Annotated in this window: 52 protein-coding genes, 3 tRNA genes and 1 pseudogene (1 of these 56 only partly in view); 32 read left to right on the top strand and 24 right to left on the bottom strand. The window is 71.8% G+C overall.

Features of this window, described 5'->3' with window-relative positions:
- Positions 1-125: 125 nt before the first annotated feature.
- Both ACZ7HT_RS01340 and ACZ7HT_RS01345 read left to right on the top strand, forming a co-directional pair.
- The gene (locus ACZ7HT_RS01340; RefSeq protein ID WP_471158510.1) at positions 126-719 is read left to right on the top strand and encodes a SigE family RNA polymerase sigma factor; all 594 of its coding nucleotides are present in this window, start codon (positions 126-128) and stop codon (positions 717-719) included.
- Complete coding sequence (locus ACZ7HT_RS01345) at positions 716-1360, top strand: hypothetical protein (RefSeq protein WP_471158511.1); 645 nt, start codon at positions 716-718, stop codon at positions 1358-1360. The genes ACZ7HT_RS01340 and ACZ7HT_RS01345 overlap by 4 nt, the downstream gene beginning before the upstream one ends.
- Before the next feature lie 147 nt (positions 1361-1507).
- Here the strand turns inward: ACZ7HT_RS01345 and ACZ7HT_RS01350 are convergent.
- From ACZ7HT_RS01350 to ACZ7HT_RS01360, 3 genes are all read right to left on the bottom strand, one after another.
- Positions 1508-1584: transfer RNA gene (locus tag ACZ7HT_RS01350), tRNA-Ile, on the bottom strand.
- Between the two features lie 166 nt (positions 1585-1750).
- A tRNA-Asn gene (locus tag ACZ7HT_RS01355) sits at positions 1751-1823 on the bottom strand.
- Between the two features lie 5 nt (positions 1824-1828).
- Positions 1829-1901 (bottom strand) — tRNA-Asn (locus ACZ7HT_RS01360).
- Positions 1902-2035: 134 nt separating this feature from the next.
- Between ACZ7HT_RS01360 and ACZ7HT_RS01365 the strand changes: the two genes are divergently transcribed.
- The 4 genes from ACZ7HT_RS01365 (at position 2036) to ACZ7HT_RS01380 (ending at position 7602) form a co-directional block, all read left to right on the top strand.
- On the top strand, positions 2036-2347 hold the full coding sequence (locus ACZ7HT_RS01365; protein WP_471158513.1) for a YtxH domain-containing protein: 312 nt from the start codon (positions 2036-2038) through the stop codon (positions 2345-2347).
- 59 nt (positions 2348-2406) lie between these two features.
- A complete protein-coding gene (locus tag ACZ7HT_RS01370; RefSeq protein ID WP_471158515.1) occupies positions 2407-3846 on the top strand; it encodes an FGGY family carbohydrate kinase in 1440 nt (479 codons plus the stop codon).
- Positions 3847-3940: 94 nt separating this feature from the next.
- Entirely contained in the window at positions 3941-5674 is a 1734-nt protein-coding gene (locus ACZ7HT_RS01375; RefSeq protein ID WP_471158517.1) for an ABC transporter ATP-binding protein, read from the top strand.
- Entirely contained in the window at positions 5674-7602 is a 1929-nt protein-coding gene (locus ACZ7HT_RS01380; protein WP_471158519.1) for an ABC transporter ATP-binding protein, read from the top strand. Before ACZ7HT_RS01375 ends, ACZ7HT_RS01380 begins: the two co-directional genes overlap by 1 nt.
- Positions 7603-7665: 63 nt before the next feature.
- Here ACZ7HT_RS01380 and ACZ7HT_RS01385 read toward each other — a convergent pair whose 3' ends face one another.
- From ACZ7HT_RS01385 to ACZ7HT_RS01405, 5 genes are all read right to left on the bottom strand, one after another.
- On the bottom strand, positions 7666-8733 hold the full coding sequence (locus tag ACZ7HT_RS01385) for an RNA polymerase sigma factor (RefSeq protein ID WP_471158521.1): 1068 nt from the start codon (positions 8731-8733) through the stop codon (positions 7666-7668).
- Between the two features lie 57 nt (positions 8734-8790).
- The gene (dnaG, locus tag ACZ7HT_RS01390) at positions 8791-10683 is read right to left on the bottom strand and encodes a DNA primase (RefSeq protein WP_471158523.1); all 1893 of its coding nucleotides are present in this window, start codon (positions 10681-10683) and stop codon (positions 8791-8793) included.
- Positions 10684-10700: 17 nt separating this feature from the next.
- A complete protein-coding gene (locus ACZ7HT_RS01395) occupies positions 10701-11960 on the bottom strand; it encodes an NAD(P)/FAD-dependent oxidoreductase (RefSeq protein WP_471158525.1) in 1260 nt (419 codons plus the stop codon).
- A 118-nt stretch (positions 11961-12078) separates the two neighbouring features.
- Positions 12079-13416, bottom strand: a complete 1338-nt coding sequence (locus ACZ7HT_RS01400; protein WP_471158527.1) for a deoxyguanosinetriphosphate triphosphohydrolase — start codon at positions 13414-13416, stop codon at positions 12079-12081.
- Positions 13417-13451: 35 nt separating this feature from the next.
- A complete protein-coding gene (locus tag ACZ7HT_RS01405) occupies positions 13452-14156 on the bottom strand; it encodes a sirohydrochlorin chelatase (protein WP_471158529.1) in 705 nt (234 codons plus the stop codon).
- A 150-nt stretch (positions 14157-14306) separates the two neighbouring features.
- Between ACZ7HT_RS01405 and ACZ7HT_RS01410 the strand changes: the two genes are divergently transcribed.
- From ACZ7HT_RS01410 to ACZ7HT_RS01420, 3 genes are all read left to right on the top strand, one after another.
- Positions 14307-15029 carry an aquaporin gene (locus tag ACZ7HT_RS01410; protein ID WP_471158531.1) on the top strand — a complete coding sequence of 241 codons (723 nt, stop codon included), beginning with the start codon at positions 14307-14309 and terminating at the stop codon, positions 15027-15029.
- Between the two features lie 31 nt (positions 15030-15060).
- Positions 15061-15750, top strand: a complete 690-nt coding sequence (locus ACZ7HT_RS01415; protein ID WP_471158533.1) for a SanA/YdcF family protein — start codon at positions 15061-15063, stop codon at positions 15748-15750.
- Between the two features lie 212 nt (positions 15751-15962).
- On the top strand, positions 15963-18068 hold the full coding sequence (locus ACZ7HT_RS01420) for a molybdopterin oxidoreductase family protein (protein ID WP_471158535.1): 2106 nt from the start codon (positions 15963-15965) through the stop codon (positions 18066-18068).
- Here the strand turns inward: ACZ7HT_RS01420 and cutA are convergent.
- Complete coding sequence (gene cutA / locus ACZ7HT_RS01425; protein WP_471158537.1) at positions 18055-18774, bottom strand: divalent cation tolerance protein CutA; 720 nt, start codon at positions 18772-18774, stop codon at positions 18055-18057. The two genes, ACZ7HT_RS01420 and cutA, sit on opposite strands and share 14 nt — an antisense overlap.
- Positions 18771-18923, bottom strand: coding sequence for a hypothetical protein (locus tag ACZ7HT_RS01430; protein WP_471158539.1), 153 nt, complete (start codon positions 18921-18923; stop codon positions 18771-18773). The genes cutA and ACZ7HT_RS01430 overlap by 4 nt, the downstream gene beginning before the upstream one ends.
- A 29-nt stretch (positions 18924-18952) precedes the next feature.
- Here ACZ7HT_RS01430 and ACZ7HT_RS01435 point away from each other — a divergent pair, with 29 nt between their 5' ends.
- The 5 genes from ACZ7HT_RS01435 to ACZ7HT_RS01455 all read left to right on the top strand — a co-directional run bounded on the left by ACZ7HT_RS01435 (position 18953) and on the right by ACZ7HT_RS01455 (position 23467).
- Positions 18953-19714 (top strand): aminotransferase class IV, encoded by a 762-nt coding sequence (locus ACZ7HT_RS01435; RefSeq protein WP_471158541.1) that lies wholly within the window; start codon positions 18953-18955, stop codon positions 19712-19714.
- 26 nt (positions 19715-19740) lie between these two features.
- Positions 19741-21447, top strand: coding sequence for a right-handed parallel beta-helix repeat-containing protein (locus tag ACZ7HT_RS01440; RefSeq protein ID WP_471158543.1), 1707 nt, complete (start codon positions 19741-19743; stop codon positions 21445-21447).
- Positions 21444-21854 (top strand): hypothetical protein, encoded by a 411-nt coding sequence (locus ACZ7HT_RS01445; protein ID WP_471158545.1) that lies wholly within the window; start codon positions 21444-21446, stop codon positions 21852-21854. The genes ACZ7HT_RS01440 and ACZ7HT_RS01445 overlap by 4 nt, the downstream gene beginning before the upstream one ends.
- Positions 21855-22137: 283 nt before the next feature.
- Positions 22138-22692: a hypothetical protein gene (locus tag ACZ7HT_RS01450; RefSeq protein WP_471158547.1), complete on the top strand. Its 555-nt coding sequence runs from the start codon at positions 22138-22140 to the stop codon at positions 22690-22692.
- 127 nt (positions 22693-22819) lie between these two features.
- Positions 22820-23467 carry a class F sortase gene (locus tag ACZ7HT_RS01455; RefSeq protein WP_471158549.1) on the top strand — a complete coding sequence of 216 codons (648 nt, stop codon included), beginning with the start codon at positions 22820-22822 and terminating at the stop codon, positions 23465-23467.
- A gap of 7 nt (positions 23468-23474) precedes the next feature.
- Here the strand turns inward: ACZ7HT_RS01455 and ACZ7HT_RS01460 are convergent, their stop codons facing one another.
- Positions 23475-24260 (bottom strand): sulfite exporter TauE/SafE family protein, encoded by a 786-nt coding sequence (locus ACZ7HT_RS01460; protein ID WP_471158551.1) that lies wholly within the window; start codon positions 24258-24260, stop codon positions 23475-23477.
- 193 nt (positions 24261-24453) lie between these two features.
- Here ACZ7HT_RS01460 and ACZ7HT_RS01465 point away from each other — a divergent pair, with 193 nt between their 5' ends.
- The 5 genes from ACZ7HT_RS01465 (at position 24454) to ACZ7HT_RS01485 (ending at position 29973) form a co-directional block, all read left to right on the top strand.
- Positions 24454-25644 (top strand): NAD(P)/FAD-dependent oxidoreductase, encoded by a 1191-nt coding sequence (locus ACZ7HT_RS01465; protein ID WP_471158553.1) that lies wholly within the window; start codon positions 24454-24456, stop codon positions 25642-25644.
- Positions 25641-28160, top strand: coding sequence for a nitrite reductase large subunit NirB (nirB, locus tag ACZ7HT_RS01470; RefSeq protein ID WP_471158555.1), 2520 nt, complete (start codon positions 25641-25643; stop codon positions 28158-28160). Before ACZ7HT_RS01465 ends, nirB begins: the two co-directional genes overlap by 4 nt.
- Positions 28157-28492, top strand: coding sequence for a nitrite reductase small subunit NirD (gene nirD, locus ACZ7HT_RS01475; protein WP_471158557.1), 336 nt, complete (start codon positions 28157-28159; stop codon positions 28490-28492). Before nirB ends, nirD begins: the two co-directional genes overlap by 4 nt.
- Positions 28493-28529: 37 nt before the next feature.
- Positions 28530-29114 carry a TetR/AcrR family transcriptional regulator gene (locus tag ACZ7HT_RS01480; protein WP_471158559.1) on the top strand — a complete coding sequence of 195 codons (585 nt, stop codon included), beginning with the start codon at positions 28530-28532 and terminating at the stop codon, positions 29112-29114.
- Between the two features lie 94 nt (positions 29115-29208).
- Positions 29209-29973 (top strand): SDR family NAD(P)-dependent oxidoreductase, encoded by a 765-nt coding sequence (locus ACZ7HT_RS01485; protein WP_471158561.1) that lies wholly within the window; start codon positions 29209-29211, stop codon positions 29971-29973.
- A gap of 15 nt (positions 29974-29988) precedes the next feature.
- On the opposite strand, the gene ACZ7HT_RS01490 is transcribed toward ACZ7HT_RS01485, so the two are convergent.
- From ACZ7HT_RS01490 to dusB, 5 genes are all read right to left on the bottom strand, one after another.
- Positions 29989-30402 (bottom strand): VOC family protein, encoded by a 414-nt coding sequence (locus tag ACZ7HT_RS01490; protein WP_471158563.1) that lies wholly within the window; start codon positions 30400-30402, stop codon positions 29989-29991.
- Between the two features lie 88 nt (positions 30403-30490).
- Positions 30491-30934, bottom strand: coding sequence for a group III truncated hemoglobin (locus ACZ7HT_RS01495; protein ID WP_471158565.1), 444 nt, complete (start codon positions 30932-30934; stop codon positions 30491-30493).
- Between the two features lie 160 nt (positions 30935-31094).
- Entirely contained in the window at positions 31095-32129 is a 1035-nt protein-coding gene (locus tag ACZ7HT_RS01500) for an ArsR/SmtB family transcription factor (protein ID WP_471158567.1), read from the bottom strand.
- A gap of 511 nt (positions 32130-32640) precedes the next feature.
- Positions 32641-35352, bottom strand: coding sequence for a pyruvate, phosphate dikinase (gene ppdK, locus ACZ7HT_RS01505; protein WP_471158569.1), 2712 nt, complete (start codon positions 35350-35352; stop codon positions 32641-32643).
- Between the two features lie 358 nt (positions 35353-35710).
- Positions 35711-36847: a tRNA dihydrouridine synthase DusB gene (dusB, locus tag ACZ7HT_RS01510; RefSeq protein ID WP_471158571.1), complete on the bottom strand. Its 1137-nt coding sequence runs from the start codon at positions 36845-36847 to the stop codon at positions 35711-35713.
- Between the two features lie 52 nt (positions 36848-36899).
- Between dusB and ACZ7HT_RS01515 the strand changes: the two genes are divergently transcribed.
- Positions 36900-38366, top strand: coding sequence for an MFS transporter (locus ACZ7HT_RS01515; protein ID WP_471158573.1), 1467 nt, complete (start codon positions 36900-36902; stop codon positions 38364-38366).
- Here ACZ7HT_RS01515 and ACZ7HT_RS01520 read toward each other — a convergent pair.
- Complete coding sequence (locus ACZ7HT_RS01520) at positions 38336-39232, bottom strand: MmyB family transcriptional regulator (protein ID WP_471158575.1); 897 nt, start codon at positions 39230-39232, stop codon at positions 38336-38338. The two genes, ACZ7HT_RS01515 and ACZ7HT_RS01520, sit on opposite strands and share 31 nt — an antisense overlap.
- A gap of 101 nt (positions 39233-39333) precedes the next feature.
- Here ACZ7HT_RS01520 and ACZ7HT_RS01525 point away from each other — a divergent pair, with 101 nt between their 5' ends.
- The 4 genes from ACZ7HT_RS01525 (at position 39334) to ACZ7HT_RS01540 (ending at position 43293) form a co-directional block, all read left to right on the top strand.
- Complete coding sequence (locus ACZ7HT_RS01525) at positions 39334-40770, top strand: MFS transporter (RefSeq protein WP_471158577.1); 1437 nt, start codon at positions 39334-39336, stop codon at positions 40768-40770.
- 66 nt (positions 40771-40836) lie between these two features.
- Entirely contained in the window at positions 40837-41865 is a 1029-nt protein-coding gene (locus ACZ7HT_RS01530) for an aldo/keto reductase (RefSeq protein ID WP_471158579.1), read from the top strand.
- Between the two features lie 16 nt (positions 41866-41881).
- Positions 41882-42472: a TetR/AcrR family transcriptional regulator gene (locus ACZ7HT_RS01535; RefSeq protein ID WP_471158581.1), complete on the top strand. Its 591-nt coding sequence runs from the start codon at positions 41882-41884 to the stop codon at positions 42470-42472.
- A gap of 110 nt (positions 42473-42582) precedes the next feature.
- Positions 42583-43293: a VC0807 family protein gene (locus ACZ7HT_RS01540; protein ID WP_471158583.1), complete on the top strand. Its 711-nt coding sequence runs from the start codon at positions 42583-42585 to the stop codon at positions 43291-43293.
- A 70-nt stretch (positions 43294-43363) separates the two neighbouring features.
- On the opposite strand, the gene ACZ7HT_RS01545 is transcribed toward ACZ7HT_RS01540, so the two are convergent.
- Positions 43364-44743 carry a glycine--tRNA ligase gene (locus ACZ7HT_RS01545; RefSeq protein ID WP_471158585.1) on the bottom strand — a complete coding sequence of 460 codons (1380 nt, stop codon included), beginning with the start codon at positions 44741-44743 and terminating at the stop codon, positions 43364-43366.
- A 143-nt stretch (positions 44744-44886) separates the two neighbouring features.
- Between ACZ7HT_RS01545 and ACZ7HT_RS01550 the strand changes: the two genes are divergently transcribed.
- The 4 genes from ACZ7HT_RS01550 (at position 44887) to ACZ7HT_RS01565 (ending at position 48003) form a co-directional block, all read left to right on the top strand.
- Complete coding sequence (locus ACZ7HT_RS01550) at positions 44887-45843, top strand: metal ABC transporter substrate-binding protein (RefSeq protein WP_471158587.1); 957 nt, start codon at positions 44887-44889, stop codon at positions 45841-45843.
- Positions 45844-45854: 11 nt separating this feature from the next.
- On the top strand, positions 45855-46622 hold the full coding sequence (locus ACZ7HT_RS01555) for a metal ABC transporter ATP-binding protein (protein ID WP_471158589.1): 768 nt from the start codon (positions 45855-45857) through the stop codon (positions 46620-46622).
- 2 nt (positions 46623-46624) lie between these two features.
- The gene (locus ACZ7HT_RS01560; protein WP_116161093.1) at positions 46625-47521 is read left to right on the top strand and encodes a metal ABC transporter permease; all 897 of its coding nucleotides are present in this window, start codon (positions 46625-46627) and stop codon (positions 47519-47521) included.
- Between the two features lie 71 nt (positions 47522-47592).
- Positions 47593-48003: a Fur family transcriptional regulator gene (locus tag ACZ7HT_RS01565; protein ID WP_116161092.1), complete on the top strand. Its 411-nt coding sequence runs from the start codon at positions 47593-47595 to the stop codon at positions 48001-48003.
- A 71-nt stretch (positions 48004-48074) separates the two neighbouring features.
- On the opposite strand, the gene ACZ7HT_RS01570 is transcribed toward ACZ7HT_RS01565, so the two are convergent.
- The 6 genes from ACZ7HT_RS01570 to ACZ7HT_RS01595 all read right to left on the bottom strand — a co-directional run bounded on the left by ACZ7HT_RS01570 (position 48075) and on the right by ACZ7HT_RS01595 (position 52150).
- On the bottom strand, positions 48075-48581 hold the full coding sequence (locus ACZ7HT_RS01570) for a YcxB family protein (RefSeq protein WP_471158592.1): 507 nt from the start codon (positions 48579-48581) through the stop codon (positions 48075-48077).
- A gap of 26 nt (positions 48582-48607) precedes the next feature.
- Positions 48608-49432 carry an isoprenyl transferase gene (locus tag ACZ7HT_RS01575; protein ID WP_471158594.1) on the bottom strand — a complete coding sequence of 275 codons (825 nt, stop codon included), beginning with the start codon at positions 49430-49432 and terminating at the stop codon, positions 48608-48610.
- Between the two features lie 12 nt (positions 49433-49444).
- Positions 49445-50194, bottom strand: a complete 750-nt coding sequence (gene recO, locus ACZ7HT_RS01580; RefSeq protein ID WP_471158596.1) for a DNA repair protein RecO — start codon at positions 50192-50194, stop codon at positions 49445-49447.
- A 72-nt stretch (positions 50195-50266) separates the two neighbouring features.
- Positions 50267-51568 (bottom strand): S8 family serine peptidase, encoded by a 1302-nt coding sequence (locus ACZ7HT_RS01585; protein ID WP_471158598.1) that lies wholly within the window; start codon positions 51566-51568, stop codon positions 50267-50269.
- 148 nt (positions 51569-51716) lie between these two features.
- On the bottom strand, positions 51717-51932 hold the full coding sequence (locus ACZ7HT_RS01590) for a hypothetical protein (RefSeq protein WP_471158600.1): 216 nt from the start codon (positions 51930-51932) through the stop codon (positions 51717-51719).
- The gene (locus ACZ7HT_RS01595) at positions 51929-52150 is read right to left on the bottom strand and encodes a hypothetical protein (protein WP_471158602.1); all 222 of its coding nucleotides are present in this window, start codon (positions 52148-52150) and stop codon (positions 51929-51931) included. The genes ACZ7HT_RS01590 and ACZ7HT_RS01595 overlap by 4 nt, the downstream gene beginning before the upstream one ends.
- A gap of 104 nt (positions 52151-52254) precedes the next feature.
- On the opposite strand from ACZ7HT_RS01595, the pseudogene ACZ7HT_RS01600 reads away from it, so the two are divergent.
- The 4 genes and pseudogenes from ACZ7HT_RS01600 to ACZ7HT_RS01615 all read left to right on the top strand — a co-directional run.
- Positions 52255-52434, top strand: a pseudogene (locus ACZ7HT_RS01600) (helix-turn-helix transcriptional regulator); the annotation flags it as partial.
- A 90-nt stretch (positions 52435-52524) separates the two neighbouring features.
- Entirely contained in the window at positions 52525-53556 is a 1032-nt protein-coding gene (locus ACZ7HT_RS01605) for a DUF397 domain-containing protein (protein ID WP_471158604.1), read from the top strand.
- Positions 53557-53671: 115 nt separating this feature from the next.
- Positions 53672-53860 (top strand): hypothetical protein, encoded by a 189-nt coding sequence (locus ACZ7HT_RS01610; protein ID WP_471158606.1) that lies wholly within the window; start codon positions 53672-53674, stop codon positions 53858-53860.
- A gap of 138 nt (positions 53861-53998) precedes the next feature.
- Positions 53999-55292 carry the 5' portion of an FAD-dependent oxidoreductase gene (locus ACZ7HT_RS01615; protein WP_471158608.1) on the top strand. It continues 80 nt past the right edge of the window, so only the first 1294 of its 1374 coding nucleotides appear in the window; the start codon lies at positions 53999-54001; its stop codon lies beyond the right edge, outside the window.

A 55292-nucleotide genomic window follows, 5' to 3' on the forward strand; every position in this document is an offset into this window, starting at 1 on the left:
CGGAGCGGGGCGCCTTGTTCTTTTTTCGAGGGAAGGGGGAGGGCTTCCACGAAGCCCTGGCTCACTTTCGGGAGCGGGTCACACCTCGCCCCCCCCCCAGGACGGGGCGGCGGCGGCCGCGGCACGTGCCCCTTCACCGTCTCTTCCCCGAGGTCTGGTTGAGCAACGCCGACGACGAATTCCACGCCTTCATGACCGTCCGGTGGCCCAGCCTGATACGCACCGCGTATCTGCTGACCGGCAGTCACCACGATGCCGAGGACCTGGCCCAGAACGCCCTGGCCCGCGCCTACGCCAAGTGGGACAAGGTGCGGCACAGTGACGACATGGCCGCGTACGTCCGCAAGATCATGATCAACGTCCACGCGGACGGCTTCCGCCGGCGGACCGTCCGCGAGTGGTTCACCTCACGGCTCCCGGAGACCGCGGTGGCCGACCGGACCGCACAGGTGGAGCACCGCGGCGCGCTCATGGACGCGCTCGCCAGGCTGCCCCTGCGGCAGCGGTCCGCGGTGGTGCTCCGCTACTTCGAGGACATGGCTCCCGCCCAGATCGCCGCGGCCCTGGGCACCCGGGAGAGCACCGTACGCAGCCAGATCACCCGCGGCCTGGCCGGACTCCGCGACGACGGCGTGCTTGCCGCCCTGGCCGGGCGCCCCCGGGAACCCCGCACCACCCACCCGAGCGACTCGGTCGCGCTGAAAGGAATGCCCCGATGAACCAGGACGAGACCCTGGCCGCGGCGCTCCACGAGGCCGCCGCGGCCGTGCCGGTGGGTACGGCCCCCACGACGGCCGTGATGCTGCGGGGAAGGACGATCCGCCGGCGCCGCAGGGCGCTGCGGTCAGCCGTCGTGGCGGCCGCGGTGCTCGTCCCGGTGGCCGGTGCGGCGTTCTCCGCGACCTTCGGCTCCCCCTCCCCGCGCCCCGTGCCCGGGGCGTCGACGGCGGCACCGGCGCCGGTGCGGGTGGTGGCTCCGGGCGAGAAGGTGACGCTCGACGGGGGCCACACGATGCGGCTGACCGCCCAGGGCTTGTACCTGGGGGTGCCGGGCTCCGCCGGGGAGCAGCTGCTGAAGGCGGCCGCGGTGCCCGGCGGAAGGATCGCGGCCACGTCCTCCGGTGACGGCACCGGCACCGTGTGGGCCGGCATCTACCGCGGCCCCGGGAGGCCCGCCGGGGTGACCCTCTCGGTGGGGGGCCGGAGGGTGAGCGCCGGTGTCGTCACGCTGCCCGGCAGCCCCGGCTGGGTCGCCTTCCACGCGTACGACCCAGATGCCAGGACGAGCGGCAGCACCCTCACCGTTCTGGGGGCCGACGGCACGGTCCTGGCGACGCTGGCCAAGCCGGGCAAAGGCTGAACCGCCCCGCGCCCATGAGGCATCGGGGTGATGTCGGCGTGTCGCTCCGCGTTCCCGCGCGAAGGGGGTGCACCGTGGGACGAAAGAGCCCGCAGTCGCAAAAGAGCCCGCAGTCGCAGACGAAACCTTCCTGCGACCACGGGCGTGTGGTGGGGCGGGTGGGACTCGAACCCACGGCCGACGGATTATGAGTCCGCTGCTCTAACCGGCTGAGCTACCGCCCCGAACGGTGAGGCGCGTACATGTGTGCGCGCCGTCTGCCGCAGCATAGCCGCTCATACGATCTCCTGCTCCGGATGATCGGCTCTGCTCGACCATGAAGACCGCACCGCGCTCCGTATGGTTCCCGTACACGCGAAAAAGGACCCCAAAGGGTCCTTTTCCGTCTCGCTCCCCCGACTGGACTCGAACCAGTAACCCTCCGGTTAACAGCCGAATGCTCTGCCAATTGAGCTACAGGGGATCGCGCTCCCCCGACTGGACTCGAACCAGTAACCTGCCGGTTAACAGCCGGCTGCTCTGCCAATTGAGCTACAGGGGATTGCTGCGTTGCATCGATCGGCTCCACCTGGCCCTTGCCGGGCGGCGCTCGCTCGCTGCGAGACATACATTAGCGCAAGCAGGGGGGTGCTCCGCCAATCGGTATCCCCAGGGCCTCCAGGAAGGATCGCCGCCGTGCGGTACAAGCTGACGTTCGTCGTGGGACTCGCCGTCGGTTACGTGGTCGGCACGCGGGCCGGACGCGAGCGCTACGAGCAGATGAAGAAGTCGGTGAAGGACTTCGCCCAGAACCCCGCCGTACGGAACGCGGCCGAGTCCGCCGCCCAGACCGGACGCCAGGCCGCGGGCAGGGCGGCGCACCTGGTGGGCGACAAGGTGGGCGACCGGCTGCCGTCCTCGGTGACCGACCGGGTCCACGCGCTGCGCGGGCGCGGCCGGGTCAACGGCAAGGTCGACGAGGAGGAGTGGGGCACCAGCAACACCTGAGCCCCGCACATGCCGCACCGGCAGCGCCCGTGCCCCCGCGTGCGGCAGAATCATGTGTCATGGGGATAGTCGCCGGACTGGACAGCTCTGCGGAGTTCACACGCATCGTCGTCTGTGACACGGACACGGGTGCCGTACTGCGGCAGGGGTACGCCGCTCATCCCGGCGAACCGAAGGCCGTCGACGTCGATCCGCAGAACTGGCTGCTCTCGCTCGGGGAGGCCGCCACCGGCGGGCTCCTGGAGGGCGTGGAGGCCATCGGCGTCTCCGCGCAGCAGCACGGGCTCGTGCCGCTCGACGCGCAGGGCGGCCTGGTGCGGCCCGCGCTCGTCCGCAACGACAAGCGGGCGCAGGTCGCCGCCGCCGACCTCGTCGAGTCGCTGGGCGGACGGCAGGCCTGGGCCGAGGCCGTCGGCAGCGTGCCCGGCGCCGGGCAGCCCGTCGCCAAGCTGCGCTGGCTGGCCCGGAGCGAACCCGAGAACGCCCAGCGGGTCGCCATGATCCTCCAGCCGCACGACTGGCTCGTCTGGCAGCTCCTCGGCCGGCCCGTCCGCCGCACCACCGACCGCGGCGCCGCCTCCGGCACCGGCTACTGGTCCGCGCGGACCGGGGTCTACCGGCCCGATCTGGTGGATCTGGCGCTCGGCCACCAGGCCATGCTGCCCGAGGTCCTCGGGCCCTCCGACGCCGCCGGCATCACCCCCGAGGGCCTCCTCGTCTCCGCCGGCACCGGCGAGACGATGGCCGCCGCGCTCGGCCTGGGCCTCGGCCCCGGCGACGCGGTGGTCTCGCTCGGCGCCTCCGGCTCCGTGATGGCCGTGCACCACGAGGCCCTCGCCGACCCGCACGGCATGATCACCTCCTTCGCCGACGCCACCGGCATGCACCTGCCGGTCGTCTCCACCTCCAATGCCGTACGGGCGCTGCGCGGGACCGCGGAGATGCTGGGCCTGGAGTCGCTGGACGAACTCTCCGCGCTCGCGCTGAAGTCGACGCCCGGGGCCTCCGGGCTCGTCCTGCTGCCCTATCTGGAGGGCGAGCGGACGCCGAACCTGCCGCACACCGCGGGCACGCTCAGCGGGCTGCGGCGCGAGTCGATGAGGCCCGAGCACCTGGCGCGGGCGGCGTTCGAGGGGATGCTCTGCGCGCTCGCCGACGCCATGGACGTGCTGCGCGGGCGGGGCGTCGAGGTGCGGCGGGTGTTCCTGCTCGGCGCGGCGGCCGCCCTGCCGGCCGTACAGGCGCTGGCTCCGGCGCTGTTCGGCGCGCAGGTCGTCGTCCCCCAGCCGGCCGACTACGCGGCGCTCGGCGCGGCCCGGCAGGCCGCCTGGGCGCTCGGGGTCGCGCGGGGCACGCTGTCCCCGGCCGCTCCCCCGGCCTGGCAGGGCGCGGTCGCGCAGATCCTGGAGCCCGGCAACGACCTGTCGGCGGGGCAGGCGGTGCGCCGGCAGTACGTGGCGACGCGGGAGCAGGTCCACCCGGGCGCGTTCGGCCACTGAGCTCGCACGTACGTTCGTAAAGTCTTGTCCAGGGCTCCGGCCGCGCCCCGAAACCGTTCGTAACGTCACAGGGGCGCGGGCGATAGTAGGAGCCGTGCTCATAAGACTTCTCCGAACCCACCTGCGGCCCTATCGAAAACCCATCGCGCTGCTCGTCCTGCTGCAGTTCCTGCAGACCAGCGCGAGCCTCTACCTGCCGACCCTGAACGCCGACATCATCGACAACGGTGTCGTCAACGGGGACACCGGCTACATCCTGCGCTTCGGCGCCCTGATGGTCGGCATCTCCGTCGTCCAGGTCGTCTGCAACATCGGGGCCGTGTACTACGGCGCCCGCACCGCCTCGGCGCTCGGCCGCGACGTGCGCGGCGCGGTCTTCGACCGGGTGCAGTCCTTCTCCGCCCGGGAGCTCGGCCACTTCGGCGCGCCCTCGCTGATCACCCGTACGACCAACGACGTCCAGCAGGTCCAGATGCTGGTCCTGATGGCGTTCACGCTGATGGTGTCCGCGCCGATCATGTGCGTAGGCGGCATCGTGATGGCGCTCGGCCAGGACGTCCCCCTGTCGGCCGTGCTGCTCGCGGTGGTGCCGGTCCTCGGCGTCTCCGTCTCGCTGATCGTGCGGAAGATGCGGCCGCTCTTCCGGACCATGCAGACGCGCCTCGACACCGTGAACCGGGTGCTGCGCGAGCAGATCACCGGCAACCGGGTCATCCGCGCCTTCGTGAAGGACGGGTACGAGGAGGAGCGCTTCCGGGGGGCCAACGGCGAGCTGACCGACGTCTCGATGGCCACCGGGCGGCTGATGGCGCTGATGTTCCCGACGGTGATGACCGTCGTGAACGTCTCCAGCGTGGCCGTGGTCTGGTTCGGCGCGCACCGCATCGAGAGCGGCGGGATGGAGATCGGCGCGCTGACCGCCTTCCTCGCCTATCTGATGCAGATCGTGATGGCCGTGATGATGGCCACCTTCATGTTCATGATGGTGCCGCGCGCCGAGGTCTGCGCGGAGCGCATCGAGGAGGTCCTCGGCACCGAGACCAGCGTCGTGCCGCCGGCGGAGCCGGTGACGACCCTCGACCGGCGCGGGCACCTGGAGGTCCGAAGCGCGGACTTCCGGTACCCGGGCGCGGAGGAGTCGGTCCTCAGGGACGTGGAGCTCGTCGCCCGCCCCGGTGAGACCACCGCGATCATCGGTTCGACGGGCAGCGGCAAGTCGACGCTGCTCGGGCTCGTGCCCCGGCTCTTCGACGCCACCGGCGGCGAGGTCCTCGTCGACGGCGTCGACGTGCGGAAGCTCGACCCCGTCCTGATGGCGAAGACCGTCGGGCTCGTCCCGCAGAAGCCGTACCTGTTCTCGGGGACGGTGGCGACGAACCTGCGGTACGGGAAGCCGGACGCGACCGACGAGGAGCTCTGGCACGCCCTGGAGGTCGCCCAGGCCGCCGACTTCGTACGGAAGCTGGAGAACGGTCTGAACGCCCCGATCGCGCAGGGCGGCACCAACGTCTCCGGCGGGCAGCGGCAGCGGCTCGCGATCGCGCGGACGCTCGTGCAGCGGCCGGAGATATACCTCTTCGACGACTCCTTCTCCGCGCTCGACTACGAGACGGACGCCCTGCTCCGGGCCGCGCTGGCCCGGGAGACGGCCGACTCGACCGTGGTGATCGTCGCCCAGCGCGTGTCGACCATCCGCGACGCCGACCGGATCGTCGTCCTCGACGAGGGCCGGGTCGTGGGCACCGGACGGCACCGGGAGCTGATGGCGGACAACGAGACGTACCGGGAGATCGTGCTCTCCCAGCTGACCGAGGCGGAGGCAGCCTGATGGCCGGTCCTGGCGGACGCATGATGGCCGGTGGCGGCCCCGACCAGCGGTCGATGGACTTCAAGGGCTCGGGCAAGCGGCTGCTGAAGCAGCTGGCGCCCGAGCGCGGCACGCTCTGGCTGATGCTGATCGCCGGCGTGCTGTCGGTGGCGGCCTCCGTGGTCGGGCCGAAGATCCTCGGCAAGGCGACGGACCTGATCTTCGCGGGGGTCGTCGGGCGGAACATGCCCGAGGGCGCCACGAAGGCGCAGGCCCTGGAGAAGCTCCGCGCCTCCGGCGAGGGCGGCATGGCCGACATGCTGTCCGGGGTCGACTTCACCCCGGGCCAGGGGATCGACTTCGGCGCGGTCGGCGAGGTCCTGCTGTGGGTCCTCGCGATCTACGTGGCGGCGGGCCTGCTGATGCTGGTCTCCACCCGCATGTCGATCAAGGTGATCAACCGGACGGTCTACCGGATGCGGGAGGACGTCCAGACGAAGCTGGCGCGGCTCCCCCTCTCGTACTTCGACAAGGCGAAGCGCGGCGAGGTGCTGTCGCGGGCGACCAACGACATCGACAACATCTCGCAGACGCTCCAGCAGTCGATGGGCCAGCTGATCAACTCGCTGCTCACGATCGTCGGCGTGCTCGGGATGATGTTCTGGATCTCGCCGCTGCTCGCGCTCGTGGCGCTTGTGACGGTGCCGGTCTCGGTGTTCGTCGCGGCGAAGATCGGCAAGCGCTCGCAGCCGCACTTCGTGCAGCAGTGGAAGTCGACGGGCGCGCTCAACGCGCACGTGGAGGAGATGTACACCGGGCACAGCCTGGTGAAGGTCTTCGGCCGGCAGGAGGAGTCCGCGCAGGACTTCCGCGAGCAGAACGAGGCGCTGTACGAGGCGGGGTTCAAGGCCCAGTTCAACAGCGGTGTGATGCAGCCGGTGATGTTCTTCGTCTCGAACATCAACTACGTCCTGGTGGCCGTCGTCGGCGGTCTGCGGGTGGCGACCGGCACGCTCTCCATCGGTGACGTGCAGGCCTTCATCCAGTACTCCCGCCAGTTCTCGATGCCGCTGACGCAGGTGGCGTCGATGGCGAACCTGGTGCAGTCCGGTGTCGCCTCGGCGGAGCGGATCTTCGAGCTGCTCGACGCGGAGGAGCAGGAGCCGGACGCGCCGACGAGTGAGAAGCCCATCGATCTCAAGGGCAAGGTCGCGCTGGACCAGGTGTCCTTCCGTTACGAGGAGGCCAAGCCGCTCATCGAGGACCTGTCGCTCACGGTGGATCCCGGGCAGACGGTCGCGATCGTCGGCCCGACCGGCGCCGGCAAGACGACCCTGGTGAACCTGCTGATGCGGTTCTACGAGGTGACGGGCGGCCGGATCACCCTGGACGGGGTGGACGTCGCGAAGATGTCCCGCGAGGAGCTGCGCAAGGGCATCGGCATGGTCCTCCAGGACACCTGGCTCTTCGGCGGCACCATCGCGGACAACATCGCGTACGGCGCCACGCGCGAGGTGACCCGCGCCGAGGTCGAGGAGGCGGCGCGCGCCGCGCACGCCGACCGGTTCATCCGGACCCTGCCCGAGGGCTACGACACGGTCATCGAGGACGACGGGGCGGGCGTCAGCGCGGGTGAGAAGCAGCTGATCACCATCGCGCGGGCGTTCCTGTCCGACCCGGTGATCCTCGTCCTGGACGAGGCGACCAGCTCGGTCGACACCCGTACCGAGGTCCTCATCCAGAAGGCGATGGCCCGACTCGCCCACGGGCGCACGTCGTTCGTGATCGCGCACCGGCTCTCCACGATCCGGGACGCGGACGTGATCCTGGTGATGGAGAACGGCTCGATCGTCGAACAGGGCACGCACGAGGAGCTGCTGGCGTCCGGCGGGGCCTATGCCCGGCTGTACGCGGCGCAGTTCGCGCAGGCGGTCGCCGAGGTCGACTGACGCGTCCCGACCCCGGGGGGTGTCCTGCCTGACCGGCGGGGCACCCCCTGGTCGGTTCAGGGGTCAGTCCAGGTAGCCCCTGAGCTGGTCCGCGTAGGCGTGGTCCCGCAGCTTGCCGAGGGTCTTGGACTCGATCTGGCGGATGCGTTCGCGCGTCACGCCGAAGATGCGGCCGATCTCCTCCAGGGTGCGGGGCCTGCCGTCGTCCAGGCCGTAGCGGAGCTGGACGACCTTCCGTTCCCGTTCGCCGAGGGTGGAGAGGACGTCCTCCAGGTGGCGGCGGAGCAGCAGGAAGGCGGCGGACTCGACGGGCGAGGCGGCGTCGCCGTCCTCGATGAGGTCGCCGAGGGCGACGTCCTCCTCCTCGCCGACGGGGGCGTGCAGGGAGACCGGTTCCTGGGCGAGGCGGAGGACCTCGCCGACCCGCTCGGGGGCCAGGTCCAGCTGGGCGGCGACCTCGTCGGCGGTGGGCTCGTAGCCGCGCTCCTGGAGCATGCGGCGCTGGACGCGGATGACCCGGTTGATGAGTTCGACGACGTGCACGGGGACGCGGATGGTCCGGGCCTGGTCGGCGAGGGCCCGGGACATGGCCTGGCGGATCCACCAGGTGGCGTACGTGGAGAACTTGTAGCCGCGCGCGTAGTCGAACTTCTCGACGGCCCTGATGAGGCCGAGGTTTCCCTCCTGGACGAGGTCGAGCATGGTGAGGCCGCGTCCCACGTACCGTTTGGCGACGGAGACGACGAGGCGGAGGTTGGCCTCGATGAGCTTGCGCTTGGCGATCCGGCCGAGGACGACGATCCGGTCCAGGTCGTATGCCAACTGCGTGTCGAGGTCGGGGGTGTTGACGAGTTTCTCCTCGGCGAAGAGCCCGGCCTCGACGCGGCGGGCGAGCTCCACCTCCTCCTCGGCGCTGAGCAGCGGGATGCGGCCGATCTCGCGCAGGTACTGGCGGAAGAGGTCGGAGGAGGGGCCGTTGCCGCCGAGGTCGCCGGTGCGGCGGCGCTGGACGGGTATCTCGGGGAGTTCGGCCTGCTCGTCCGGTCGGGTGGTCTGGATCTCGGTCTGCACGGCGGGCGACCTCCAGGTGGGGCGGAACGGCACCGTCACCCAGTGTGGGGTACGACACATCGCCGCCACGAGGGGCGTGCGGTGACTTTTTGAGACCGCCCTGTGACCGAGGGTAGGTCAGAGGGCGGCGGCGCCGTTGTTCCGCAGGGACTGCCCGTACTGGGTGAGGACCCACAGCTCGTTCTGCACGGCGGCGAGCTGCGCGGGGTCGCCGTTCGGGCCGAGCCGGGCGAGGGTACCCTGGACGTCGCGGATGCGCCGGTCGACGGCGCGGAGGCGGACGGTGACGAGCTGGTCGCCGGCGTAGGCCTCGTCGACGGTCTTGGCGAAGATCGTCTCGACGGCGAGTTCGGTGACGAGCGCCCGGACCGAGTCGTTGGGGGCTGCCTCGCGGACGGCGTCGAGGTAGTCGGAGGGGGCGCCGGTGGCGCCGCCCGCGTCCTGGACGCACTGCCGGACGGCCGCGTAGGGCGGGGCGGTGAACTCGTCGGTCCCGTACGCGTCGAAGGCCGGGGAGACCAGTTCGGGCCGCTGGAGGGCGAGCTTGAGGAGCTCCCGCTCGGTGCGGTGGGCGGGGCTGCGCAGGTTGAGCGCGGGGCCCGAGGTCGCGGCGGCCGGGACCGGGGTGTCGTACGTCCGCTGGGGCTGCTGCCGGCGGTCGGGGCCCCGCTCGCCGCCCTGCCGCTGCCAGCGGGCGATCTGGGCGACCCGCCGGACCACGAACTGGGTGTCGAGGATGCCGAGCATGCCGGCGAGCTGGACGGCGACCTCGTGCTGCGAGGCGATGTTCTTGATCTTCGCGACGATCGGCGCGGCCTCGTCGAGCGCGGCGGCGCGCCCGGCCGGGGTCTCCAGGTCGTACCTGGTCACGATCTGGCGGAGCGCGAACTCGAAGAGCGGGGTGCGGGGCTGGACGAGTTCGGCGACGGCCTCGTCGCCCTTGGCGAGGCGGAGCTCACAGGGGTCCATGCCGTCGGGGGCGATCGCGATGTACGTCTCGGCGGCGAACTTCTGGTCGTCCTCGAAGGCCCGCAGGGCGGCCTTCTGGCCGGCGGCGTCGCCGTCGAAGGTGAAGATGACGCGGGCCGAGCCGTTGTCCATGAGGAGCCGGCGGAGGATCTTGATGTGGTCGCCGCCGAAGGCGGTGCCGCAGGTGGCGATGGCGGTGGTGACGCCGGCGAGGTGGCAGGCCATGACGTCGGTGTAGCCCTCGACGACGACGGCGCGGCTGACCTTGGCGATGTCCTTCTTGGCCAGGTCGACGCCGTAGAGCACCTGGGACTTCTTGTAGACCGGCGTCTCGGGGGTGTTGAGGTACTTGGGCCCGTTGTCGTCGTCGCGGAGCTTGCGCGCGCCGAAGCCGACGATCTCGCCGCCGACGTCCTTGATCGGCCACATGAGGCGGCCGCGGAAGCGGTCGATGGGGCCGCGGCGGCCGTCCTGGGAGAGGCCGGAGAGGATCAGTTCCTTGTCGGAGAAGCCCTTGCCGCGCAGGAAGCGGGTGAGGTGGTCCCAGCCGGCCGGGGAGTAGCCGACGCCGAAGTGCTCGGCGGCGGCCTGGTCGAAGCCGCGCTCGGCGAGGAACTTCCGGCCGATCTCGGCCTCGGGCGAGCCGAGTTGGTCGGCGTAGAACTGGGCGGCGACCTTGTGCGCCTCGATCAGGCGGATGCGCTCCCCGCGCTGGTGGCCCGGGTTGTAGCCGCCTTCCTCGTACCGCAGGGTGATGCCCGCCTTCGCGGCGAGGCGCTCGACCGTCTCCGAGAAGGAGAGGTGGTCGATCTTCATCACGAAGGCGATGGTGTCGCCGCCTTCCTGGCAGCCGAAGCAGTGGAAGAGTCCCTTGCTGGGGCTGACCTGGAAGGAGGGCGACTTCTCGTCGTGGAAGGGGCAGAGGCCCTTGAGGTTTCCGCCGCCCGCGTTGCGCAGCTGGAGGTACTCGGACACGACGGCGTCGATCGGGACCGCGTCCCGTACCGCCTTCACGTCGTCATCGTTGATCCTGCCTGCCACGCATGAATTCTACGGGGTCAAACAAGTGATTCCAGAGGTACGGAGGCGTCGGCGAGGGCTTCTGTAGCCACGGGCGTACGGGCGCGGATGAGGTTCTGGATGGGCTCTGTGACGTCCCACACATTCACGTTCATCCCGGCGAGGACCCGGCCCTCCTTGAGCCAGAAGGCGATGAACTCGCGCTTGCCGGTGTCGCCGCGGACCACGACCTGGTCGTACCCGCCGGGCGGCGCCCAGCCCGAGTACTCCATGCCCAGGTCGTACTGGTCGGTGAAGAAGTAGGGCACCCGGTCGTACGAGACGCGCTGCCCGAGCATGGCGCGGGCGGCGGCCGGGCCGCCGTTGAGGGCGTTGGCCCAGTGCTCGACGCGGAGCCGGGTGTGCAGGAGCGGGTGGTGGGCGGCGGCGATGTCGCCCGCGGCGAAGATGTCGGGGTCGGAGGTGCGCAGGGACTCGTCGACGGCGACGCCGCCGCCGTCGGCCCGGTCGACGAGGGCGAGGCCCGCGTTCTCGGCGAGGGCGGTGCGCGGGGCGGCGCCGATGGCGATCAGGACGGCGTGGGCGGGGTGCTCCTCGCCGTCGTCGGTGCGGACGGCGAGGACCATGCCGTCCTGCCCGGTGATCTCGGTGAGCCGGGCGCCGAAGTGGAAGCGGACGCCGTGGTCGGTGTGCAGGTCGGCGAAGAGCTGGCCGAGCTCGGGGCCGAGCACGCGGTGCAGCGGGGTGGGGTCGGCCTCCACGATGGTGACCTCGGCGCCGTACTGGCGGGCCGCGGAGGCCACCTCGAGGCCGATCCAGCCGGCGCCCGCGATGACCAGGTGGCCGTTGTCGCGGCCGAGCTTCTTGAGCTCGTGGCGCAGCCGCTCGGAGTGCGCGAGCCGGCGCAGGTGGTGGACGCCGGCGAGATCGGTGCCGGGGATGTCGAGGCGGCGCGGTTCTGCGCCGGTGGCCAGGAGCAGCTTGTCGTACGCGATGGCGGTGCCGTCGCCGAGGCGGACGGTGCGGGCCTCGCGGTCGACGGCGGTGACCGTCTGGCCGCGGTGGAGTTCGATGTCGTGCTGGGCGTACCAGGCGGGCTCGTGCACGAAGACGGAGTCCCGCTCCTCCTTGCCGGTCAGGAAGCCCTTGGAGAGGGGTGGGCGCTCGTAGGGGTGCTCGCGTTCGTCGCCGATGAGGATCACCCGGCCGTTGAACCCCTCCTCGCGCAGGGTCTCCGCCGCTTTGGCCCCTGCCAGGCCCCCGCCGACGATGACAAAGGTCTGATCTGCGTCGACCACGTCGTTTCCTCCTCTTTGCGACCGGTTCCAACCTACGCCCCCGGGCGTTCGTCCCGTCGTACCTGCCCGGGCCGTGCCTGCGAGGGTCCCGTACGGAGGGAGGTGACGGAAGAGGGCGTCAGGCCCCTGGCGGGGGCGTCTGCCGGGGGGCGCGCAGGCGGGCGTGGAGGGCCCGGGCGGAGGCGTCGGTGAGGTTGGCGATCTGGTCGACGATGACGCGCTTGCGGGCCCGGTCGTCGCGGGCCGTGTCGAACGCGGCACGGAACTGCGGTTCGAGTCCGTCGGGGGCGCGGGTGACGAGCGCCTCGGCGAGCTCGGCGACGACGATCCGCTGGTCGGCGCGGAGCGCCTCCTGCTCGGCGCGCTGCATCACGTACCGGTCGGCGACGGCCTTGAGGACCGCGCACTCGTTGCGGGTGACGCGGGGGACGACGAGCTCGGCGCCGTACCGGGTCAGGCGGCCGGAGCCGTAGGCCTGTCGTGTGGCGCCCTCGGCGGCGAGGCAGAAGCGGCCGATGAGCTGGCTCGTGGCGTCCTTGAGGCGGGCCTGGGCGACGGCCGAGCCGTCGTAGCCGTGCGGCCACCACTCCTGGTCGACGAGCCGGTCGAGGGCCTCGGCCAGCTCCTGCGGATCGGTGTCCTCCGGTACGTAGCGGCCGATGGCGACCGCGGCGATGTCGGCGCGCTCGGGGTCCGCGAAGAGCATGTTCGGGTCGATGTGCCCGGCGTGCAGCCCGTCCTCGAAGTCGTGCACCGAGTACGCCACGTCGTCCGACCAGTCCATGACCTGCGCCTCGAAGCACTTGCGGTGGGCCGGGGCGCCCTGCCGGATCCACTCGAAGACCGGCAGGTCGTCCTCGTACACGCCGAACTTGGGCGAGCCGGGGTCCTCGGGGTGACCGCCACGCGGCCACGGGTACTTGGTGGCGGCGTCGAGGGCGGCGCGGGTGAGGTTGAGGCCGACGCTGACGAGCTCGCCCTCCCGGTCCTTGACGAAGCGCTTCGGCTCGATGCGGGTGAGGAGCCGGAGCGACTGGGCGTTCCCCTCGAAGCCGCCGCAGTCCTTCGCGACGTCGTTCAGCGCCTGCTCGCCGTTGTGCCCGAACGGCGGGTGGCCCATGTCGTGGGAGAGGCAGGCGGCCTCCACGAGATCGGGATCGCAGCCGAGGGCGGCGCCCAGCTCCCGCCCCACCTGGGCGCACTCCAGGGAGTGCGTGAGCCGGGTGCGGGGGCTGGCGTCCCAGGCCTGGCTGCGCGTGCCGGGCGTGACGACCTGGGTCTTGCCGGCGAGCCTGCGGAGCGCGGCGGAGTGCAGCACGCGGGCGCGGTCGCGCTGGAAGGCGGTGCGGCCGGGACGTTTGTCGGGCTCGGCGGCCCAGCGCGCGGTCGCGGACGCGTCGTATCCGGGGGTGTCGGTGGTGTCCGTGCTGTCCTTGGTGCCCTCGATGCCTTCCATGTCTCGACGGTAACCGGAGGGACCGACAGAAGAGCTCAGACGGCGGCGAGTTCCCGGACGCGGGCCTTGTCGAAGCGGTGCAGGACCAGCCGGGCGAGGGCCGGGTGGGCGCCCAGCGGGTCCGAGGCGATCCAGGGGGCGTCGGCGGCGGCGCGGGCCGCGAAGAGGCCGGGGGCGGTGAAACAGGACGCGACGGCGACGCGGCGGCCGCGGGCTTCGAGGGCGCGGACGGCGTCGGGGACGGTGGGCGCGGCGGCGGAGGCGTACGCGGGGACGACGGGCACGCCGCCGAGACGCTCGCCGAGGAGGGCGGCGATCTCCCGGATCACGGCGCGGGAGCGGGGGTCGCGGGACCCGGCGGAGGCGAGGACGACGCCGTCGCCTCCGCCCTCGCTCCAGCCGGCCTGGACGAGCCGGTCGGCCAGGGCCTCGACGAGGAGCGGATGGGCGCCGAGGGGTTCGGCGACGCGGGCGCCGACGGCCGCCGCGGCGGCCGGCAGGTCGTGGGTGACGTGGTGGCCGGGGGCGAGGAGGAGGGGGACGAGGACGACGTCCCCGCGTACGGCGGCGAGGACGTCGTCGACGCGGGGGGTGTCGATCTCGATGTGCGCGAGGCGCACGTCGAGCCCCGGCCGCAGCTCACGGACCCGGTCGAGGAGCCGCGCGAGGGTGGCCCGGGCCCGCGGATCACGGCTGCCGTGGCCCACGGCGACGAGGGTGGTCTTCGGCTGGTGGGTCATGGGGGGAGCTTGCCGGGGGCGCGTTGCGGGGCGGTTTCACAGCGGTGACGGGTGTTTACGGTGCCCCTCACAGCCCGGTGCGGGCCCGCGCCCCGCATGCGCATGGACGCCCCCTTCTTTCCTTCCGAATCACGGAATATCTTTTCCGTTATGAGAATGTCCCCGCTCGCGCTCCCCCGGCGCGCCGCAGCCGAGTTCATCGGCACCGCCTCCCTCGTCGCCGTCGTCGTCGGCTCCGGCATCCGCGCCGACTCCCTGAGCCAGGACATCGGCGTCCGGCTGCTCGCCAACGCCGCCGCCTCCGCCCTCGGCCTCGGCCTGCTGATCGCCCTCATCGGCCCGCTCTCCGGCGCCCACTTCAACCCCGTCGTCACCCTCTCCGAGTGGTGGTCCCAGCGGCGTGACGGCAAGGGGCACGAGGTCCTCGCCTACATCGCCGCCCAGCTCGCCGGGGCCGTCACGGGCGCCCTGCTCGCCGAGGCGATGTTCGGGCGGGCGCCCGGCGTCTGGGCCACCGAGCCGCGCTCCTCCCTCCACCTGCTCCTCGGGGAGGCCGTCGCCACCGCCGGGCTCGTCCTCGTCGTGCGGGGTCTGCGGCACATCGGCCGCCCCGGTCTCGCCCCGGTCGCCGTCGCCGGATACATCGGCGCGGCCATCTGGTTCACCTCCTCCGGCTCCTTCGCCAATCCGGCCGCCACCCTCGGCCGCTCCTTCTCCGACTCCTTCACCGGCATCGCCCCCGCGTCCGTGCCCGCCTTCGCCGCCGCGCAGCTGCTCGGCATGCTGCTCGGGATGGGCCTCGCCGGTGTGTTGTACGGAACAGGCGGCGCGTCCGGCGAACCGAACGCCGCCGACGCGCGTCGGACGGGGTGACAGAACGCCGCCCCACCACGGAGGTCCCCGCATGCCGGCACGGCTCACCCGGTTGATCCCCCGCACCACCCGGGCCCGCCGCCGCACCGTCCAGGCCGTGATGCTGGGCGCCGTCCTCGCGCTCGCCCCGGCGACCTGGATGCAGACCGCCGCCGCCGGGAAGCTCCGTACCGTCGCCGACGTGCCCGCCCGGGACGTCGCCGTCGTCTTCGGCGCCGGCCTGTGGAACGGGCGCCCGACCCCGTACCTCGCGCACCGTCTCGACACCGCCGCCGAGCTGTACCGCGCGGGCAAGGTCCGGGTCCTCCTCGTCACCGGCGACAACAGCCGGACCGCGTACGACGAGCCGAGCGCCATGCGCGCCTACCTGACCGCGCGCGGGGTGCCGGACGGCCGGATCGTCAGCGACTACGCGGGCTTCGACACCTGGGACTCCTGCGTCCGCGCCCGGAAGGTCTTCGGCGTCGACCGGGCCGTCCTCGTCACCCAGGACTTCCACATCAAGCGGGCCGTCGCCCTGTGCGACCGCGCCGGTGTCGACGCGTACGGCGTCGGGGTCGCCGAACCCCACGACCGGACCTGGTACTACGGCACCACCCGCGAACTCTTCGCCGCCGGAAAAGCCGCCCTCGACGCCGGGCTCCGCCCCGACCCGCACTTCCTGGGCCCGGAGGAGAAGGGCGTCACCGAGGCGCTCGCGTCGGCCGCCGGGACGCGCTGAGAGGGCCCGTCCTCGCCGGGCGCGCGAAAGCCTCGCCTCGCCCTGCCGGGGGGGGCACCGAGGAGGCAGGCCTCACCCCGGCGCGCCCCGCCTCGGCCGCCGCCCGCCGAAGCGCCCCCTCACCCGGCCGCGCCCGCCCGGCGGAGGGCCTCGCACCCCGCCCGTAATACTCCGCGCCGCCCCGCGTAACACGTCCGACCCATGCTTGCCGCATGTCCGACGCCGCCACCGTCCCCACCCACTGCCCCTACTGCGCCCTGCAGTGCGGCATGTCGCTCCGCCCCACCGGCGCCCCGGAGCTGCCCGCCGAGGTGGTCGAGCGGACCGACTTCCCCGTCAACCGGGGCGCACTGTGCGGCAAGGGCCGTACCGCCCCCTCCGTACTCTCCTCCCGGGTCCGGCTCACCGGGCCCCTCGTCCGAAGCCCTGACACGGGGGCCCTGGAGCCCGCGTCCTGGGAGGAGGCACTCGCCGCCGTCGCCGACGGGCTGCGCCGGACCCGCGCCGACCACGGTCCCGATGCCGTGGGGGTCTTCGGCGGCGGCGGCCTCACCAACGAGAAGGCGTACACGCTGGGCAAGTTCGCCCGGCTCGTGCTCGGCACCTCGCAGATCGACTACAACGGCCGCTTCTGCATGTCCTCCGCCGCGGCCGCCCACCAGCGGGCCTTCGGCCTCGACCGGGGACTCCCCTTCCCGCTGGAGGACATCCCGAAGACCGGCTGCGTGATCCTCGTCGGCTCCAACCTCGCCGAGACGATGCCGCCCGCCCTGCGCTACCTCACGGAGCTGAAGGAGAACGGCGGGAAGCTGATCGTCGTCGACCCGCGCCGCACCCGCACCGCCGAGCAGGCCGATCTGCACCTCGCGCCGCGCCCCGGCACCGACCTCGCGCTCGCCCTCGGCCTGCTGCACCTGGTCGTGGCCGAAGGACGCGTGGACGACGAGTTCGTGGCAGCGCGCACCGACGGCTGGGAGGGCGCCCGCGCCGGGGCCATGTCCCACTGGCCCGAGCAGGTCGAGCGGATCACCGGCGTGTCCGTGCCGCAACTGCGGGAGACCGTCGCGCTGTTCTGCGACGCCGAAAGCTCCATGGTGCTGACCGCGCGCGGGCCCGAGCAGCAGTCCAAGGGCACCGACACCGTCGGCGCCTGGATCAACCTGTGCCTCGCCACCGGCAGGGCGGGCCGGCCGCTGAGCGGCTACGGCTGCCTCACCGGCCAGGGCAACGGCCAGGGCGGCCGCGAGCACGGCCAGAAGGCCGACCAGCTGCCCGGCTACCGCAAGCTCGACGACCCCGCCGCCCGGAACCACGTCGCCGGGGTGTGGGGCGTGGCGCCCGAGTCGCTGCCGGGGCCCGGGCGGAGTGCGTACGAACTGCTCGACGCGCTCGGCCAGGACGTCAGGGCCCTCCTCCTCATGGGCTCCAACCCGGTGGTCTCCGCCCCGCGCGCCGCGCACGTCGAGGGACGCCTTCGGTCGCTCGACTTCCTCGCCGTCGCCGACGTCGTGCTCTCCGAGACCGCCGCGCTCGCCGATGTCGTCCTGCCCGTGACCCAGTGGGCGGAGGAGACCGGGACCATGACGAATATGGAGGGCAGGGTGCTGCTGCGCCGCCGCGCCCTCACCCCGCCGCCGGGCGTGCGCAGCGATCTGGAGGTGCTGCACGCGCTGGCCGGGCTGCTCGGCTGGGAGAAGGGCTTCCCGGCCGACCCGGAGGAGGTCTTCGAGGAGCTGCGCCGCGCCTCGGCGGGCGGGCCCGCCGACTACGCGGGCATCAGCTACCGCCGGATCGAGGAGGAGACGGGCGTGTTCTGGCCGTGTCCGGACGAGGACCACGCGGGCACCCCGCGGCTCTTCCTCGACCGGTTCGCGACGGCGGACGGGCGGGCCCGGTTCGTGCCGGTGGTGCACCGGGCCGCGGCCGAGGAGACGGACGCCGAGTACCCGGTCGTCCTGACCACCGGGCGGGTCGTGTCCCAGTACCAGTCGGGGGCGCAGACCCGGCGGGTCGACGAGCTGAACGCGGCGGCGCCCGGCCCGTTCGTGGAGCTCCACCCGCGGCTCGCCGAGCGGCTCGGGGTCGCCGAGGGCGAGGAGCTCGCGGTGGTGTCGCGGCGCGGGCGGGCCGTCGCCCCGGCGCGGATCACGGCGTCGATCCGGCCGGACACCGTCTTCATGCCCTTCCACTGGTACGGGGAGGGGCGGGCGAACACGCTGGTGAACCCGGCGCTCGACCCGGTCTCGCGGATGCCCGAGTTCAAGGTGTGCGCGGTACGGCTCGAAACGCTCCCCGAGACGCTCCCTACGGGCGCATGAACCAGTCGCCGCTCTCGATGACCTCGCCCAGGGGCGCGTCCGGGGCCGCCAGGAACACCCAGGCGGACACCCGCGCCCCGTCCCGTACCCGGACGACGTCCATCGCCACCCGCTCGTAGCCGACGGGCAGCTCCAGGCGGTCGAGCAGTCCGAACAGATCGCTGTAGTCACCGGGCGAGGGCGTCAGGAGCGTGCCGACCACCGTGCCGTCGGCGGCCGGGACGACGTACGGATAGCCGGGCCCGTCGTGCAGGACCGCGCCGTGCAGCACGGCGTCCGCCTCGGTGCCGATCCGGCCGGCCAGGAACCGGTCGTGGTTGTACGCGCCGGGGCGCAGCGTCCCGTACACGAAGAACGGCCGCTCGTCGCCCGCCGGGGCCTCGACCTCCGCGGCGCCCGCGGTCTCCTCCTCGACCCAGCGGGCGTACCCCTCGCTGACGCGGGCCGTCCGGGTGGCGAGGATCTCGGGCGTCTCGTAGTCGTGGGAGGCGAGGAGGTGCGCCTCCAGGGCCTGGTAGCGGGCCTCGGTGGTCTTGAACTCGACCTGCCACTCCTCGGCGCTCTCGATCGCCCCGTGCCAGTGATAGACGGAGGTGACGGGCCCCGAGATCTGCGCACAGGCGGCGAGCCGGGCCTCGACGGCACTGCGCGCCAGGGCGTCGGCCTTGCCGCGCGCGTCGGTGGTGGTGCGGACGGTGACGATCACGTCTCCACCGTACGGGCGGACTGCGCCGCGTGCAGCCGGGCGTAGGCGCCGCCGGCGGCGAGCAGCTCCCCGTGACCGCCTCGACGAAGCTCCGTCCCGACCGAAGCGAGGGCGGCCGGCCCGTATCGCCGGAGCCCCGTCAGGGTCAAGTGCCGTGCGGGCGCCGTACGGTGAGGGCATGACGACACCGACCCCGCACACCGAGATCGACGGAACCCCCGCGACCGACCCGGGGCTCCTCGCCGCCCTCCTGACCGGATACGGCCACTTCACGGCGCTGCAGGTACGGGACGGGCGCACGAAGGGCCTCGGCCTGCACCTCGACCGTCTCGACCGCTCGACCCGCGAGCTCTTCGGCGAGGAGCTCGACGGCAAGCGGGTCCGCGAGCTCGTCGCCGGGGCCCTCGCGAACGCCGGGCGGCGGGACGCCTCGGTCCGGGTGTACGTCTACCCGGGCGTCCGCACCGTCGTGACCGTCGCCGATCCGGCCCCGGACGGCCCCGGTGCCCCGCAGCGCCTGACCACCGTCGACTACTGGCGGCCCGCGCCGCACATCAAGCACCTGGGCGGCTTCGGCCAGCGCTACCACGGCGAGGCGGCCCGGCAGGCGGGCTACGACGAGGCCCTGCTGACCTCCCCGTACGGCGAGATCGCCGAAGGTGCCGTCACCAACATCGCCTTCTGGGACGGCACTTCGGTGATCTGGCCGTCCGCGCCCTGTCTCGCCGGCATCACCATGGCGCTCCTGGAGCCGCGCCTCGACTCGGTGCGGCGCCCGGTCACGCTGGCCGACCTGCCGGGCTTCCGGGCCGCGTTCGTGACCAACTCCCGGACGATCGCGCCCGTGACGGCGATCGACGAGGTGACGTTCGCGGTGGACGAGGAGCTGATGGGGCGGGTGTACTCGGCATACGACTCCGTGGAATCGGACAGGCTCTAGACCGAGCGGAACCGGGGGGCAACGGGATGGTCGCGAGATACGTCGTCTCGCCGCGCGGGGGCCGCCGGGCCCACCCCGACATCACGTCGGCGCTCCGCGCGGCGGCCGCACGGGGCCGGGCGGCACTGATCGAGATCGCGCCCGGGCGGTACGAGGAGGCGCTCACCGTCCAGGGCGAGGTGCGGCTGGTCGCGGCCGAGGGCCCGGGCTCCGTCGTGGTCGGCCGGGCCCGGGGCGCGGTCCTGGACGCGTACGGACAGGTCCACGTCCAGGGCCTCACCCTGGAGGGCCGGGACGCCGACGTCGTCGGCTGCCACGCGGGGACGCTGACCCTTGAGCACACGGAGATCCGGGCGCCGGGCGCGGTCGCCGTGCACGCGCGCCCGCGCACCTCCGTCACCCTGCGCGAGAGCGTGGTCCTGCACGGCCGCACGGTCTTCACGGGTGCGGCCGGTCTGGTCGAACGGTGCCGGTTCACGGACGCCGCCGACAACGCGATCGCGGTGCTCGAAGGCGCCCGCGTGACCCTCCGGGACAACCGGATCGAAGGCAGCCGCATCCACGGCCTGCGCGTCAGCGGTGCGCGCGCCGAGGTCACCGGCTGCGAGGTGACCGGCACGGGGGCCGCGGCCTTCATGGCGGACGCCAGGGCGGAGCTCGCCCTGGCGGAGTGCGTGATCGACGCCGTCCACGCGGAGGGGATCGCGTTCATCGAGCAGTCCCGGGGCTCCGTGGACCGCACGCGGGTCAGCGACGCCCTGCACGGGATCGTGACGAAGAGCGGCGCCGGTCCTGTGGTGCGCGGCAGCGTGTTCGCCGCGTGCCGTGACACCGGCATCAACGTCCAGGCCCAGGGCCTGGGCCGGTTCGAGGACTGCGAGGTGCGCGATGCGCGCAACGTCGCGGTGTTCTCGACGACGGGCGGAGCGCCCGAGGTGTATGACTGCCGCGTCTCGGGAGGGAACGTCGGCATCGCCGTCACCGACGGGGCCAGGGGACGCTTCACACGCGTCCTGATCGAGGACTTGACGAGCTCCGCGCTGCGGGTCCTGGACGGCTCCGCGGGCTTGTTCGAGGGTGTCCGGGTGGACCGGTGCCAGACCGGCCTGGACACCCGGGGCGACGGCGGCACGACGGCCGACCTCACCGACACGGCGTTCCGCGACTTCACCCTGCCCGCGGTGACCGCGGCCGGCCAGTCCAGGGTCACGCTCAGACACGTGACGGCGGAGCGTGGCACGGTCGGCTTCGGTGTGGCCGAGGACGCTCAGCTGTTCGTGTACGACTGCACCGTCAGCGCGGTGACCAGCGGCGGGGTCGGAGGGATCGGGAACGGAAGGCTCTTCGCCAGGAACCTCTCCGTCACCGGCTCCGAGGGAGTCGGGATCTCCGGCAAGGACTCCACCTACCTGGACGTCGCGCAGAGCGAGTTCACCGACTGCGCCGTCGCCGGGGCGGTCTTCGACGAGGGGACCAGCGGGCGCTTCGCGGACTGCTCCGTGAACGGCACACAGGGCAAGGCGGTGGTGCACAACGGCCGCGTCGAGCTCGTCTCCCTGCGCACGTCGCTGCCCGTCGTCCGCAAGGCCGCCGGCACGGCCGACCAGCCCCCGACCGTCATCAACCAGATCGGTCCGGTGATCCACGGGGGCGTCCACGGCGGCCAGTTCGCCTGGAACAACGACCACGTCACCCAACACCAGCGGAACGAAGGAGAGGAGTCCTCCCGATGAGCGACGAGCAGAACACCCCGCAGGGCGATGGGCCGGTCTTCAACTGCGGCCCCGTCTCGAACGCCCAGTTCGCCTGGAAGAACGAGACCGTCACGCAGAACCAGCAGAGCAACGGCGTGGTCGCGCCGGGGTACGAGGCGCTCGCCGAGCGGGTGAACGCACTCCTCCGGGACCTCCCCCAGGCGGGCCTCGCCGAGCCGGACCGCCTGGACACCCAGCAGGCGGCCCAGGACGTCCTGGCGGAGATCACCGGTCCCGAGCCCGTCGAGGCGGGCAGGGTGCGCCGCGCGCTCGCCGCCCTGCGGGGCGCGCTCACCCCGGTCGCGATGGGGTTCGCGGCCGGCACGGCGGCGGGGGCGCAGCAGTGGGCCGTGGACGCGATCGGCGGGCTGACCGGGATCGGATAGCCCCGGTCCCGGGCGCCCCTCGGGGCCGGGGGTGCCCGGGGGCGCCTCCGGGCGCTCACCCGTTCGGCACGGGCCGTCAGATGACGGTCCGTACACCCTCCTGACCTGCGCAAACGCCCGGAATCCAGGTGACACTCCGTATCGGACGGAGCAATCCTGATGCCCCATCAGGAGGCGGGGTGCGCGGCGTGGCTCTTATCTCGGTCTTAGAAGGTCCGGCTCCGGGATGTCCCTCCCGGCAGGACCAGTCGGCATGACCGCTCGCGCGCCCCGGAGGACCCCCATGCGCACCACCGCCCGCCTGTTCACCGGTACCGCGCTGACGGTCGCCGCGATCGGGGCGTTCGCCGCCCCCGCGGCGTACGCCGGCAACGAAGACTGGAACTCGAACAGCGAGAGCTCGTACGCGAACAGCGGCAGCCACGAGTCGCTGGAGATCTTTCCGTCGTCCGCGTCCCCGGGCGAGACCGTCACCGTGAACACGCTCGCCTGCGGCAAGCACGGGCACGGCGTCGGGGACGCGAACTCGCTCGGCGCGGGCGAGTTCCAGCTGAACCCGAGCACGCACAAGGAGGTCGTGGTCGGACAGTTCGAGGTGCCGGAGCACGTCAGGGCCGGCTCCTACGGGATCAGCGTGGCCTGCGACAACGGCAAGACCGCCCGGGGTGAGCTGACGGTCAAGCACCGGGGTCCGAGCGGGCACGTCCAGACCGGTGTCGGGGGCAGCGTCGGCCCCGACACCGCCCAGGTCACGGCGGGCGCGGCGGTGCTGGCCGCGGCTGCCGTCGGCGGTGTCTGGCTCCTGCGGCGCCGGGCGAGCGGCGCGCGGAGCCACTGAGACCACCGCCTGTCCTGCCCCCGCCGCGCGCCCGAACACGGCCCGGCGGGGGCAGGGCCACACCCCGGGGCCACACCTCAGGGCCACACCCCGGGGCCACACGCACCGAGCGATCGAGGGAACCCAGGTGAGCAACAGGACCAAGGGCTGGGGCATAGCCGCGGCCGCCTGCGTCGGACTCTGGCTCGTCCACAACGGCTCGGCGATCGTCACCCCGCCCGTTCCGTCGGCCGCGCAGGCCTTCGCCGCCGGGCCGAGCGTGCACACCGACGCCGCCGCCGACCCGCTGCCGCCCTCGGCGCCGGTCCGGCTGCGCATCCCCGAGACCGACGTGGACGCCCCGATGATGCGGCTCGGCCTCGCGGAGAACGGCGCGCTCGACGTGCCGCCGGCCTCGGACCGGAACATGGCCGGCTGGTACGGGGACGGCACCACGCCCGGCGCCAAGGGCACCGCGATCGTGGCGGGGCACGTCGACAACGCCGACGGGCCCGCCGTCTTCTACACGCTCGGCGCGCTCAGGAAGGGCCACCGGATCGAGGTGGACCGGGCGGACGGGCGGACCGCCGTCTTCACGGTCGACGCGATCGAGGTGTACGACAACAAGAACTTCCCGGACCGGAAGGTGTACGACGAGGCCGACCGGGCCGAGATCCGGGTGATCACCTGCGGCGGCGGCTTCTCGAAGAAGAACGGCTACCAGGGGAACGTGGTCGCCTTCGGCCACCTCATCGGGGTGAAGCCGGTGGCGAAGTCCGAAGCGAAGGCGAAGTAGCGGGGCCTCACGCCCACTGGTCGAAGGCCAGCTTCGCGACCAGCGAGAGCACCACGACGAGCAGCACCCCGCGGACGAACTCGGCGCCCTTGCTCAGCGCCATCCGGGCCCCGATCATCCCGCCGGCGAGGTTGAAGACGGCCATGACGGCCGCGAGCTGCCAGTACACGCTGCCCTGGTACGCGAACATCGCGAGCGCGCCCGCGTTGGTGCAGACGTTCACGATCTTCGCGGTGGCGGAGGCGGTCACCAGGTCCAGGTGGAGCACGGCGGTCAGCGCGAGGACCAGGAAGGTGCCGGTGCCCGGCCCGAACAGGCCGTCGTAGAAGCCGATCCCGCCGCCGACGACCACGATCGCGGTCACGATCCGCGCCCGGGTCAGCGGCGCCCGCTCCTCCCCCTCGGGCCGCACGCCGAAGGAGGGCCGCAGCATCACGAAGGCCGCGACGGCGAGCAGCACCACCATGATCACCGGGCGCAGCACCTCGCTGCTGATCCCCGCCGCGAAGAAGGCGCCGGCCATGGAGCCGAGGAGCGCCGCGAGCCCGACCCGTACCGCCGTCCAGACCGGCACGGGCGCCTTGCGGAGGTAGGTGACGGCGGCCCCGGTGGTGCCCACGATCGAGACGGCCTTGTTGGTGCCGAGGATGTGCGCGGCCGGGACGTGCGGGAGACCGAGCAGCAGGGCGGGCAGCTGGAGCAGCCCGCCACCTCCCACCACGGCGTCGATCCAGCCCGCCACGAGCGCGGCGAGACAGAGCAGGACAAGGGTGGTCAGTGAGATGTCGGGCATGGCCGTGAGCCTAGGGACGGGGTCGTTGCCCCGTCCAACGATCTCCTGATCATTGAGCTGGTTCTGAGCTTGTGGCGCCCGCGGCGCCCCGAGCCGGGCCTCACAGCGCGCCCCGTGCCGGGCGGAGATCAGCGTTCCGTACGGGAAACAGTCGGGATCCCGACGGGTAACACCGGCCCCGCACCCTTCCGGTATGAGTACACGGATCGTGGTGGTCGGGGGCGGAACGGCGGGCGCCCGGCTCGCCCAGCGCCTGCCCGTCACCCTCCTCGGCGAGGAACCGCACGCCCCGTACAACAGGGTGCTGCTCGCCGACGTCCTCGCCGGACGGTACGCCCCCGAGGTGATCGCCCTGCCCGGGACCCGCGAGCCGGTACGGCTCGGGGCGCGGGCGGTGCGCATCGACCGGGCGGCGCGGACGGTCATGTGCGCGGACGGCACGCTCGTCCCGTACGACCGGCTCGTCCTCGCCACCGGCTCCAACCCGGTCCTCCCGCCGCTGCGGGGGCTGCGCGGGGCGGAGCTCCCGGCCGGCGTCCACCCCTTCCGCACCCTCGACGACTGCCTGTCGCTCCGCGCGCTGGTACGGCCCGGGGTGCGGGCCGTGGTCATCGGCGGCGGGCTCCTCGGCGTCTCCGCCGCGCGGGCCCTCGCCGAGCGCGGCGCGGACGTGGTCCTCACCCAGCAGGGCGAACGCCTGATGGAACGCCAGCTCGACGAGCACGCCTCGGCGCTGCTCCGGGAGCACGTCGAGGCCCTCGGGGTCGAGGTGCACACCGAGTGCCGGGTCAGCGGCCTGCGGCAGCGGGACGGAGCCGTCACGGCGGTCGAGCTCGCCGACGGCTTCGTCCTCGACGCCCAGGTCGTCGTCCTCGCGTGCGGGGTCAGGCCCCGGGTCGCCCTGGCGAGGGAGGCGGGCCTGGACGTCGCGACGGGCATCGTCGTCGACGACTCCCTCCGCACCTCGGACCCGTCCATCCACGCGATCGGCGACTGCGCGGAACACGCGGGGCGGGTGTACGGCCTGGCGGGGCCGGCACTGGAACAGGCGGACGTCCTGGCGGACGTCCTGCTCGCGGAGACCGCCAGCTACACCGGCACCCGCGCCCTCACCCGCCTCACCCTCGGCGGCCCTAAACCCCTCGATCTCGCCGCGTTCGGCGAGGTCACCGCGCGCCCCGGTGACGACGTCGTGCAGCTCGCCGACGCCACCCGGAGCGCGTACCGGAAGGTCGTCGTCCGCGGAGACCGGCTCGTCGGGGGCGTACTCCTCGGCGACCTGGCCGCGGTCGGCGCGCTCGCACGGGCCTGGGAGGGCGACGAGGCCCTGCCCGACGAGGCCCCCCTGCTCCACCTGCTCACCCACGACGGAGGCTCCTCATGACCACTCCCACCCTCGTCCTGGTCGGCCACGGAATGGTCGGCCAGCGCTTCCTGGAGGCGCTCGCCGACCGTGGCGTCACCGAGCGGGCCAGGATCGTGGTCCTCTGCGAGGAGCCGCGCCCGGCCTACGACCGCGTGCAGCTGACCTCGTACTTCTCGGGGAAGACCCCGGACGACCTGTCGATGGTCGAGGCCGGCTTCATGGAGAAGCACGGCATCGAGCTGTACACCGACGACCCGGCCGAGACGATCGACCGGGCCGCCCGGACCGTCACCGCCCGCTCCGGACGGGTCTTCGCGTACGACACGCTGGTCCTGGCCACCGGCTCGTACCCCTTCGTGCCTCCGGTCCCCGGCAAGGACGCCAAGGGCTGCTTCGTCTACCGGACGATCGAGGACCTGCTCGCGATCGAGGAGTACGCGAAGACGGCGAAGACCGGCGCGGTCGTCGGCGGCGGTCTGCTCGGCCTGGAGGCGGCGGGCGCCCTGAAGGGCCTCGGGCTCGACACGCACGTCGTGGAGTTCGCGCCGCGGCTGATGCCGGTGCAGGTCGACGAGGGCGGCGGCACGGCCCTGCTCCGGACGATCGAGAGGATGGGTCTGACCGTCCACACGGGGACGGGCACGCAGGAGGTCGTGACGGCGGACGGCGCCGTGACGGGCATGAAGCTGTCGGACGGTTCCGAACTGGCCACGGACATGGTGGTGTTCTCGGCGGGCGTCCGGCCCCGGGACCAGCTGGCCCGCGACTGCGGCCTGGACGTCGGCGAGCGCGGCGGCATCGCCGTGGACGAGCTGTGCCGGACCTCCGACCCCGCGGTCTTCGCGATCGGCGAGTGCGCTCTGGCCTCGGACGGCCGGGTGTACGGCCTGGTCGCGCCGGGCTACGAGATGGCGCAGACCGCGGCTGCGGTGATCGCCGACGAGGAGGCCGGGGACGGCTTCACCGGCGCCGACCTGTCGACCAAGCTGAAGCTGCTCGGCGTGGACGTGGCCTCGTTCGGCGACGCGCACGGGACGGCCGAGGACTGCCTCGACGTCGTGTACTCCGACTCCCGCTCGGGCGTCTACAAGAAGCTGGTGGTCTCCGCCGACGGGGTGCTGCTCGGCGGCGTCCTGGTCGGCGACGCCGAGCAGTACGGGCTGCTCCGCCCGCTCACCGGCACCGTGCCGCCGGTCTCCCCCGAGCAGCTGGTGCTCCCGGCGGGCGCGGGCTCCCCGGTCGCCCTCGGCCCGTCCGCGCTGCCGGACGACGCCGTCATCTGCTCCTGCCACAACGTCACCAAGCACGCGATCGGCCAGTGCACGAGCCTGCCCGAGGTGAAGAAGTGCACCAAGGCCGGTACGGGCTGCGGCAGTTGCGTGAAGGTGATCGAGAAGCTGCTGCCGGCCGCCACGGACAAGGGACTCTGCGGCTGCTTCTCGTACACCCGCAGCGAGCTGTACGAGATCGCCCGCGCCCTGCGGCTGACCTCCTTCGCCGCGCTGCTCGACTCGCACGGCCGTGAGGAGGCGCGGGGCGGCGAGGGCTGCGAGGTCTGCAAGCCGACCGTCGGATCCATCCTTGCCAGCCTCAACAACGGTTACATCCTGGACGGCGAGCAGGGCTCCCTCCAGGACACCAACGACCACTTCCTCGCCAACATGCAGCGCAACGGCTCCTATTCGGTGGTGCCGCGCATCCCCGGCGGCGAGATCACCCCGGACAAGCTGATCGTGATCGGCGAGGTGGCCCGCGACTTCGGGCTCTACACGAAGATCACCGGCGGCCAGCGGATCGACCTCTTCGGCGCCCGGGTGGACCAGCTGCCCTCGATCTGGACCAGGCTGGTCGACGCGGGCTTCGAGTCGGGGCACGCGTACGGCAAGGCGCTGCGCACGGTGAAGTCCTGCGTCGGGCAGACCTGGTGCCGCTACGGCGTCCAGGACTCGGTGAAGACGGCGATCCAGCTGGAGCTGCGCTACCGGGGCCTGCGCGCCCCGCACAAGCTGAAGTCGGCGGTCTCCGGCTGCGCCCGCGAGTGCGCGGAGGCGCAGTCGAAGGACTTCGGGATCATCGCGACGGCCAACGGCTGGAACCTGTACGTCGGCGGGAACGGCGGCGCGACCCCGCGCCACGCGGACCTGCTCGCCCAGGACCTCTCGGACGCCGAACTGGTGCGCCTCATCGACCGGTTCCTGATGTTCTACATCCGGACGGCGGATCGCCTGGAGCGGACGTCGACCTGGCTGGAGCGCCTGGAGGGCGGACTCGACCACCTCAGGGACGTGGTGGTGCACGACTCGCTCGGGCTCTGCGAGGAGCTGGAGGCGCTCATGGCCGCGCACGTCGCCGACTACCGGGACGAGTGGGCCGAGACCCTGGACGACCCGGAACGGCTGCGGCGCTTCGTCTCCTTCGTGAACGCGCCGGGGGCGCCGGACCCGTCGGTCCGGTTCGTGCCGGAGCGCGACCAGATCAAGCCGGACCTCACGATTCTCACGATCGGAACGCTGGAAGGGGCCACCTCCCGATGACCACGACGACTCTCGAACTGTCGGTCTCCCCCGACTCCTGGATGGCGGTCTGCGAGGAGGCCCGGCTGACCCCGGGCCGGGGCGTGGCGGCACTCCTTCCGGACGGCCGGCAGGCGGCGCTCTTCCGGGACCGGTCGGGGCGGACGTACGCGATCGACAACCGCGATCCGTTCACCGGGGCGCAGGTGCTGTCCCGAGGACTCGTCGGCTCGGCGGGCGGGCGGGCGTTCGTGGCCTCGCCGCTCCTGAAGCAGCGCTTCGACCTGGAGACGGGCCGGTGCCTGGACGACGACGAGGTGACGGTGGCGGTGTATCCCGTGCGCCTGAAGTGACTTGACCGGTCGTTCCAGATAGTCGTACGGTCATCCCGTGGCCAGGACCAAGGAATTCGATCCCGAGGCCGCGCTCCAGGCAGCGCTCGAACTGTTCTGGGCGCGCGGCTACGAGGCGACGACGATGTCGGACCTCGTGGAGCACCTCGGCATCGGCCGCGCCAGCATCTACGCGACCTTCGGCAACAAGCACGAGCTGTACCTGAGGGCGATGGACCGCTACCTGGAGACCCGCGACCCGCAGATCGTCGAGGAGCTGTCCGCGCCGGGCCCGGCCCTGCCGGCCGTGCGGGCCCTCGTCCGCCGCTTCGCCGCCCAGGCGGCTGCGGAGGAGACCCGCCTGAACGGCTGCTTCGTCACCAACTCGGCGGCGGAGCTGGGGCCGCACGACGCGGTGGTCGCCCGGCGGGTGGAGCTCAGCTGGGAGCAGATCGAGACGCTCCTGCACGGGGCGCTCGTCCGGGCGCGGGCCGGGGGCGAGCTCCCGGCCGACCGGGACCCGCGGGCCCTGGCCCGGATGCTGCTCGTCCTGCTCCAGGGGGTCCGGGTGGTCGGCAAGGTGTCGGGCGAACCGGGCCGGGTCAGGGACGCGGCGGAGCAGGCACTGGCACTGCTCGACTGAGAAGAGCGAGGAACGGGCGCCCACGGGGGGCGCCCTTTCTTCGGGGTTCATTCTGGAACGTACGGTCAAGTTCAACACTCGTCAAGGAGCTCTCATGTCCGCACGCTTCACCGACCGCACCGTCCTCGTCACCGGTGCCGGCTCCGGTCTCGGCCGGGCCATCGCGCTCGCCTTCGCCGCCGAGGGCGCGAAGGTCGTCGTCGCCGGCCGTACGGCGGAGTCCCTCGACGGGACGGTCGCCCTGATCGAGGCCGCCGGGGGCACCGCCGCCGCGGTCACCGCCGACGTGTCGAGCGCCGGGTCCACCCGGGAGCTGGTCCGGCGCGCGGTCGAGCTGTACGGCGGCCTGGACGTCGCCGTGAACAACGCGGGGGTCTTCCGGGGCGGCGGCCACAGCGCCGCCGACCTCCCCCTGGAGGACTGGCAGACGCTGCTCGACATCAACGTCACGGGGGTGCTGCACGCCCTCCAGGCCGAGGTCGCCCACATGCGGGCGCACGGCGGCGGGGCCATCGTGAACATCGCGTCCAACCTGGGCCCGCACGTCCGGATCCCCGGGCTCTTCGGCTACCAGGTCTCCAAGGCGGCCGTCTCGGCGCTCACCAGGGCCGCGGCCCTGGACCACATCGGCGACGGGGTCCGGATCAACGCGGTCAGCCCCGGCGCCTCGGAGTCCACGATGTCGCTGCGGCCCGGCGAGACGGAGGCCGAGCGGGAGGTCCGGATGAAGGCGGAGTCGCCGCTCGGCCGCATCTCGTCCGCCGCCGAGGTGGCGGCGGCGGTGCTGTACCTCGCGTCGGACGACGCGGGCTCCGCCGTCGGCACGGACCTGGTGATCGACGGCGGCGTCTCGGCCTGACCCGGCCTTTTCGACTCAGCCCGCGACGGCCGCCGGGTCCATCCAGAAGACCTCCCAGTGGTGGCCGTCCAGGTCGGTGAAGGAACGGCCGTACATGGAGCCCATCTCCAGCGGGTCCTTCGCCGGGCTGCCGCCCGCGGCCAGGGCGCGGTCGGCCAGCTGGTCGACCTTCTCGCGGCTCTCGGCGCTCAGGGTGACGAGGACCTCGGTGGTCTTGGTCGCGTCGGAGACCTCCTTGCCGGGGGCCATGAAGGACTGGAACTTGGGCTCTTCGAGCAGCATCGCGAAGATCGTGTCGCTGATGACCACACAGGCGGTGGTCTCGTCGCTGAACTGCGGGTTCGAGGAGAAACCGAGCTTCTCGAAGAAGGCCTTGCTGGCGTTCACGTCCTTGACGGGCAGGTTCACGAAGATCATCTGCGGGGCCATGGCGCTCTCTCTTCCGTCGTGCGGTGCTGTCGAGGGGTAGACGTGCCCGCCCCTCGGAACTCATCGCTGTCCCGAAGAGTCTTTTCGCTCAGGCGACCGAGCGCAGTTCGAGAGCCGCCAGCGGGACGAACCCGCCGCCCGTGCCCTCCGCCGATCCGCCGCCCAGCCGCTTCAGCAGGGCGAGGGCGACCCGCTCGCCCTGCGCCTTGGCCCGCTCGGCCCGGGGCCCGGCGTGGAGCCCGTCGACGCTCGCGCGCCAGAGCTGCACCCAGCGGCCGAAGTGGGCGGCGGTGAGCGGCCGGGCGGTGTGCACGGCCGCGTGCGGGGCGAAGGGATCGCGCCCGTAGTCGGCCGTACGGAAGAGGGCGCGCTCCCAGAAGTCGGCGATGTGCGGCAGGTGGACCTCCAGGTCGGTCCCGGCGACCTCGGTGAAGAAGGGCCCGATCAGCGGATCGGCGAAGGCGGCGCCGTAGAAGCGGCGCAGCAGCACGTCGAGGTCGCGCCGGTCGCGGATGTCGGGGTTCTCGCGCATGCCCCCAGTGTCCCCGCCGCGCCTCCCTCCCCCAAGTGCCGAAGGTCCCCGGCACGGGCACCGGCACGGGCACCGTCACCGGTGCCGTCACCAGCTCCAGCTCCGGCACCGGCTCCGGCTCCGGCACCCGGCACCGGAGCCCCGGCCCACCCGGCCGCACTTACGACGCCACCGGCCCCCTACGCGCGTAGCTCGTCGTGTAGCACCGCAGGTCCACCGGCCGGCCGGCGCCACCGAGCAGGGCGGCGCCCAGGGGTGTCAGCGTGTGCAGGACCGCGTTGCCGTGGCGGAGGGTCGCGATGAGCCCGGCCTCGCGGAGCACGCCCGCGTGCTGGCTGGCCGAGGCGAGCGACACCCCGGCCCTGCGGGCCAGCTCGCTGGTCGTGCCGCCGTCCCCGATGGCGTGCAGGACGGCCGAGCGGGTCTGGCCGACGAGCTTGGCCAGCGAGGAGCCGCCCGGCGCACGGACGGTCGGCGCCTCGCCGTGCGTGACGGGGTAGACGAGGACCGGCGGCAGCGCGGGATCGCGCAGCACGACCGGGGTGCCCCGGCAGAAGAACGAGGGCTGGAGCAGTAGTCCACGCCCGTCCAGGTGGACGTCCCGGTCGACCGGGTAGTCCGCCTCCAGGACGGGCGCGCGCCAGCGCAGCATCGGCGGCAGCGAGGCGAGCAGCTCCTCGGCGCCGCCGTCCAGGAGCGCCCGGCCGCGGCGGGCCCGGTCGGCCTCGACGCGGGCCCGGATGTGCGGCCAGTACGGTTCGACGGCGGCGCGGTGGTAGCTGCGCAGGGCCCCGACGAGCCGGTCGAAGGGCTCGGCGCCGCCGTCGGCGAGGGCGCGCAGCGAGTGCGGCACGGTCCGGGCGCCGGAGCGGTCGGCGGCGAGCAGCGAGAGTTCGCCGAGCAGCCGGTCCGGTTCGGTGGCCCGGATCGCCTGGATGCCCTCGTCGAGGCCGTGGACGCCTTCGGCGGGCGTCAGGAAGTCGGGAAAATAGCCGCGACTGGGAACGAGCGCGGCGAGGAGCCGGGTCTCACCGCCGAGCCGGAGCCTCGCGTCGGAGCGCCATTCTCCGTACACGACGGAGCCGCGCCGGTCTCTTAAACGGTGAAAGCTCAGAATCGTTTCCCACAGAACATCCGGCCGGGCGGCCGTCCGCACCCCCGCCAAATCGTTCCCGGTGAAATGAATCCGCAGCATGAACGTCCCCACCTGTGCACTCGCAACCACCCCCGACGACGAGTATGCACAGCATCACTGCACGTTACCAGGGTGTTTCAGCCACAGTTGAAAGGCATCGCGGCAATCAGGGGGGAACCGAAAAGCTGTACGGGTCGGACAGGAAACCTTCAGGACCGAGGTGACGTGGTGAAGACCGTGGGGGGCTTTGCCCGTCCGGCGGCGGTCGGCGAGGTTGTGGCTCACCTGTCCGGCATCGGTAAAGGGCGCGGCCTCCGGGTGGGGATCCGGGGGTCGCGCCCGCCCCGTTCTTTGCGCTGAGGAATCCGGGACGCTCAATCCAGGATGTTCAATGCCGAATAATTCAATCCGCCGCAATTGAACATTGACTCACACCAGCTCGACAAGCAACCAAACAAACAGGACGGACACCTCCGCACAAAAGGTGTCCGTCCCGTCTGTTTTTCTGTGAATCCGGAGCCGCCGCCCGTCGGTGAGGGTCAGGACGTGACCGACGGCGGCCCCGGTGGACTCAGCGGCTGTCGCTGCCCTTCGCGCCGGAGGCGGCACGGCCGGCCTCCAGGCGCGCCACCGGGATCCGGAAGGGCGAGCAGGAGACGTAGTCGAGGCCGACCTCGTGGAAGAAGTGCACCGACTCCGGGTCGCCGCCGTGCTCGCCGCAGACACCGAGCTTGATGTCGGGGCGGGTGGCGCGGCCGGCCTGGACGGCGCTGCGGACCAGGGCGCCGACGCCGTCCTTGTCGATGGTCTCGAAGGGGCTGACGCCGAAGATGCCCTTCTCCAGGTACGCCGTGAAGAACGAGGCCTCCACGTCGTCGCGGGAGAAGCCCCAGACCGTCTGCGTCAGGTCGTTGGTGCCGAAGGAGAAGAACTCCGCGGCCTCGGCGATCTGACCGGCGGTCACGGCGGCGCGCGGCAGCTCGATCATGGTGCCGAGCGCGAGCTTCAGCTCGACGCCGGTCTGCGCCCGAACCTCGGCGATGACCTGCTCGGCCTCCTCGCGGACGATCTCCAGCTCCTGGACGGTGCCGACGAGCGGGATCATGATCTCGGCGCGCGGGTCGCCCTTGGCGTCGATGCGGTGGGCCGCGGCCTCCGCGATCGCCCGGACCTGCATGGTGAACAGGCCGGGGATGACCAGGCCGAGGCGGACGCCGCGCAGACCCAGCATCGGGTTCTGCTCGTGCAGGCGGTGCACGGCCTGGAGCAGGCGCAGGTCGTTCTCGTGCGGCTCCTTGCGGGACTCGGCGAGGGCGACGCGCACCGACAGCTCGGTGATGTCGGGCAGGAACTCGTGCAGCGGCGGGTCGAGCAGGCGGACCGTGACGGGCAGCCCGTCCATGGCCTCGAAGAGCTCGATGAAGTCCTGCTTCTGCAGCGGGAGCAGCGCCTTCAGCGACTCCTCGCGCTCGGCGTCCGTGTCGGCGAGGATGAGCCGCTCGACGTACTGGCGGCGCTCGCCGAGGAACATGTGCTCGGTGCGGCACAGGCCGATGCCCTGGGCGCCGAAGCGGCGGGCGCGGGAGGCGTCCTCGGCGTTGTCGGCGTTGGCGCGGACACGCAGGCGGCGGACGCGGTCGGCGTAGGCCATGATCCGGTGGACGGCCTGGACCAGCTCGTCGGCGTCGTCGGCGCCGGCGTGCATGCGGCCCTCGAAGTACTCGACGACCGGGGACGGCACGACGGGTACCTCACCGAGGTAGACCTTGCCGGTGGAGCCGTCGATGGAGACGACGTCGCCCTCCTCGACGACCTGGCCGTCCGGCGTGGTCATCCGGCGGCGCTTGGTGTCGACCTCCAGCTCCTCGGCGCCGCAGACACAGGTCTTGCCCATGCCGCGGGCGACGACGGCGGCGTGCGAGGTCTTGCCGCCGCGGGAGGTGAGGATGCCCTCGGCGGCGATCATGCCGTCCAGGTCGTCCGGGTTGGTCTCGCGGCGGATCAGGATGACCTTCTCGCCGGAGCGGGACCACTTGACGGCCGTGTACGAGTCGAAGACGGCCTTGCCGACGGCGGCACCCGGGGAGGCGGCGATGCCGCGGCCGACCTGCTCGACCTTCGCGTTCTCGTCGAATTTCGGGAACATCAGCTGGGCGAGCTGGGCGCCGTTGACGCGCTGCAGCGCCTCGGCCTCGTCGATCAGGCCCTGGTCCACGAGCTGGGTGGCGATGCGGAAGGCCGCACCGGCGGTGCGCTTGCCGACACGGGTCTGGAGCATCCAGAGCTGGCCGCGCTCGATGGTGAACTCGATGTCGCAGAGATCCTTGTAGTGGGTCTCAAGCGTCTCCATGATGTGCATGAGCTGGTCGTACGACTTCTTGTCGATCGACTCGAGGTCGGCCAGCGGCACGGTGTTGCGGATGCCGGCGACGACGTCCTCGCCCTGCGCGTTCTGCAGGTAGTCGCCGTAGACGCCCTGGTGGCCGGAGGCGGGGTCGCGGGTGAAGGCGACGCCGGTGCCGGAGTCGGGGCCGAGGTTGCCGAAGACCATCGAGCAGACGTTGACGGCGGTGCCGAGGTCGCCCGGGATGCGCTCCTGGCGGCGGTACAGCTTGGCGCGGTCCGTGTTCCAGGAGTTGAAGACGGCCTCGATGGCGAGGTCCATCTGCTCGCGCGGGTCCTGCGGGAAGTCGCGGCCGGTCTGGGCCTTCACGATCTTCTTGAAGTGCTTGACGACCTTCTTGAGGTCGGCGGCGTCGAGGTCGGTGTCGCTGGCGACCTTCTTCGCGGCCTTGGCCTCGTCGAGGGCCTCCTCGAAGAGCTCGCCGTCGACGCCGAGGACGGTCTTGCCGAACATCTGGATGAGCCGGCGGTACGAGTCCCACGCGAAGCGGTCGTTGTCGGCCTGGCGGGCGAGGCCGGTCACCGACTCGTCGGAGAGGCCGATGTTGAGGACCGTGTCCATCATGCCCGGCATGGAGAACTTGGCGCCCGAGCGGACGGAGACGAGCAGCGGGTCGTCGGCCTGGCCGAGCTTCTTGCCCATCTGCTGCTCGAGGGCGTCGAGGTGCGCGCTCACCTCGTCGCGGAGCTCGACGGGCTCGGAGCCGCTCTCGAGGTAGACCTTGCACGCCTCGGTGGTGATCGTGAAGCCCGGAGGCACCGGCAGGCCGAGGTTGGTCATCTCGGCGAGGTTGGCGCCCTTGCCACCGAGCAGGTCCTTCAGGTCCCTGTTGCCCTCGGTGAAGTCGTACACGAACTTCTGATCAATGTTTCCCGACACGGGTCTCGACTCCTCGACGACTCGGTTGGCTGCCCTGACGGCGAGGAACATACCCAGATCGAAGGCTTCTGGGGAGGTACGCCTGCCGGACACCCGGTCTTAACCACCCATCCGCCAGCACTTCGAAAGTTACCGAGCCGAACATTCCGGTTTCAGACCCCGAAGGCCAGCAGGCCCAAATCAGGGCCGATTCGCTCATCTGAGCGCCTAAACACCTCACTTGCGTTCAACTCTTGAACACAAAAGGGGTGGCACTCAGTGCCACCCCTTCAGTTCCTACAGTCACCCGTAACATGCTCATCTGAGCACCACCCACCTCAAGGGTGGCGAGGATCACTCCCCCGGAAGGGGCCGAATCTCAGCCGCCGGACGTGTCCAGCTCGGCGTCCTCGCTCACTCCGGCGCAGTCATATGGGTCCTTCAGCCAGCCATCCGGCAGGACAACCCGGTTGTTTCCGGACGTACGACCCCGGGGGCCGTCCGCACCCACCGGCCACGGCTGGTCCAGGTCGAGCTCGCTCAACTGAGCGCGCAGCTCCTCCAGGGACGAGGTGATCGCGAGCTTCTTGCGCATCTCGGAACCCACCGAGAAGCCCTTCAGGTACCAGGCGACATGCTTCCGGAAGTCGATGACACCGCGTGCCTCGTCGCCGAGCCACTCGCCGAGCAGCCGCGCGTGCCGCACCATCGTGTCGGCGACCACCCGGAGCCCGGGCTCCGCGTACGCGCCGGTGCCCTCGAAGCCCGCCACCAGGTCCCCGAAGAGCCACGGGCGGCCCAGGCAGCCCCGGCCCACGACGACGCCGTCACAGCCCGTCTCGCGCATCATCCGCAGGGCGTCGCCGGCCGACCAGATGTCGCCGTTGCCGAGCACCGGGATCTCCGGCACGTGCTCCTTGAGCCGCGCGATCGCGTCCCAGTCGGCCGTGCCGCCGTAGTGCTGCGCCGCCGTCCGCCCGTGCAGGGCGATCGCCGTGACGCCCTCCTCGACCGCGATCCGGCCGGCGTCGAGGTAGGTGATGTGGTCGTCGTCGATGCCCTTGCGCATCTTCATCGTGACCGGCAGATCGCCCGCGTTCGTCACGGCCTCGTGGAGGATCGCCCGCAGCAGCGGCCGCTTGTAGGGCAGGGCCGAGCCGCCGCCCTTGCGCGTCACCTTGGGGACCGGGCAGCCGAAGTTCAGGTCGATGTGGTCGGCCAGGTCCTCGTCGACGATCATCCGCACGGCCTTGCCGACCGTCACCGGGTCCACCCCGTACAGCTGGATGGAGCGCGGCTTCTCCGTCTCGTCGAAGCGGATGAGCTGCATCGTCTTCTCGTTGCGCTCGACCAGGGCGCGCGTCGTGATCATCTCGCTCACGAACAGCCCCTTGCCGCCGCTGAACTCACGGCAGAGGGTACGGAAGGGGGCGTTGGTGATGCCGGCCATGGGGGCGAGCACCACCGGCGGCTGCACGATGTGCGGCCCGATGGCGAGAGGGGTGAACGCGGTCATTCGGCCATTGTCCCGCACTGCGGAGTTTCTTAGACAGCCATACGATCCGCACATGCCCGAGCTCACACGCGGTCGCCGCCTCGTCGTCCTCGCGATCTGCTGCATGAGCCTGCTGATCGTCAGCCTGGACAACACCGCGCTCAACGTCGCCCTGCCCGCCATGCGCCGCGATCTCGGCGCCACCGTCGCCGGCATGCAGTGGGTCATCGACGCCTACACCCTGGTCCTCGCCTCCCTGCTGATGCTCGCGGGCTCCACCGCCGACCGGATCGGCCGCCGCAAGGTCTTCGTCACCGGCCTGGCCGTCTTCGCGCTCGGCTCCCTGCTCTGCTCCCTCGCGCCGAACCTGGAGGCCCTGATCGCCTTCCGGGCCGTCCAGGCCGTGGGCGGCTCGATGCTCAACCCGGTCGCCATGTCGATCATCACCAACACCTTCACGGAACCGGCGGAACGCGCGCGTGCCATCGGCGTCTGGGGCGGGGTCGTCGGCGTCTCCATGGCCGCGGGACCGCTGGTGGGCGGTGCGCTCGTCCAGTCGGTCGACTGGCGGGCGATCTTCTGGGTGAACCTGCCGGTCGCCCTCGCCGCCCTCCTCCTGACCCTGCGGTACGTCCCCGAGTCCCGCGCGCCCAGGCCCCGGCGCCCCGACCCGGTCGGGCAGCTCCTGGTGACGGTGCTCCTCGGCTCCCTCACGTACGCGATCATCGAGACCGACCCGCTGTTCGCCGGGATCGCGGCCGTCGCGCTCGCCGGGCTCCTGTTCTACGAGCCCCGGCGCCGCGAGCCCCTCATCGACCTGCGGTTCTTCCGCAGCGCGCCGTTCAGCGGGGCCACCGTCATCGCCGTCTGCGCCTTCGCGTCGCTGGGCGGCTTCCTCTTCCTGAACACGCTCTACCTCCAGGACGTGCGCGGGCTCTCCCCGCTGTCCGCCGGGCTCTGGATGCTGCCGATGGCCGGCATGACCTTCGTCTTCGCCCCGCTGTCGGGCCGCCTCACGGGGGCACGCGGGCCGCGCCCCTCGCTGCTGCTCGCGGGGACGGCGATGGCGGCCGGGCCGCTGCTCTTCGCGGCCTTCGCGGCCGAGACGAGCGACTGGCTGCTCCTCACCGGGTACGTGGTCTTCGGCATCGGCTTCGGCCTGGTGAACGCCCCGATCACGAACACCGCCGTCTCCGGGATGCCCCGCGCGCAGGCCGGGGTGGCGGCGGCGGTGGCCTCGACGAGCCGCCAGGTGGGGCAGACGCTGGGCGTCGCGGTGATCGGCACGGTCCTGGCGGCGGGGCTCGGCGCGACGCCGCACGCGGACGCGCTCGTGGCGGCGGCCCGCCCCGGCTACTGGATCATCACGGGCTGCGGTGTCGCCGTCCTGGCGGTCGGCGCGCTGACCAGCGGCCAGTGGGCGCGGCGCACGGCGGAGCGGACGGCGCGGTGCCTGGCGCCGGAGGGTTCGGCGGAGGACGGACCCCGGGGTTCGGCGGAGGGCGGGCCTCAGGCGATGGCCAAGGCCCCCTCGACCTGACCTCGGCTCTCCCGGACCACCAGGTCGAGGAGGCGGGCGACGCCGGCCTGGGTGGCGTCGTCGACGGGGACGTACGTGACGAGGTGGGTCCCGGCGTTCGGGCCGAGCCAGAGGTTGGTGTGCTCGAAGCCGAGCAGTCCGACGCGGGCGTTGCGGATCATCTTCACGCGGCCGCCGGGGGCGACCACCTCGTGCCGGGCCCAGAGCTCGCGGAACTCGGGCGAGGCCTCTTCGAGGCGGCGTACGAGCTCCTTCCAGGCGGGTTCGGCCAGGTGCTCGGCCATGGCGGCGCGGAGCTTCCCGGCGAGCGCGCGCATGACCTCGGGCAGGTCGGTGACCGAGGCCCGGAACTCCTCGTTCGTGAAGGCCAGCCAGAGGCTGTTGCGGTCCTCGCGGGGCAGCGCGTCCAGGTCGCAGAAGAGCTTCCCGAAGGTGCGGTTGTGGGCCAGGAAGTCGTAGCGGCTGTTCTGGATGGCGGCCGGGACGGGCTCCAGCTGGTCGAGGAGCCGGCGCAGGGTGGGCGTGACGACGGAGCAGGGCGCCTCGGGGTGCGGGTCCGTCGCCCCGGCGAGGGCGAAGAGGTGGCTGCGCTCGGTCGGGTCGAGGAGCAGGGCCCCGGCGAGGGCGTCGAGGACCTGCGGGGAGACCTGGATGTCCCGGGCCTGTTCGAGCCAGGTGTACCAGGTGACGCCGACGGCGGAGAGGTGCGCGACCTCCTCGCGGCGCAGTCCGGGGGTGCGGCGGCGCCGGCCCCGGGGCAGGCCGACCTCTTCGGGGGTGACGCGCTCGCGCCGGCTGCGCAGGAAGGCGGCGAGCTCGTGCCGCCGCACGTCCTGTCCGGATCCACTCATCGCCATGACGGTCATGCCTCCAGCGTGCCGGGGTGCTCAGCCGGTTTCCAGGTAGTGCTTGTACCAGGATAAAGACACTCTGGTACCAGGCTGAGCGGAGGCGGAGGCTCGGTCACGTGACTACGACCTCCCCTTCCGTCCGTACGGCCGCCCCGACCGGCGGCCGGTCCCCCGCGCTCGGCGCCCTCGGCCTGTCCACCGTCCTCCTCGGCGCCGCGCTCCCCCTCATCGACTTCTTCATCGTCAACGTCGCCCTGCCGTCCATCGACGAGGACCTGGCCGCGGGACCCGCGCTCCTGGAGTTGGTCGTCGCCGGGTACGGCCTGGCGTACTCGGTGCTGCTCGTCCTCGGCGGGCGGCTCGGCGACCTCTTCGGCCGCCGCCGGCTCTTCCTCGCCGGCATGGCCGCCTTCGGACTGACCTCGCTGGCCTGCGGACTCGCCCCGGACGCCTGGACGCTGGTCGCGGCGCGGGTGGCGCAGGGCGCGGCGGCGGCGCTGATGCTGCCGCAGGTGCTCGCGACCATCCACTCCTCGACGGAGGGGCCGCGCCGGGCGAGGGCGCTCAGCCTGTACGGGGCGACCGCCGGTCTCTCGATGGCGGCCGGTCAGATCCTGGGCGGGGTCCTGGTGACCGCGGACATCGCGGGCTCCGGCTGGCGTGCGGTGTTCCTGGTGAACGTGCCGGTCGCGGTGGCGGGCCTGGCCCTCGCCCTCCGTGCCGTGCCGGAGACCCGCTCGGACCGGCCGGCGCCGGTGGACGTGCCGGGCACGCTGCTCCTGGCGCTCGCGCTGCTCTCCCTGCTCGCGCCGCTGACGGAGGGCCGGGCGGCGGGCTGGCCGCTGTGGACCTGGGTGTCGCTGGCGGTGTTCCCGTTCGCGACGGGGGCGTTCTGGTGGGTGGAGCGGCGGGCGGACCGCCGGGGCGCGGTGCCGCTGGTGCCGCCGAGCCTGCTCGCCCTGGTCCCGCTGCGGCGCGGGCTGATGGTGGTGCTGCCGCTCTCGCTGGGCTTCAGCGGCTTCATGTTCGTGATCGCGGTGGCGCTCCAGCAGGGCCTGGAGATGGGCGCGGTGGCCTCGGGCCTGGCGTTCGTGCCGATGGCGCTGGCGTTCTTCGGCGCCTCGCTGGCGGGGCCGCGGCTCGTACGGCGCTGGGGCACCCGGGTGGTGCCGGTGGGTGCCGTGCTCCAGGGTCTCGGCGTCGCCGCGGTCGTCTGGTCGGTGGGCAGCGACTGGCAGGGTCTTTCGGTCGGGGACCTGGTGCCGGGCATGGCGGTGGCGGGTCTCGGCCAGGGACTCCAGCTGCCGGTGCTCTTCCGGGTGGTGCTCTCCGAGGTGCCGTCGGAGCGGGCGGGCGTGGGCAGCGGGGTGATGGTGACGACGCAGCAGTCGGCGCTGACGCTGGGCGTGGCGACGCTCGGTTCGCTCTTCCTCTCGCTGGCCTCCTCCCCGGCGGAGATGGGGACGGCGCTGCGGACGACGCTCCTGGTCCAGCTGGGTGTGGTGGCGCTGACGCTGCTGCTGAGCCTGCGCCTTCCCCGCACCGTGCGGTGACCTCGAAGAGTGAAGGATGGAGTGACAGATATTGAAATCTGTCATCGCACATGTCATGGTTGTTCCATGACGACGAACAACAAGCCCTCCGTCCCCACCCGTCCCCTCGGCACCACCGGCCCCACCGTCTCCGCCCTCGGCCTCGGCTGCATGGGCATGTCCGCCCTCTACGGCGAGGCCGACCGCGCCGAGTCGATCGCGACGATCCACGCCGCCCTCGACGCCGGGGTCACCCTGCTCGACACGGGCGACTTCTACGGCATGGGCCACAACGAGCTGCTCATCAACGAAGCACTGCGGACCGCGCCGGCCGCCGCCCGCGAGCAGGCGCTGACCAGCGTGAAGTTCGGCGCCCTGCGCACGGTCGAGGGCGGCTTCACCGGCTACGACGGCCGCCCGGCCGCCGTGAAGAACTTCGCGGCGTACTCGCTCCAGCGCCTCGGCACCGACCACATCGACGTCTACCGGATCGCCCGCGTCGACCCCGACGTGCCGATCGAGGAGACCGTCGGCGCCATCGCCGAGCTGGTCGAGGCGGGGCACGTGAAGCACATCGGCCTCTCCGAGGTCGGCGCGGACACCCTGCGCCGTGCGGCCGCCGTCGCCCCGATCGCCGACCTCCAGATCGAGTACTCGCTGATCTCCCGCGGCATCGAGGACAAGATCCTGCCGACCGCCCGCGAGCTGGGCATCGGCGTCACCGCGTACGGAGTGCTCTCCCGCGGCCTGATCAGCGGCCACTTCACCCGGGAGCGCGAGCTGGCCCCGGGCGACTTCCGCGGCTTCAGCCCGCGCTTCCAGGGCGAGAACCTCGACCGGAACCTGGACCTGGTGGACCGGCTGCGCGCGGTCGCCGAGGCCAAGGGCGTCACGGTCGCCCAGACCGCCATCGCCTGGGTGCTGGCCCAGGGCGCAGACATCGTCCCGCTGGTCGGCGCCCGCCGCCGCGACCGGCTCGCCGAGGCCCTCGGCGCCCTGGACGTCACGCTCGACGCCGCCGACCTGGCCGCGATCGAGCAGGCCGTCCCGGCGGGCGCGGCGGTCGGCGCCCGCTACCCGGAGGCCCAGATGGCCCACCTGGACAGTGAGCACTGACGGGTACTGTCATTCCATGGCCACGACCGAGACCCTGACCGCCGAGCGCATCCTCGAAGCCACCGAGGAGGTGCTCCGGCGCTACGGCCCGGCGAAGGCCACGGTCGTCGACGTGGCGCGGGTCCTCGGTGTGAGCCATGGCAGCGTGTACCGCCACTTCCGCACGAAGGCGGCACTGCGCGAGGCGGTCACCGAGCGGTGGCTGGAGCGGACGATCGTGGCGCTCGGGCCGTACGTCGAGGCGGGGGGCCCGGCCGACGAGCGGCTGACCGGCTGGCTGACGGCCCTGTTCGCCCTGAAGCGCAAGAAGGCGGGCGGCGATCCGGAGCTGATGGCCACGTTCCAGGTGCTGATCGGCGAGAACAGCGCGGTGGTCGACCGGCACGAGGAGCATCTCGTCGGGCAGATCGCCCGGATCCTGGAGGACGGCCACCGCGAGGGCCTGTTCGCGGCGCCCGAGCGGGACGTCACGGCGACGGCCCGTGCGGTCTTCCACGCCACGGACCGCTTCCACAACCCGGCGCACGCGGCCGACTGGTCGGCCCCGGACGTCGAGGACGCGTTCACCGGGGTCGTGGCCCTCGTACAGCGCGCCCTGCGGGCCTGAAAAGCCATTTGAAGATCATTTGGCCTGGAGTTTTCCCTTCCCTGTCCGGTTCATGACTAGCCTTCCCCCGCACCGCGACCGCAAGACCACAGAAACACCCAGGGGGAACCATGACCACGCCCGCACCCGCCAAGCCGGCCCGATCAGGCGGGGCCTCCGCGATCGGGTGGGTCCTCACCATCGGCCTCAACGTCGTCGCGCCGATCCTCACGTACAACACGCTCACGGAGGATCACGGCTGGTCCGAGTTCTCCGCCCTGCTCCTCAGCAGCGCCTGGCCCGTCCTCGACACCGCGATCATGGCCGCCTGGCGCCGCAAGATCGACGAGTTCGCCATGGTCACCCTGGTCTTCCTGGTGATCACGGCCGTCGTCTCGCTGGTCGGCGCACACACCGCCCGCTCGCTCCTCATCAAGGACTCGGCGATCACGGGCCTGTTCGGCCTGCTCTGCCTGGGGACGCTGCTCGCCCCGCGGCCGCTGATGTTCTACTTCGGCCGCAAGTTCGCGACCGACGGCACCCCGGCGAGCACGGCCTGGTGGAACGGCATGTGGCAGTTCGAGGGCTTCCGCTCCACGATGCGCACGATGACGCTGGTGTGGGGCGTGGCGTACGTGATCGAGGCCCTCGTCCGCATCGCCCTGGCGTACGTGCTGCCGACCAAGACCATGGTCACGCTCAGCCCGATCATGATCTACGGAGTCCTGGGCGCCGTCGGCATCTGGACCGGCTGGTTCGGCAAGCGCCGCGCGGCCGAGGGGGCCCGGCGCGCGGCCGAGGCGGAGGCGGCCGCCGCCGCTGCCGCGCCCGCGACCGCCTGAGGTACGAGACACGGGAAAGCCCCCGGTTCCGATGTCGGAACCGGGGGCTTTCCCGCGCACACGCTCAGATTCAGCAGCCCAGCAGGCGGCTGCCCAGGTAGCCCTGGATCTGGTCGAGGGAGACGCGCTCCTGCTTCATGGTGTCGCGCTCGCGCACGGTCACCGCGTTGTCCTCGAGGGTGTCGAAGTCGACGGTGACGCAGTACGGGGTGCCGATCTCGTCCTGGCGGCGGTAGCGGCGGCCGATGGCGCCGGCGTCGTCGAACTCGATGTTCCAGTTCTGGCGCAGGTCCGCCGCGAGGCCCTTGGCCTTCGGGGAGAGCTGCGCGTTGCGGGAGAGCGGGAGGACCGCGACCTTGATCGGGGCCAGGCGGTGGTCGAGGCGCAGCACGGTGCGCTTCTCCATGACGCCCTTGGCGTTCGGGGCCTCGTCCTCGATGTACGCGTCGAGCAGGAAGGCGAGCATGGCGCGGCCGACACCGGCGGCGGGCTCGATGACGTACGGCGTGTAGCGCTCGCCGGACTCCTGCTCCAGGAACGTCAGGTTGGCGCCGGAGGCCTTGGAGTGCGCGTTGAGGTCGTAGTCGGTGCGGTTGGCGACGCCCTCGAGCTCGCCCCACTCGCTGCCGCCGAACTGGAAGCGGTACTCGATGTCGGCGGTGCGCTTCGAGTAGTGGGAGAGCTTCTCCTGCGGGTGCTCGAACCAGCGCATGTTCTCCTCACGGAGACCCAGGCCGGTGTACCAGTTCCAGCGCTGCTGCATCCAGTACTCCTGCCACTCCTCGTCCTCGCCCGGCTTGACGAAGAACTCCATCTCCATCTGCTCGAACTCGCGCGTGCGGAAGATGAAGTTGCCCGGAGTGATCTCGTTCCGGAAGGACTTGCCCATCTGCGCGATGCCGAACGGGGGCTTCTTGCGCGAGGTGGTCAGCACCTGGGAGAAGTTGGTGAAGATGCCCTGGGCGGTCTCGGGACGCAGGTACGCGACGGAGCCGGTGTCCTGGGTCGGGCCGAGGTGCGTGGAGAGCAGGCCGGAGAACTGCTTGGGCTCGGTGAAGGTGCCCTTGTTGCCGCAGTTCGGGCAGTTGAGGTCGGTGAGGCTCTCGGGGAGACGGCCGTGCTTCTCCTCGTACGCCTCCTCCAGGTGGTCGGCGCGGAAGCGCTTGTGGCAGGAGGTGCACTCGGTCAGCGGGTCGGTGAAGGTCGCGACGTGACCGGACGCCTCCCACACCTCGGTGGCCAGGATGACGGACGAGTCGATGCCGACGACGTCCTCGCGCGCGGTGACCATGTAACGCCACCACTGGCGCTTCAGGTTCTCCTTCAGCTCGACACCCAGCGGTCCGTAGTCCCAGGCGGCACGCTGGCCACCGTAGATCTCGCTGCACGGGTAGACGAAGCCACGGCGCTTGCTCAGGCTGACGATGGTGTCGATCTTGTCGGCGGCCACGGTGCTCTCTTCATTACGACGACGAAGTGCGAATGCCACAGGTTACCGGCGCGCACGCCCCCCGTATCAAATCGGTTCCGCAGGGGCCGCCCCCGACCAGCGGCAATTGACAACCGTTTCCATCTTTGTTGAAAATGACTGTCATGAACGTACGCCGACTGATACCCCCGACCGCCGTCGCCGGAGCCGTCGCCCTCGGGCTCGTCACCCTCTCCGCCTGCGGCGGAAGCTCCGAGGCGACCGACAAGAACAGCGGCGGCAAGCTGGACGTCGTGGCGTCGTTCTACCCGATGCAGTTCCTGGCCGAGCAGATAGGCGGCGGCCACGTCGCCGTGAACACGCTCACCAAGCCCGGCGTCGAGCCGCACGACCTGGAGCTCAAGCCCAAGCAGATCGGCGAGCTCGCCGACGCCGACGTCATCCTCTACCTCAAGGGCATCCAGCCCGCCGTCGACGACGCCATCGCCCAGGCCGGCGTGAAGAACACCGTCGACGCCACCACCCTCACCAAGCTCGAAGAGCACGGCACCGAGGTCGGCCACGACCACGGTCACAGCGACGCCCATGAGTCCGAGGCCGGCGCGGACCCCCACGTCTGGCTCGACCCCGTGAAGTACGCCGAGGTCGCCAAGGGCGTCGGCAGCGCCCTGGAGAAGGCGGACCCGGACCACGCCGCCGACTACGAGAAGAACACCGAAGCCCTCGTGAAGAAGCTCGGCGACCTGGACACCGAGTTCGAGACCGGCTTGAAGAACACCGCCACGAAGACCTTCATCACCACCCACTCCGCCTTCGGCTACCTCGCCGAGCGCTACGGCCTGGAGCAGGAGGGCATCTCCGGCATGGACCCCGAGTCCGAGCCGAGCCCCTCCCGCATCAAGGAACTCCAGGACATCGCGAAGCACGACAAGGTCTCCACCGTCTTCTTCGAGACCCTCGCGAGCGACAAGACCGCGAAGACCCTCGCGACCGACACCGGTCTGAAGACCGACGTCCTCGACCCCCTTGAGGGAATCACGGACAAGTCCAAGGGCGATGACTACATCGAGGTCATGCAGTCGAACCTCGCCGCGCTGAAGACCGCGCTCGGCGCCGAGTAGGAGGCCACCTCGTGAGCGACGACCAGACCGTCATCTCCGTCCGCGGCGCCACCGCCGCCCTCGGCGCCCGCCCCGTCCTCAGGGGCGTCGACCTCACCGTCCGCCGCGGCGAGGTCGTCGCGCTGCTCGGCGCCAACGGCTCCGGCAAGTCCACCGCCGTCCGCGCGATCATCGGCCAGGTCCCGCTGACCGGCGGCACGATCGAGCTGTTCGGCACCGAGCGGAAGCGGTTCCGCGACTGGGCCCGCATCGGATACGTACCGCAGCGCACCACGGCGTCCGCCGGGGTGCCGGCCACCGTCCGGGAGGTCGTCGCCTCCGGCCGCCTCGCCCGCCGCAGGTTCGGCCTGCCGACCAAGGCCGACAAGGCCGCCGTCCACCGGGCGATGGAGCTGGTCGGCCTCGCCGACCGCGCCCAGGACTCCGTCACCGCCCTCTCCGGCGGCCAGCACCAGCGGGTCCTGATCGCCCGCGCGCTCGCCTCCGAGCCCGAACTCCTGATCATGGACGAGCCGATGGCCGGCGTGGACCTCGGGAGCCAGGAGATCCTCGCCGCGACCCTGCGCGAGCAGGTGGCGGGCGGCACGTCGGTCCTCCTCGTCCTGCACGAGCTGGGCCCCCTCGAGCCCCTCATCGACCGCGCGGTCGTCCTGCGCGACGGCTGCGTCGTCCACGACGGCCCGCCGCCCGAGGCCGTCGGCCAGCACGCCCTGCCCGGCCACGACCACGTCCACCCCCACGCGGCCGACCAGCCGCTCCGTACGGGACTGCTGACCTGATCATGGACTTCCTCGAACCCGCCTTCATGCAGCGGGCACTGCTCGCCGCCGTCCTCGTCGGCATCACCGCGCCCGCCGTCGGCATCTATCTCGTGCAGCGCCGCCAGGCCCTGATGGGCGACGGCATCGGCCACGTCGCCATGACGGGCGTCGGCCTCGGCTTCCTCCTGAACTCCAGCCCGGTCTGGATGGCGACCCTCGTCGCCGTCGCGGGCTCGATCGCGATGGAGCTGATCCGGGCGTACGGGAAGACCCGCGGCGACCTCGCGCTCGCGCTGCTCTTCTACGGCGGCATGGCCGGCGGCGTCCTGCTGATCAACCTCTCGTCGACCGGTTCCAACGCCAACCTGAGCTCGTACCTCTTCGGCTCGCTCTCCACCGTCTCGACGGCGGACATCACCGCGATCAGCGTCCTCGCCGCCTTCGTGGTCCTGGTCACGGTCGGCCTGCGCCGGCAGCTCTTCGCGGTCAGCCAGGACGAGGAGTTCGCCCGGGTCACCGGCCTGCCGGTCCGCGCCCTGAACCTGCTCGTCGCGGTCACCGCCGCGGTGACGGTCACCGTCGCCATGCGCGTCGTGGGCCTGCTCCTGGTCAGCGCGCTGATGGTGGTGCCGGTGGCGGCCGCCCAGCAGCTGTCGAAGTCCTTCCGCGCGACCTTCGTCCTCGCGGTGGCGACCGGCATCACGGTCACCCTGGCGGGCACGGTCACCTCGTACTACCAGGACGTGCCCCCCGGCGCGACGATCGTCCTGTACGCGATCGGGATCTTCATCGTCCTGACCCTGCTCGCCACCCCGCTCGCCAAGCGGCGGGCCAAGGCCGCCGCGCAGGCCACCGCGGACTGCGACACCCGCTGCGTTCCGGCCAGCCGGCGGCCGACGGACGATGTGAAGGTCTGATCCACGACTGATCCCGGGGGCACGGGGGACTGGCAGAATGGCGGGGCAGACAAGCATTCAAGGAGGCCCCCGTGGCAACGGCAGGACCCCCCGTACGCGGCCGCTCCACCAAGCAGCGGGCCGCGGTGTCCGCTGCGCTGAGCGAGGTGGACGAGTTCCGCAGCGCCCAGGAGCTGCACGACATGCTCAAGCACCGCGGCGACTCCGTAGGCCTCACCACCGTCTACCGCACGCTCCAGTCCCTCGCGGACGCGGGCGAGGTCGACGCGCTGCGCACCAGCGAAGGCGAGACGGTCTACCGCCGCTGCTCCACCGGCGACCACCACCACCATCTGGTCTGCCGCGTCTGCGGCAAGGCCGTGGAGGTGGAGGGCCCGATGGTGGAGCAGTGGGCCGAGACGATCGCGTCGGAGCACGGCTTCGTGAACGTGGCGCACACCGTCGAGATCTTCGGTACCTGCGCGGACTGCGCCGGGAAGTGACCTGACATACGAAGGGCCCGCACCGAAACGATTCGGTGCGGGCCCTTCACATGTCAGGTCCGTCTGTCACGTCACAGGCGGGTGAGGTTCCGGTCCAGGAACGCGCGGAGCCGGTCGACGTCGGCGGGGTCGGCGAAGCCGCGCTTGGGCAGGGCGCCCACTCCGACGCGGCCCTTGTCGGCGGAGAGCAGCACGAACTGCGTGGGCGTCTCGGCGTACCGGTTCAGGAGCCGCCAGCGCTGGACGATCTCGCTGTCGCGGCTGCTCCAGCGCACGCTGTCCTCGTCCACCCGGGCCCGGAACTCCCCCTGCCGCCCGATCAGGGCGTACATCTGCCGGGTCGTGAGCCACCGCGCGAGCGGCCCGAGGACCAGGAGCAGCAGCACGAGCCCCGCCATGCGCGCGGCCCCCGCGGGCTTCGGGTCACCGGGCCCGAACAGTTCGAGGAGCAGCACGAGGGTCCCCAGGACCGCGACGATCCGCATCACCCGCAGCAGCCACCGGAACCAGCCGTACTTCATCTGTACGTCCACGGCATCGGCCACGTCCGCGCGCGTCGGCGTGTAGACGAGCTCCATCGACCCCCCTCCCACGGCCGGAGGCCCTACGCCTTGTCGAGGACGGCGAGGTCGGCCGGGTCGACGCCGCCGAAGCGGCGGTCGCGCTGGGCGTACTCGATGCAGGCCCGCCACAGGTCACGGCGGTCGAAGTCGGGCCACAGCACGTCCTGGAAGACCATCTCGGCGTACGCGCTCTGCCAGATCAGGTAGTTGGAGGTGCGCTGCTCGCCGCTGGGCCGCAGGAAGAGGTCCACGTCCGGCATGTCCGGGTAGTAGAGGTACTTCTGGATGGTCTTCTCGGTGATCTTCGAGGGTTCGAGGCGGCCCGCCTTCACGTCCTCGGCCATCGCCTGCGCCGCGTCCGTGAGCTCCGCGCGGCCGCCGTAGTTCATGCAGAAGTACAGCGTGAGCCTGGTGTTGTCCTTGGTCTGCTCCTGCGCGATCTGGAGCTCCTTGGCGACGGACTTCCACAGCTTGGGCATCCGGCCGACCCAGCGGACCCGGATGCCGAGCTCGTCGAGCTGGTCGCGGGTCTTGCGGATGAAGTCGCGGTTGAAGTTCATCAGGAAGCGGACCTCTTCGGGCGAGCGCTTCCAGTTCTCGGTGGAGAAGGCGTACAGCGAGATCGCCCCCACGCCCATCTCGATCGCGCCCTGGAGGACGTCGAGGACCTGCTCGGCGCCGACCTTGTGCCCCTCGGTGCGCGGCAGGCCGCGCTCCTTGGCCCAGCGGCCGTTGCCGTCCATGACGATCGCGACGTGCTCCGGCACCAGCTCGGTCTGGAGCTTCGGCGGGCGGGCGCCGGACGGGTGCGGCTCGGGGGTCCTGTACTCCCGACGCTGGCGCCCGAGGAGTCGTGCGATGGCCATGAGTGGTCTCTCCTAGCTTTTCTCTACATAACGCAGGGAGCGCAGGCCGCGCTCCAGGTGCCAGTGCAGATAGGCGGACACGAGTCCGCTGCCCTCCCTGACGTGACGCGGCTCGCACGCGTCCGCCGTCGCCCAGTCGCCGGTGAGCAGCGCGCTGAGCAGGCCGATGGCCTCCGGAGAGGGTACGACGCTTCCGGGCACCCGGCAGTCGCCGCATATGACCCCGCCCGCTGCGACCGAAAAGAACCGGTTGGGCCCGTGGAGTCCGCATTTCGCACAGTCCTCGAAGCTGGGCGCGTAGCCGTTCACGGCGAGGGAGCGGAGGAGGAAGGCGTCCAGGATGAGGTGGGGCGCGTGCTCGCCCCGGGAGAGCGTCCGCAGGCCGCCGACGAGCAGCAGATACTGCTGCACGGCGGGCTCGCCCTCGTGATCGGTGAAGCGTTCCGCCGTTTCCAGCATGGCCGTGCCGGCGGTGTAGCGGGCGTAGTCGGTGACGATCCCGCTGCCGTACGCGGCGATGGTCTCGCTCTGCGTGCACAGCGGCAGCCCGCGTCCGATCAGCTCACTCCCCCGGGCGAAGAACTGCACGTCCACGTGCGAGAAGGGTTCGAGGCGCGCCCCGAACTTCGACTTCGTCCGGCGCACGCCGCGCGCGACGGCGCGTACGCGGCCGTGACCGCGCGTGAGGAGCGTGATGATGCGGTCCGCTTCGCCCAGCTTCTGGGTGCGCAGCACGATGCCGTCGTCGCGGAACAGACTCATGTCCCCCATTCTCGCGTACGCCGACGGAGCCCCGGGCCGGTACCCGGGGCTCCGTCATGGGTGAGTGGCGGCTCAGTAGCCGCCGGCGTGGACGAGGTGTCCGTAGTAGCGCCCGGCGACGGGAGCGTTCGGGTCGCCCGCGAAGCCGTACGAGGCGGGCTGGGCCGCGGCGTCGGCGCGGAGCTTGGCGGCCACCTGGGCGGGGGTCATGCCGGCGCACGGCCCGGCGGCGACGCACAGCGCGGCCGTGCCGGTCACGTGCGGGGTGGCCATGGAGGTGCCGGAGAGGACGGTCGTGCCGCCGCCGTTGCGCGTGGACTGGATGCACACGCCGGGACCGGCGATGGCGTGGGCGGCGTCCGCGGCGCTGACGGCGAAGCTGGAGAAGTCCGCCGCGGTGTCGTCGACGTCGCTCCGGCAGGTCGCGGCGGCGCCGCCGCCGGGCTGCCCGTTGAAGTCGGCCGCGGCGGTCACGGTGAGGACCTCGTCGTAGGCGGCCGGGGTGTGGCGGGCCAGGTCGTCGGTGCTGTTCCCGGCCGCGACCACCAACGTGACGCCGGCCTGCTTCACCAACCGGCAGATCGCCTGGTGCTCGGCGTCGTTGTTGCTGAGGCCGCAGTTGCCGTCGTCGGCGCCGTCGCCGCCGAGGCTCATGTTCGCGACCTTGATGCCGAGCCCGGCGGCGTTCCGCGCCACCCAGTCGAGCCCGCAGACGATGTTGGAGGTGAACCCGCTGCCGTTCGCGCCGAGCACCTTCACCGAGTAGAGCCGGGCGCCGGGCGCGACCCCGACGACGTCGTCGCCGTTGTCCCGGGCGGCGACCGTACCGGCCACATGGGTGCCGTGGCCGTTGTTGTCCCGGTAGGCGTTGGGCCGGAAGGGGTTCATGCAGTTGTACCCGCCGGCCACGTTGAGATCGCGGTGCCCGGTGTCGATCCCGGTGTCGAGGATCGCCACCGCCGTGTTGACGGAACCGGACCCGTTCCCGGCGGCCGTGCTGCTCGCGTCGGCCTGGATCCGGTCCGCTCCGGTCGGCAGCACCTGCGCGAGGGCCTGCACGGGCCGGTCGGGCGACACCGACTTCACGTTCGGGTCCGCCCGCAGCGCGGCCACCTGGGACTCCGGCACCACCGCCGAGTACCCGACCAGCGCATGGCTGTACCGGAAGCCCGCCCGCACCCCGTGGTCCCGCCCGTGCGCCTGCACGACCTCGTCGAGCCGGCCCCGTTCGGAGTCCTTCAGGACGATCACGTACCGCCCCTCGGGCTCCGCCGCCCGCGCCCCGCCAAGTCCCCCCGCCAGCAACGCTCCTGCCGCCGCGGACACCGCCGCCAGCCGGTACGCCGGTCTCGCGACCCGCCCTCGTCCCACCATGCCGAACACCTCGTCTCCTTTCGTGGTCGACGAACACGAACTGGTTCGCGGCAACCACGTAACCGGTGCGGCGAGGCACGTGCAGCGCGGGCGCGGCGGATGGACCAACGGGCCTCTCAAACGCCGTTTCACCCGACCAGAGGGGAGCTCACGGAACCTCGCCCCGGCTGCGGGCGTTGACGTGCGCCGTGGCCGCGCTCAGCCGCTCCGCCGAGGTGGCCTCCCGTACGCCGTCGGGCTCCACGTCCCACTCCCGCCCGCCGCCCAGCGGACGGACTTGGACGTACGGACCCTCGTACCCCATGAGCGTCCCCACCCGTCCGGTGCGGATCTCGACGACGTACGACCCGATGGGCAGCGTCATGAGCGACCCTCCTCCCTCGGCAGTACGGCGGCGGCGAGGAGCCGGGCCGTTTCCACCGTGCAGCATCCCAATTCCACGAGCGGCCGCGGGGGCTCCGCGGCGAGCGTGACGACGTCGAGCCCGAGCGAGGGGAGCGTGATTCCCGCCCTCGCGAGGGCCGCGCGCAATTCCGCCACTGCCTCTTGAGCGGTCCCGATCGCACCCGTGGTCGTCTTCATGTGTTCTTCCTTCACCAACGTATGCCTTTCTGAATCCATTTCCCGCTTCGCCTCTCCAGGGCGGGGACAGATCCGTAGAATCGGCAGACGCGCAGGCCGTACAACTGCGGCGCAGGGTCGGGGAGTTCTTTGGCGAGCCCCTCAAGGAACACCGGGAGGCGGCGGGCCTCACACAGGGCGAGCCGGGCAGACGGGTGTTCGTATCCAGGGCGCACATCGGCCTGTTCGAGGAGGGAATTCGAAAGCCGCGGCGGGATGTGGCCAAGCGAATCGACGAGGTCCTACAAACCGGCGGTATTTTCGAACGCACGAGGCGCGGGCGCGTCCCCCAACGGCCTCTACAGAGGCGGTGTATTCGGGCAACCTGCTTGACGATGCACGCGTACGACCCGAGCAACTCCCGTTGGCGCAAGAGCTCCTACAGCGACGGCGAGGGCGGCGACTGCGTCGAGGTCCTGGACGACGTCCCCGGGGTCGTCCCCGTCCGGGACGACAAGGTCCAGGACGGGCCCAGCGGTATCCACCACAGCTGCCCGTGGTTCTCGTCGTCCAGCGTCCATCTGCTCCGCATGACCCCTCCTCCCGGCCCCACCGGGCCTCATACGATCACGCCCATGCCCACCACACCATCCGCCCAGATCCTGCGCGGGAGCGCCGGCACCGCACTCCGTCACGAGGGCGACGCGCTCGTCCTGGAGCGCCCCGGTGAGGAGCTCACGATCCCCTGCCGGGCCGTCGCCGCGATGCGTGCCGAAGGGCGGTCCGTGGCCGTCGAGCTGCGGTCCCCGGCGGGCACCCCGGCGGTCGTGTACCGGATCGAGGACGTGAGCGAGGCCGCGGCCACCGCCTTCGCCGACGCCGTGAACGAGGCTCTGCCGGATCGGACCGAGGAGCTCGACGGGGCGGCGCTCGTCACCGCCCGCAGCATCACGGCGACCGCTCCGCGGTGGATACCGCTCGCGATCGGCGCCGCCGTGCCGGTGCTCGCGCTGGACGTGTTCCTCGGGGTGGCCGGCGGGGCCCGGAGCGCGGGCCTGCTCTGGCCCGGGCTCCTGGTCGTCGCCGTCGGCGCGTTCATGGTGGTCGTCATGGCGCGGGACCTGTACCGGATGTGGCACCTCCCGAGGCACGGCATCACGGTCGTCGCGGAGTTCTCGCACCACACGAACAGGACCCGCATCTACCACTACACCGACACCACCGGCACCACGCACACCTATGACCACAACGTGGGCGGGGCGTCGGTCGAGGTGTCCTACGATCCGCGCGACCCGAAGGTCGCCATCCACCGGGAGGGGCTGTACCCGCGCGTCATGATGGCGCTCGTGACCCTCCTCGGCTGCGGGTTCGCGGGCGGCGGTCTCTACGGGATCGGCTGGCTGGTCGTGGACGCCCTCGGGCACTGACTGATCGCCCCGGATGAAGCAGGAAGCGCTCGGCACGGCGTCGAGGAGTTCGCCCGGCCGGCCAACCGTCCGGGGACGTACCTGTTCGTTGACAGGGCCGGGACGACCCGCACCCGTGTCAGACTTCCGCGGCGCACCTCACCTTGAGATCGCCTACGACCCTGCGGATCCGGCCGACGTCTACACCCTGAGGCCGGGGCTGCTGCAGCGCCTCTCCATCCGGCCGGCGTGGTTCATCCTCCTCTGCGGGCTCGGCGGCACGGCGGCGCTGGTGGACGTCATGGTCGACTCCTTCGGATCTTAGACACCCTTTGGGAAGTCATAAGTTCCACTTATGGGGTCATAGACCGGGGGCGGGTACCACTCCGCATCAAGGGCTATTTAGGGTGGCCTAAGTGTCGGCGGTCTCGCCGCCACGTCGCTTGCGAAGGGAAACCACGTCATGCCCCGCCCCCTCCGGGTCGCGATCGTCGGCGCCGGCCCCGCCGGAATCTACGCCGCCGATGCGCTGCTGAAGTCCGACGCCGCCGCCGAGCCGGGCGTGTCGATCGACCTCTTCGAGCGGATGCCCGCGCCCTTCGGCCTGATCCGCTACGGCGTCGCCCCCGACCACCCGCGCATCAAGGGCATCATCACCGCCCTCCACCAGGTCCTCGACAAGCCGCAGGTCCGCCTCTTCGGCAACGTCGACTACGGCACCGACGTCCACCTCGACGACCTGCGCGCCTTCTACGACGCGGTGATCTTCTCGACCGGCGCCATGGCCGACCGCGAGCTGAAGATCCCCGGCGTCGACCTCGACGGCTCGTACGGCGCCGCCGACTTCGCCTCCTGGTACGACGGCCACCCGGACGTCCCCCGCACCTGGCCCCTCAAGGCCGAGAAGGTCGCCGTCCTCGGCGTCGGCAACGTGGCGCTCGACATCGCCCGCATCCTCGCCAAGACCGCGGACGAGCTCCTCCCGACCGAGATCCCGGCGAACGTCTACGACGGCCTCAAGGCCAACAAGGCCCTGGAGGTCCACGTCTTCGGCCGCCGCGGCCCGGCGCAGGCCAAGTTCAGCCCCATGGAGCTGCGCGAGCTCGACCACTCGCCGAACATCGAGGTCATCGTCAACCCCGAGGACATCGACTACGACGAGGGCTCGATCGCCGAGCGCCGCAAGAACAAGCAGACCGACATGGTCGCCAAGACCCTGGAGAACTGGGCGATCCGCGACATCGGCGACCGCCCCCACAAGCTCTTCCTCCACTTCTTCGAGTCCCCCGTCGAGATCCTCGGCGAGGACGGTCAGGTCGTCGGCCTGCGCACCGAGCGCACGGAGCTCGACGGCACGGGCAACGTCAAGGGCACCGGCGCCACCACCGACTGGGACGTCCAGGCCGTGTACCGCGCCGTCGGCTACCTCTCCGACGAGCTGCCCAAGCTCCCCTGGGACGCCGTCTCCGGCACCGTCCCGGACGAGGGCGGCCGCGTCATCGAGGAGACCGGCGCGCACATGGCCTCCACCTACTGCACCGGCTGGATCCGGCGCGGCCCCGTCGGCCTCATCGGCCACACCAAGGGCGACGCCAACGAGACCGTCGCGAACCTCCTCGACGACTTCGCCAACGGCCGCCTCCTCGCGCCCGAGACCCCGGAGGAGGACGCGGTCGTGTCCTTCCTGGAGGGCAAGGGCATCACGTACACCACGTGGGAGGGCTGGTACGCGCTGGACGCGGCCGAGAAGGCGCTCG

The sequence above is a fragment of the Streptomyces sp. NPDC037410 genome (assembly GCF_055602235.1).

Excerpts from the sequence above, each read along its gene's own strand:
- ACZ7HT_RS01345 (WP_471158511.1), top strand. The coding sequence starts at position 716 with ATGAACCAGGACGAGACCCTGGCCGCGGCGCTCCACGAGGCCGCCGCG.
- ACZ7HT_RS01370 (WP_471158515.1), top strand. The coding sequence starts at position 2,407 with ATGGGGATAGTCGCCGGACTGGACAGCTCTGCGGAGTTCACACGCATC.
- ACZ7HT_RS01380 (WP_471158519.1), top strand. The coding sequence starts at position 5,674 with ATGGCCGGTCCTGGCGGACGCATGATGGCCGGTGGCGGCCCCGACCAG.
- ACZ7HT_RS01385 (WP_471158521.1), bottom strand. The coding sequence starts at position 8,733 with ATGTGTCGTACCCCACACTGGGTGACGGTGCCGTTCCGCCCCACCTGG.
- ACZ7HT_RS01400 (WP_471158527.1), bottom strand. The coding sequence starts at position 13,416 with ATGGAAGGCATCGAGGGCACCAAGGACAGCACGGACACCACCGACACC.
- ACZ7HT_RS01405 (WP_471158529.1), bottom strand. The coding sequence starts at position 14,156 with ATGACCCACCAGCCGAAGACCACCCTCGTCGCCGTGGGCCACGGCAGC.
- ACZ7HT_RS01410 (WP_471158531.1), top strand. The coding sequence starts at position 14,307 with ATGAGAATGTCCCCGCTCGCGCTCCCCCGGCGCGCCGCAGCCGAGTTC.
- ACZ7HT_RS01415 (WP_471158533.1), top strand. The coding sequence starts at position 15,061 with ATGCCGGCACGGCTCACCCGGTTGATCCCCCGCACCACCCGGGCCCGC.
- ACZ7HT_RS01420 (WP_471158535.1), top strand. The coding sequence starts at position 15,963 with ATGTCCGACGCCGCCACCGTCCCCACCCACTGCCCCTACTGCGCCCTG.
- ACZ7HT_RS01435 (WP_471158541.1), top strand. The coding sequence starts at position 18,953 with ATGACGACACCGACCCCGCACACCGAGATCGACGGAACCCCCGCGACC.
- ACZ7HT_RS01440 (WP_471158543.1), top strand. The coding sequence starts at position 19,741 with ATGGTCGCGAGATACGTCGTCTCGCCGCGCGGGGGCCGCCGGGCCCAC.
- ACZ7HT_RS01445 (WP_471158545.1), top strand. The coding sequence starts at position 21,444 with ATGAGCGACGAGCAGAACACCCCGCAGGGCGATGGGCCGGTCTTCAAC.
- ACZ7HT_RS01450 (WP_471158547.1), top strand. The coding sequence starts at position 22,138 with ATGCGCACCACCGCCCGCCTGTTCACCGGTACCGCGCTGACGGTCGCC.
- ACZ7HT_RS01460 (WP_471158551.1), bottom strand. The coding sequence starts at position 24,260 with ATGCCCGACATCTCACTGACCACCCTTGTCCTGCTCTGTCTCGCCGCG.
- ACZ7HT_RS01465 (WP_471158553.1), top strand. The coding sequence starts at position 24,454 with ATGAGTACACGGATCGTGGTGGTCGGGGGCGGAACGGCGGGCGCCCGG.
- nirB (WP_471158555.1), top strand. The coding sequence starts at position 25,641 with ATGACCACTCCCACCCTCGTCCTGGTCGGCCACGGAATGGTCGGCCAG.
- nirD (WP_471158557.1), top strand. The coding sequence starts at position 28,157 with ATGACCACGACGACTCTCGAACTGTCGGTCTCCCCCGACTCCTGGATG.
- ACZ7HT_RS01485 (WP_471158561.1), top strand. The coding sequence starts at position 29,209 with ATGTCCGCACGCTTCACCGACCGCACCGTCCTCGTCACCGGTGCCGGC.
- ACZ7HT_RS01490 (WP_471158563.1), bottom strand. The coding sequence starts at position 30,402 with ATGGCCCCGCAGATGATCTTCGTGAACCTGCCCGTCAAGGACGTGAAC.
- ACZ7HT_RS01495 (WP_471158565.1), bottom strand. The coding sequence starts at position 30,934 with ATGCGCGAGAACCCCGACATCCGCGACCGGCGCGACCTCGACGTGCTG.
- ACZ7HT_RS01500 (WP_471158567.1), bottom strand. The coding sequence starts at position 32,129 with ATGCTGCGGATTCATTTCACCGGGAACGATTTGGCGGGGGTGCGGACG.
- dusB (WP_471158571.1), bottom strand. The coding sequence starts at position 36,847 with ATGACCGCGTTCACCCCTCTCGCCATCGGGCCGCACATCGTGCAGCCG.
- ACZ7HT_RS01515 (WP_471158573.1), top strand. The coding sequence starts at position 36,900 with ATGCCCGAGCTCACACGCGGTCGCCGCCTCGTCGTCCTCGCGATCTGC.
- ACZ7HT_RS01520 (WP_471158575.1), bottom strand. The coding sequence starts at position 39,232 with ATGACCGTCATGGCGATGAGTGGATCCGGACAGGACGTGCGGCGGCAC.
- ACZ7HT_RS01530 (WP_471158579.1), top strand. The coding sequence starts at position 40,837 with ATGACGACGAACAACAAGCCCTCCGTCCCCACCCGTCCCCTCGGCACC.
- ACZ7HT_RS01535 (WP_471158581.1), top strand. The coding sequence starts at position 41,882 with ATGGCCACGACCGAGACCCTGACCGCCGAGCGCATCCTCGAAGCCACC.
- ACZ7HT_RS01540 (WP_471158583.1), top strand. The coding sequence starts at position 42,583 with ATGACCACGCCCGCACCCGCCAAGCCGGCCCGATCAGGCGGGGCCTCC.
- ACZ7HT_RS01550 (WP_471158587.1), top strand. The coding sequence starts at position 44,887 with ATGAACGTACGCCGACTGATACCCCCGACCGCCGTCGCCGGAGCCGTC.
- ACZ7HT_RS01560 (WP_116161093.1), top strand. The coding sequence starts at position 46,625 with ATGGACTTCCTCGAACCCGCCTTCATGCAGCGGGCACTGCTCGCCGCC.
- ACZ7HT_RS01570 (WP_471158592.1), bottom strand. The coding sequence starts at position 48,581 with ATGGAGCTCGTCTACACGCCGACGCGCGCGGACGTGGCCGATGCCGTG.
- ACZ7HT_RS01575 (WP_471158594.1), bottom strand. The coding sequence starts at position 49,432 with ATGGCCATCGCACGACTCCTCGGGCGCCAGCGTCGGGAGTACAGGACC.
- recO (WP_471158596.1), bottom strand. The coding sequence starts at position 50,194 with ATGAGTCTGTTCCGCGACGACGGCATCGTGCTGCGCACCCAGAAGCTG.
- ACZ7HT_RS01585 (WP_471158598.1), bottom strand. The coding sequence starts at position 51,568 with ATGGTGGGACGAGGGCGGGTCGCGAGACCGGCGTACCGGCTGGCGGCG.
- ACZ7HT_RS01590 (WP_471158600.1), bottom strand. The coding sequence starts at position 51,932 with ATGACGCTGCCCATCGGGTCGTACGTCGTCGAGATCCGCACCGGACGG.
- ACZ7HT_RS01595 (WP_471158602.1), bottom strand. The coding sequence starts at position 52,150 with ATGAAGACGACCACGGGTGCGATCGGGACCGCTCAAGAGGCAGTGGCG.
- ACZ7HT_RS01605 (WP_471158604.1), top strand. The coding sequence starts at position 52,525 with ATGCACGCGTACGACCCGAGCAACTCCCGTTGGCGCAAGAGCTCCTAC.